The following is a 54,920-nucleotide window of genomic DNA, read 5'->3' as shown; positions in this document are numbered from 1 at the left end:
GCTGACCGAAACCATCTTCTCCTGGCCGGGCATCGGCAAGTGGCTGATCGACGCCATCAGCCGTCGCGACTACCCGGTGGTGCAGAACGGCATCCTGCTGGTCGCCACCCTGGTCATCCTGGTCAATTTCGTCGTGGACATCCTCTACGGCCTGGCCAACCCGCGCATTCGCCACCAACGCTGAGGAGCCAGCCGATGAACGCCATGCACAACGCTCCCGCCAGCGACCCGAGCCTGGTCTACCCGTCCCCGCTGAAGGAATTCTGGCAGGCCTTCGCGCACAACAAGGGCGCCCTCGGCGGCCTGCTGTTCATGCTGCTGATCGTGTTCTGCGCGCTGTTCGCCCCCTGGGTCGCCCCCTACGATCCGAGCGAGCAGTTCCGCGACTTCCTGCTGACCCCTCCATCCTGGCTGGAAGGCGGCCAGGCGCGCTTCCTGCTCGGCACCGACGAGCTGGGCCGCGACCTGCTCTCGCGGCTGATCCACGGCGCCCGCCTGTCGCTGCTGATCGGCCTGTCCTCGGTGGTGATCTCGCTGATCCCCGGCATCCTCCTCGGCCTGCTCGCCGGCTTCTCGCCGAACCGTGCCGGGCCGCTGATCATGCGCCTGATGGACATCATGCTGGCGCTGCCGTCGCTGCTGCTGGCGGTGGCCATCGTGGCGATCCTCGGCCCGGGCCTGATCAACACCGTGATCGCCATCGCCATCGTCTCGCTGCCGGCCTACGTACGCCTGACCCGCGCCGCGGTGATGACCGAGCTAAACCGCGACTACGTCACCGCCTCGCGCCTGGCCGGCGCCGGCACCCTGCGACTGATGTTCGTCTGCGTGCTGCCGAACTGCATGGCGCCGCTGATCGTCCAGGCCACCCTGAGCTTCTCTTCGGCGATCCTCGACGCCGCCGCCCTCGGCTTCCTCGGCCTCGGCGTGCAACCGCCGACCCCCGAGTGGGGCACCATGCTCGCCTCCGCCCGCGACTACATCGAGCGCGCCTGGTGGGTGGTCAGCCTGCCCGGCCTGACCATCCTGCTCAGCGTACTGGCGATCAACCTGATGGGCGACGGCCTGCGCGACGCCCTCGATCCGAAACTGAAGAACGCGGCATGAGGAGCACAACCATGAACAGCGCACCCGTATCCGCGCCACAGGAGACCGCCGCATGAGCCTCCTCGATATCAAGAACCTCAGCGTGCGCTTCGGCGACACCACCGCCGTGCCCGTGGTCGACGGCCTCGACCTGAACGTCGACAAGGGCGAGGTGCTGGCCATCGTCGGCGAGTCCGGCTCCGGCAAGTCGGTGACCATGATGGCCCTGATGGGCCTGATCGACGCCCCCGGCTGGGTGTCCGCCGATCACCTGCGCTTCGACGGCCACGACATGCTCACCCTCAAGGGCCGCCAGCGCCGGCGCATCGTCGGCAAGGACATGGCGATGGTCTTCCAGGACCCGATGACCGCCCTCAACCCCAGCTACACCGTCGGCTACCAGATCGAGGAGGTTCTCCGCCTGCATCTCGGCCTGCGCGGCAAGGCCCTGCGCCAGCGCGCCCTGGAACTGCTCGAACGGGTCGAGATCCCGGCCGCCGCCAGCCGTCTCGACGCCTACCCGCACCAGCTCTCCGGCGGCATGAGCCAGCGCGTGGCGATCGCCATGGCCATCGCTGCCGAGCCCAAGCTGCTGATCGCCGACGAGCCGACCACCGCCCTCGACGTGACCATCCAGGCGCAGATCATGGAGCTGCTGCTGAACCTGCAGCGCGTCCAGGACATGGCGCTGATCCTGATCACCCACGATCTCGCCGTGGTCGCCGAGACCGCCCAGCGCGTCTGCGTGATGTACGCCGGCGAAGCGGTGGAGATCGGCGGCGTGCCGGCGCTGTTCGACCGCCCGACCCATCCCTACACCGAGGCGCTGATCAAGGCGATCCCCGAGCACTGTGCCGGCGAAGCCCGCCTGGCCACCCTGCCCGGCATCGTTCCGGGGCGCTACGACCGCCCGCGCGGTTGCCTGCTGTCGCCACGCTGCCCCTATGCCCAGGAGCATTGCCGCCAGGAGCGGCCGGCCCTGGAAGCGCACGAGCGCGGCGCGGTGCGCTGCTTCTATCCGTTGAACCTGCTGAACGAGGTGGCCTGATGGAAACCGTTCTGACCGCCCGTGATCTGACCCGTCACTACGAAGTCTCCCGCGGCCTGTTCAAGGGCCATGCCCAGGTGCGCGCGCTGAACGGCGTATCGTTCGAACTGGAAGCCGGCAAGACCCTCGCCGTGGTCGGCGAGTCCGGCTGCGGCAAGTCGACCCTGGCGCGCGCCCTGACCCTGATCGAGGAGCCCACCTCCGGCTCGCTGAAAATCGCCGGGCAGGAGGTCAAGGGCGCCAGCAAGGACCAGCGCCGGCAGTTGCGCCGCGACGTGCAGATGGTCTTCCAGAACCCCTACGCCTCGCTCAATCCGCGACAGAAGATCGGCGACCAGTTGGCCGAGCCGCTGCTGATCAACACCGCGCTGTCGCGCGAGGAACGCCGCGAAAAGGTCCAGCAGATGATGCGCCAGGTCGGCCTGCGGCCGGAGCACTACCAGCGCTACCCGCACATGTTCTCCGGCGGCCAGCGCCAGCGCATCGCCCTGGCCCGGGCGATGATGCTGCAACCCAAGGTGCTGGTGGCGGACGAGCCGACCTCGGCCCTCGACGTGTCGATCCAGGCCCAGGTACTGAACCTGTTCATGGACCTGCAGCAGCAGTTCCGCACCGCCTACGTGTTCATCTCGCACAACCTGGCGGTGGTCCGCCACGTCGCCGACGACGTCCTGGTGATGTACCTCGGCCGACCGGCGGAGATGGGGCCGGCGGACAAGCTCTACGAGAACCCGCTGCATCCCTATACCCGCGCGCTGCTCTCGGCGACCCCGGCGATCCACCCGGACCCGACGAAGCCGAAGATCCGCATCCAGGGCGAACTGCCGAACCCGCTGCACCCGCCGGAGGGTTGCGCCTTCCACAAGCGCTGCCCCTACGCCACCGAGCGCTGCCGCAGCGAGGTGCCCGAGCTGCGCCTGCTCGACCAGCGCCAGGTGGCCTGTCACCACGCCGAGCAGTTCCTCGGCTGAGCGCCACGGGGCGCTCGCCGCCCCGCAGCCCTTCAGAGCTGGCGCAGCAGCGCCAGCCTTACCCCGAACCCTATCAACAACCCACCGAAGCCCCACTGCTGCAGGCGCTGTGCCCGCGGCCGGGACGCCAGCCAGCGGCCCAGGCGGCCACCGACCAGGGCGTAGGCGCAGTCGAAGGCCAGGCCAACCAGAACCAGGACCGCACCGAGCGCGGCGAACTGGACGGCCAGCGAACCGGCCTCGGGGCTGACGAACTGCGGCAGCAGCACCGAACAGAACAGCAGGGCCTTGGGGTTCAGCAGGTTGGTCAGGAGTCCGCGCAGCAAGGCCCGGCGGTCGGCGTGGGGGACTAGCGGCGCGGAGCCCGTGTCGCTGGTCGGCAAGGCCAGTCCGCCACCGCGCAGCATCTGCAGGCCAAGCCAGGCGAGGTAGGCGGCGCCGAGCAAGCGCACCAGGTCGAAGGTCCAGGGAGCGGTACGGAACAGCAGCGCCAGCCCGGTCGCGGCCATCAGCACATGGCAGGCCCGAGCCAGCGCCAGGCCGAGGGCGGTGACCAGCGCCGCGCGACGGCCCTGGCGGGCGCCGGTCTGGAACAGCAGGAGCATGTCCGGTCCGGGGACCAGGTAAACCACCGCCAGGGCAATCAGGAAAGCGCTCGTGTCCATCGTATCGGCTCCAGGAAGGTGACCCGGATAACGATTCTATGCCCGCAAGGCAGGGCAGGTGCTTGCGTTTTCCACCAGCCTATCCATTCTATTTGGCAGTAAATTCTACTCTCTGGAGACTATCCATCCGGATATGCCAAGATGAAACTCGACGCCTATGACCACCGCATCCTCGCCGCCCTCCAGCGCGACGGCCGCCTGAGCAACGTCCAACTGGCCGAGGAGATCGGCCTCTCCCCGTCCCCCTGCCTGCGCCGCGTGCGCCTGCTGGAAGAGGCCGGGGTGATTCGCGGCTACCAGGCCAGCATCGACCGCGACGAGGTCGGCCTCGGCCTCACGGTGTTCGTCGGGATCAAGGTGGAACGCCACCGCCAGGAGCAGGCCGAGGCCTTCCACCGTGCGGTGGTCGACCTCCCGGAGGTGATCTCGGTGCACCTCGTCTCCGGCGAGTCGGACTTCCTCCTGCAAGTGGTGGTCCCCGACCTGCGCGCCTACGAACGCCTGCTCAGCGAAACCCTGCTGCGCCTGCCCGGGGTCAGCGACATTCGCAGCAACTTTGCGATCAAGACGGTCAAGGCGCCCTCGCCGCTGCCGCTCGGCCACCTGGCCGGCTGAGCGCTCAGCCGCGGAAGAAGCGGTAGAAGCACAGCAGATCGGCCTGCTGCGTCGCCAGGTCGCTCTCGACGAAGGTTACCTCGCTATGCGCGGGGCTTTGCGCCAGGCGCGAGAGGTCCAGTGGATGGACGAAGCCCAGCAGCGGATAGCCGCCCATGCTCTGGCGGTCGGCCATCAGCACGATGGGTTGGCCATCGGGCGGAACCTGGATAGCGCCCTCCACCACGCCCTGCGACCAGGCGCGCGGCGCCCCGCGCAGTGGCTTGCCGGCCAGGCGGACGCCCATGCGATCGGACCGCGGGCTGATTCGCCAGGCGCTGGCGAAGAAGGCTTGCCGGCTGGCTGCGTCGAAGGCCGCCGCATCGCCGCCGAGCAGCACGCGCAAGGGCCGCTGCTGCCGGTAGTCCGGCTGGAAACGCCAGGGCACGCTGGCATCCCACGGACACGCCGCTCCCGCTTCGGCACACGGCAGGCAATCGCCCTCCGCCAGGATCCGGCCATCGCCCTGTAAACCGCCGAGCCCGTCGCGAACCTGGCAGGCGACGCTGCCCAGTACCGGCCTCGCCCGGAAACCGCCGGCGCAGGCCAGGTAGGCACGCTGCCCGGCCTCGGCGAAGCCCAGTTCGATGCGTTGCCCGCGGCGGACCCGGAAGCGACTCCAGGGCAGGCATTCGCGACCGTCCACCGTCAGCGCCAGGCGCGCTCCGGTCAACGCCAGCCAGGTCGCCTCCACCCTGCACTCCAGCGCCAAGCCGCCGAAAGCGATTTCCAGCAATGGCGTCCCCCAGGGATTACCGAGCAGACGATTGGCCCAGGCTGCCGCCTGGCGGTCCAGAGGGCCGCCCGCGGATACGCCGAGGTGCTGCCAGCCGCGCCGGCCGTCGTCCTGCAGCAGGCTCTGCGGACCCGCCTTGACGACCCACAAACCATTCATTCGCGCCCGCCCAGGTCGAGGAAAGCCTCGCGCCCGATGGCGACGAAGCGCACCCGGTCGCCCAGCGCCAGTGGGCACGGAGGAGTGGCGGCCGGATCGAACGGACGCCACGGACTGCGTCCCAGCAGGTGCCAGCCGCCGGGCGAGACCTGCGGATAGATCGCCGTCTGCGCCTCGGCAATGGCCAGGCTGCCGGCCGGTACACGCGCCCGCGGGGTGGCCCGCCGCGGCAGGACCAGGCGCGGATCGAGGCCGCCGAGGTAGGCGAATCCCGGAGCGAAACCGATCGCACCGACCCGGTATTCGGCCGCGCTGTGCAGTTCGATCACCCCTTCGCCAGTCAATCCGCAGGCAACCGCTACCGTCGCGAGGTCCTCGCCGGCGTACCAGACGGGAATCTCGTGCAGGCGCCCGGCATCCTCGGCGGGGCGCCAGGCGTGCCACTCCGCCAGCAGCGGACCCAGGCGTTCTTCCAGTACCTGCGGGGCGATGCGGTAGGGGTCGTAATGCAGCATCAGGGTGGTCCAGCCCGGCACCAGATCCCTGACGCCTTCGCCGAGCCCCTCGCGCAGACGTCTGGCCAGCTCGGCCAGGCGCACAGACAGGTCCACTTCGGGCTCTTCGGCGAGCGTCAGCAGCAGGGCTTCGGCACCAGCGGGTTCGATGCGGATCACAGGCTGTCCAGGGCCGCGCGCAGGCGCCGGAGGACCGCCAGCGACTGCGGGTTGTCGCCATGCACGCAAAGACTGTCGGCGGTCAGGCGCAGCGGGTTGCCGTCGTAGTCGGGGAAGGCTTCGCCGCGGGCGATGGCCAGGGCCTGTTCGATGATCCGCTGCGGATCGTGATGCACCGCGCCGCCAAGCCGCCGCGGCGCCAGCCGGCCGTCCGGCAGGTAGGCGCGATCGGCGAAGGCCTCGAACAGCAGCGGCACGTCGGCCTCGTCGGCCAGTTCCAGCTCGCGGCCGTTGTCGGCCAGGGCCAGCACCATCAGCGGTAGGCCCTTGCGATAGGCGGCGCAGGCGTCGAGCACGGCGCGCAGCAGCTCATCGTCGCCGACCAGGTCGTTGTACAGCGCGCCATGCGGCTTGACATAGGCCACCTGGGCACCGAGGGAACGGCAGAAAGCGTCCAGCGCACCGATCTGGTACAGCACCATGGCATGCACCTCTTCGGCAGAGCAGGCCAGCGAGCGCCGGCCGAAGCCGCTCAGGTCGGGATAGGCCGGGTGCGCGCCGATGCTCACGCCATGGCGTACCGCCAGCTCCACCGCGCGCCGCATGGAGAGCGGGTCGCCAGCGTGGAAGCCGCAAGCCAGGTTGGCCTGGTCAACCAGCGGCATGCTGTGGACATCGTCGCCCATGCGCCAGGCGCCAAAGCTTTCGCCCATGTCGCAGTTGAGCAGGATACGCCGGCCGGTGTCGTTCATTGTGCGTTCCTTTCGAGGCCAGGATTACAGAAAAATGAGCGCAGTGCTGGCGAATTAGCGTCAGGTAGCATACTCAGGCACTGAGAACAGGAGTAAATTCTCCTCTTTTGCACCGACGACCTTGCATTCATGAAAGTTCTCATCCTGGCGGCCTATGCGCTGAGCATCCTCTATGTCCATTTCCGCGGCCGGGTACGCCACAAGCTGTCACGCCAATTGAGCGACCACTCCAGCTTCCTCGCTCCGATCAACTGCCTGATGTACCTGTTCTCGAAGGTACCGAACCGCCCCTACCTGGCACCGCAGACCTTCCCCGAACTGCAGGTTCTGGTCGACAACTGGCAAGCCATCCGCAGCGAGGCGCTGCACCTGCACGGCGCCGGCAACATCAAGCGTTCCGAACAGTACGACGATATCGGTTTCAACTCGTTCTTCAAGAGCGGCTGGAAGCGCTTCTACCTGAAATGGTACGACGAGGCCCATCCCTCCGCCGGACAACTCTGCCCGCAGACCACCGCCCTGTTGCGGCAGATTCCCTCGGTCAAGGCGGCGATGTTCGCCGAACTGCCGCCGGGCTCGAAGCTGGTGCGACACCGCGATCCCTACGCCGGCTCGCTGCGCTTCCACCTGGGACTGTTCACCCCCAACGATCCGGCCTGCTTCATCGAGGTGGACGGCGAGCGCTACCACTGGCGCGACGGCGAGGCGGTGGTGTTCGATGAAACCTTCATCCACTACGCGGAAAACGCCACCGAACACAACCGCATCATTCTCTTCTGCGACATCGAGCGGCCGCTGACCCAGGGCTGGGCCACCGCCTTCAACCGCTGGTTCAGCCGCAACGTGATGGCTGCCGCGGCCGCCCCGAACAACGCAGGCGACCGGACCGGCGGACTCAATCGGATCTTCGACAGCCTCTACAAGATCCGCCTGCAGGGCAAACGTTTGAAGAAGCGCAACCGCAAGCTCTACTACCTGCAGAAATGGGGCTTCTTCGCCCTGGTACTGGCTTTCATCCTGTGGATCTGAGGCCCGGCGACGCAAGGCCCCGATAGCTCCGTGGGGCGGATGACGCCAACGGCGTCATCCGCCGATATCTCGCCGAAATGGCGGATAACCGCTCTGCGGTTATTCGCCCTACACCCCGCAAAGCCCGGCAGTCCCAGCAGTTGGCAACGAAAAGGCTCCCTTGGGAGCCTTTTTCATTCATCCGTTCAGTACACGTCGCGTCGGTAACGTCCTTCGTCGGCCAGGCGTTGCAAGGCCTCCTCACCGAGCACTTCGCGCAGCACCCGGTCGACACCGCCGGCCATGCCCTGCAGGCTGCCGCAGACGTACAAGGCCGCGCCCTCGTCGATCCAGCGCCGCAGTTCATCCGCCGCTTCATGCAGGCGGTCCTGGACATAGATCTTCTCCGCCTGGTCGCGGGAGAAGGCCAGGTCCAGGCGTTGCAGCTCGCCCCTGGCCAGGGCCTGCTCCAACTCCGCACGACAGTAGTAGTCGTGGGCGAAATTGCGTTCGCCGAACAGCAGCCAGTTGCGCTTGCGCCCGGCGGCAATGCTGGCGCGCAACAGGCTGCGCAGGCCGGCGAGCCCGGTGCCGTTGCCGATGAGAATCAGCGGCACGTCATCCTCCGGCAGGTGGAAACCCGCGTTGCGGCGCAGGCGCAGGGTCAGCGCGGCGCCGAGCGGCAGGTACTCGGTGAGCCAGCCGGAGCAGATGCCCAGGCTGCCGTCGGCATGCTGCTCCTGGCGTACGATCAGTTGCAGGTCGCCATCGCTCTGCAGCGACGCGATGGAGTACTGGCGCACGGAAAGCGGAATCAGCGCATCCAGCAGCGCCTGCGGGTGCAAGCCGACCAGGTGTTCGAAAGAATCCGGCAGCAGGCGCCCGGCCAGGGCCTGCTCCAGGCTCTGCTCGACGCCCTCGACCGCCACCCGCGCCTGGCCGTCCAGGTGATGCCGCTGCAGCCATTCGCGGATGCGCGCGGGCGCCTGGTGCGGAACGATCTCCAGCAGATCGCCGGCGCGCCATTGGATGGCGCTGTCGGCCGGCGCACGCAGGTCCAGCAGCCAGGTCGACTCGCCCTGGCTGCCAGGGTTCAGGCACTCCCGCCGCGCCAGCGACCAGACCTCGAAAGCCGGCGCTTCCCAGGCCGCCGGGGCGGCACCGCCGGTCACCTCGGCCAGGCTTTCCTGCCATTGGCGCAGGGCCGCGGCGTCGCCATCATCGACCTCCACCGGGGCGAACAGGCTCCGCGCGCCCTGCCCCTGCAACCAGCCCTGCATGCGCCGGGCGAAGCCGCAGAACTGCTCGTACTGGCGATCTCCCAAGGCCAGCAGGGCGTAGCTCAGGCCATCGAGGCTGGCGGCCTGGCCAAGCACCTTGCGTTCGAAGCCGCGGGCGCTGTCCGGCGCCTCACCGTCGCCGAAGGTGCTGACCACGAACAGCGCCTTGCGCGCCTCGGCGAGTTGCCCGGCATCCAGGCGCGCCAGCGATTCGACCCGCACCGGCAACCCGGCCGCCTGCAACTGGCCGGCGCTCTGCCAGGCCAGTTGCTCGGCAAAACCGCTCTGGCTGGCGTAGCCGATCAACCAGGGCTCGCCGCTGGCGCCGGCGCTGCCGCCCAGGTCGGCGCGGCTCGCCCGTACCGCGCGTTTCTTGCGCCGGCGGTCGAGGTAGAGCAGCCAGCCGGTGATGAAGAACAGCGGCATCGCCAGGCTGGCGAGCATCATCAGGATGCGTCCGGCCATGCCGAAATAGCTGCCTACGTGCAATGCATAGACGCTGGCCAGCAACTGGCTGCCGAAAGAACGGTCGCTATAGCGCTGGTCGCTTTTCACCTGGCCGTTGGCCGGGTCCAGGGTCAGGGTGTTGAAGGCACGCTCGTGCGGCGCGTCGGTCAGGCGATAGAACACTGTCGCCGGCTGGCCGCCAGCCGGCGGCAGGCGCAGGTTGTAGGCCTGCAAGCGGTCGCCGCCGGCCTGGCGGATGCTGTTCCATACCGCCGCGTAGTCGACCACCAGCGGAGCCGCATCGGCCGGGCGCTCGCCACGTCCGCCCGGCTTGCCGCGCTGCGCCTGCTGGCCGGCGGGCGCGTCGTCGAGCAGTTTGAACAGGCCGTTGCGGTACCACTCGTAGGACCAGTACAGGCCGGTCAGCGCAGCCAGCAGGTAGAGCGCCAGGCACCAGGTGCCGGCCACGGCATGCAGGTCCCAGTTGAAACTGCGGCCCTTGCGCGACCAGTCGAGGGTCAGCCAGGCGCGCCAGTCGAGGACCTTGCGCGGCCAGCGCAGGTAGAGACCGGACAGGCAGAAGAAGATCAGGATCAGGGTGCAGGCGGCGGTGACCTGCTTGCCGTACTCGCCCATGGCGAGGAACCGGTGCAGTTGCATCATCAGGTTGAAGAAACCCTCGCCGCGCGGCTCGCCGACGAAAGCCCCGGTGTAGGGATCGATCCAGCGCGACTCGCCGCGGCGCTGTCCCGGCGGCGGGGTGTAGAAGATCCGCCCGGCCTTGTCGCTGTCCATCTCGACCCAGACGAAGGCCACTTTCCGCCCCGGCTCGGCGCCTTCGATACGGCGCACCAGTTCGTCCAGCGGCAGCACGCCCTCGGGGCGCTTCTGCACCACCAGCACGTCAGGGTTGAGCGCGCGCATCAGTTCGTCCTGGAACGACAGGGTCGCTCCGGTGACGCCCATCAGCGCCAGCACCAGGCCGGCGCTGATGCCGAAGAACCAATGCAACTGGAACCAGACTTTCTTCACAGGATCACCTTCACGGCCGCCGCGCGGCAACAACGGGACTACGCCGACGCCAAGCGCCGGCCAGACGACACGAGGACGTCGGCGGGCAATTCTATTTGATAATCAGTTGCGATAAAGCCGAATTAACGTTCTTTACGCTCTATTTACCCACCTGGATGCGGGAAAGCCCCATCCCGCAGGGGGAATGGGGCTTTCGTGGGGAGCGAGAGCGGCTGTCAGAAGTGGAAGTTCACCCCGAGCAATGCCGTGCGGCCCGGAGCGACGTGGGCCATGTGCGTGCTGTAGACCTGGTCGAAGTAGCGCTTGTCGGTCAAGTTCTGCACGTTCAGTTGCAGGTCGACGTTCTTGCTCACCTTGTAGCTGGCCATGGCGTCATAGCGCCAGTAGGACGGGATATAGGTAGAGTTCGCAGTGTTGCCGTACTGCTTGTCCACATAGGTGGTACCACCGCCGATAGTGAAGTTCTGCAATAGATCGTAGGTGGTCCACAGAGTGAAGTTGTTCTGCGCGGTCTGCGGCATCTTGTTGCCTTCGTCGCTCTTCACCGTCGACTTGCGGATTTCGCTGTCGAGGTAGGTATAGCCGCCGAAGACCTTCCACTTCTCGGTCAGCTTGCCATTGAAGCCCAGCTCGACGCCCTGCACCCGCTGCTCGCCGTCCAGTACCTGAAGAGTGGAGACATCCGGCGAAGCGACCCGGGCATTGGTCTTGTCGGTGCGGAAAAGCGCGGCGTTCAGCGACAGAGCATCGTCGAAGAAGGCCCACTTGGTACCCAGTTCGAGGTTACGGTTACGCTCCGGATCCAACCCGTTGTTGCCTACGCTGATGTCCGCCTGGCCCTCGCCGCCGGTCTCGCCGGTGGGGTTGCTCGAGGTCGACCAGGCCAGGTAGATGCTGCCGTTGGGCGCCGGTTTGTAGACCAGACCGGTCTGGTAGTTCCAGAAGTGGCTGTTGTTCTCGCGCTTGAAGTAGCCGGCGGGACCGTTGCGGCCAGCCGTCTGGTAGCCGCTGGACTTGGTATCGAAGTCGTCGTAGCGCAGGCCGAGATTCAGCTCCCATTGTTCGCTTAGCTTCAGGGTATCGAACACATAAGCCGCGCTGGTCTTGGTGTCGGTATCGGTATAGGCCAGGCCGTCGGTGATGCTGCCGGTCCAGTTGTCGCCCGGAGTCGGGCGATTCAGGCTGGTGCAGTCGCCACTGGCGAGCAATCGTGCATTGCAGGTGTTGCCGGCGCCGCCACCGGAAGTAATGGCGTACGGACGGTTGTGCACGTCCTCGTAGCTGAACTCCAGGCCGGTCACCAGGGTGTGCTTGATGAAGCCGGTTTCGAAGTTGGCCTTCAGGTCGGTCTGGTTGACCCAGCCCTTCGAGGTCGAATTGCGGCTTTTCGCCGAACGGTAGACGTAGCCGTTGGCAACGTTGCCACGGCTGTCGTCGGGGTTGCTGACGATGTAGTCGAGCGTCGTGCGCACCAGGCGGGTGCTATTCGACAGGGTCAGGTTGTCGTTCAGGTCATGCTCGATGCGGAAGGTGCCGCTGTCGGTGGTGCTCTTGCGGTAGTCGCGGTCCTTCAGGCCATAGAAGTTATCGCGATCCACCGAGGCCGGCTTGCTCGGATTGGCTTTGCTGCGGTTGACGTTGGTCAGCGGCAGGCCGTAGTCCGGCATGTCATCGGTGCTGAGATGGTAATAGGACAGGGTGGCGCGGGTCGGCGTGTCGAAGCCGAAGGTAACGGTCGGAGCCACGCCCCAGCGGCTGACGCTGACTTCGTCGCGCCCTGCGACGTGGGCATCGTGCTTCATCAGGTTGAGGCGGAAGGCGGCGTTGTCGCCAATCATCCGGTTCACGTCGAGAGTAGTGCGGCGGGTCTGGTCTGAGCCCCAGGTGAAGCCGGCGTCGGTGAAGTTGTCCTGCTTGGCGGTCTTGCTGATCAGGTTCAGGCTGCCACCGGTGGAGCCGGCGCCGGTGTAGGCCGAGCCCGGGCCCTTGCTGACCTCGATCTGCTCGACGTTGAACACCTCGCGGGTTTGCGAGGCGACGTCGCGCATACCGTCGAGGAACGTATCGCTCTCGGCGTTGAAGCCACGGATGAATGGCCGGTCGCCTGCGGGGTTGCCGCCCTCGCCCGCGCCGAAGGTGATACCCGGGGTGGTGCGCAGTGCGTCGGCCAGGGTCAGGGCGCCAGTGTCCTTGATCACCTGCTGCGGGATCACGGTCACGGTCTTCGGCGTATCCAGCAGCGGCGCGGTGTACTTCTTCGACGCCGAGCGGTCGACGTTGTAGGTGGTTTCGTCCTGCTGCTCGCCGACGATGGTGGCCGCATCCAGCGACAGTACGCGGTCCTTGTCGGTCTTTTTCTGCCCGGCCTCGTCGGCGTGGGCTGCCTGCGGTGCGGCGATGGCGGTGATGGCGACACCGATGGCCGAAGCCAGCAGACGTTGCGAAGAAACGGCGGTATCCGTGGACTGACGCGACATTCGAAACCCCTCCCCGGGAGCTGTGAAGGTCGCGGAATTTATTGCAGATCAGAATTGTTATCAATTATTACGGATTCGCATTCGACAGGAATTTACATTCTTTACAATTTTCTCATTACATTTTTTCCCATCTCGCTCGTCTACAACCTCTCGCGGTTTTACACGCCCAACGCAAATCAATATCATTGGCAATCATTTCGCCTTCATGGACAGCGCCATGTTGCTGCATATTCCCGCCATCTTCACCGCCGAGGAAGTCTCCCGGATCCGCGCAGCCCTGGAGCAGGCGGAATGGGCCGACGGCAAGGCGACCGCCGGCTACCAATCGGCCAAGGCCAAGCACAACCTGCAACTGCCGCAGGACCACCCGCTGGCCCGGGAGATCGGCGAAGCCATGCTGCAGCGCCTCTGGAACCATCCCCTGTTCATGTCCGCCGCCCTGCCGCTCAAGGTCTTCCCGCCGCTGTTCAACTGCTATACCGGCGGGGGCTCGTTCGACTTCCACATCGACAACGCCGTGCGCGACGTCCATGGCGGCCGCGAGCGGGTCCGTACCGACCTGTCCTCGACCCTCTTCTTCAGCGACCCGGAGGACTATGACGGCGGCGAACTGGTGATCCAGGACACCTACGGCCTGCAACAGGTGAAGCTGCCCGCCGGCGATCTGGTGCTCTACCCCGGCACCAGCCTGCACAAGGTCAATCCGGTCACCCGCGGCGCGCGCTACGCCTCGTTCTTCTGGACCCAGAGCCTGGTCCGCGAAGACAGCCAGCGCACCCTGCTATTCGAAATGGACCAGTCGATCCAGCGACTCACCCACGACGTGCCCGACCATCCCTCGCTGATCCGCCTAACCGGCACCTACCACAATCTCCTGCGGCGCTGGTCGGAACTCTGACCATGCGCCACCTGCTGCTCCGTCACGACGCACTGGACGCCGAAGGTTTCGCCGCACAACTGGCCGGTACCCCGGGCGAGGTTGCCCAGGCCATCCTCGGCGCTGCGCGCGAGGGCCTGACGGAAGCCCAGGCCCTGCTCGGACAGATCCTTCTGGACGGCCAAGGCATCCAGCGCGACCCGACCCTGGCGCGGACCTGGTTCGCGATCGCCGCCGGGCACGGCCACGCAATGGCGCGCAATATGCTCGCTCGCTGCCTGGAACATGGCTGGGGCGGCCCGGCGGATCCAGCCGCGGCAGCGGTCCACTATCGGATCGCCGCCCAGGCCGGCCTCGACTGGGCCCGCTACAACCTGGCCAATCTTCACGCTACCGGCCGCGGGGTGCCCCAGGACCAGCCGCGCGCCTATGCGCTGTATCGGCAAGCGGCCGAGCAGGGCCACGCGAAATCGATGAACCTGGTGGGGCGCTACCACGAAGAAGGCCTGGTGGTCGCTCGCGACCTGGCGCAAGCTGCGCACTGGTATCGACGCTCCGCCGAGGGTGGCGATTTTCGCGGCCAGTTCAGCCACGCCGCGATGCTCAGCGCCTCGGGCCGCCATGCCGAAGCCGAAACCTGGCTCCGGCGTGCCCTCGAAGGCGGCAACCTGAACTTCCTGCGCAGCGCCCGCCATGGCCTGGAGCAGTCGGCCCACCCACCGTTCCGCAGCCTGGCGCTGGCCTACTACCGACGCGCGGCGCAGTTGGGCGACGACACCGATCGAGAGGCCCTGGAACAGGCGCTCGAACGTCACGGGCACGCACGACTGCCCGCCTGACGAACAACGCACGACCCTTTGTTCACGCCCACATAACACTTTTTTGACAAGCCTTTCCCTACCCTCGCCGTTTCATCGAGGCGAACGACGATCGCGCCTCCGGTCCATCGTACGAGGCTATCGTGTCCCCCACTCCACCAAGCGTTACTCGCAATCGCATCGACTGGGCCGGCCTGGGCTGGCTGTTCCTGTTCTTCTGGTTCTTCTCCGGTATCACCCAACTGCTCCTGCTGACCTCCGGCAACAGCGGTTTCTCCGGTTTCCGCAACGCCATGGTGCTGAGCACCATCTGGCTTGCGCCGGTGTTGCTGTTCCCGCGCTGGACCAAGCCGCTGGCCGCCGTCATCGGGCTGGTGCTGTGGGCCGCCTCGCTGGTCGGCCTGAGCTATTTCGGCATCTATCACCAGGAATTCTCGCAAAGCGTGATCTTCGTGATGTTCGAGTCGAACACCGCCGAGGCCAGCGAATATTTCAGCCAGTACTTCAACCCCTGGATGACCCTCGGCCTGGTGCTCTACAGCCTGGTCGCCATCCTCCTCTGGCGCCGCCTGCGCCCAGTCTACCTGCCGCGCTTCAGCGCCCTGCCGGTGGCGGTGCTGCTGATCGTCGCGACCATCGGTTATCCGTTCTACAAGCAACTGGTCAGCCAGGGCCGGCCCTTCGACGAAGCCCTGGACAAGGTCCAGGCGCGCATGGAACCGGCGGTGCCCTGGCAATTGCTGATCGGCTACCAGCAATACCGCCAGCAGCTGGGCAGCATGCAGGCGCTGTTGCAAAAGAACGCGGCCCTACCGCCGCTGAAGAACCTCGTCGATGCCAATGGCGATACGCCGCGCACGCTGGTCCTGGTGATCGGCGAATCCACGTCGCGCAAGCACATGAGCCTCTACGGCTATCCACGCGAAACGACCCCGCAGTTGGACGCACTGAAGGCCGCGAACCGGAACCTCACGGTATTCAACAACGTGGTGGCGTCGCGGCCATACACCATCGAGGTGCTGCAGCAGGTGCTGACGTTCGCTGACCAGGAGCATCCCGACCGCTTCCTCACCGATCCGTCGCTGATGAACCTGATGAAGCAGGCCGGCTACAAAACCTTCTGGATCACCAACCAGCAGACCATGACCAAGCGCAACACCATGCTGACGACCTTCGCCCAGCAGACCGATGCGCAGTTCTACCTGAACAACCAGCGCAGCCAGAACGCCAGCCAGCTGGACGGCGCGGTGCTGGCGCCCTTCGCCAAGGTGCTGGACGACCCGGCGCCGAAGAAGTTCATCGTGGTCCATCTGCTCGGCACCCACATGAACTACAAGTACCGCTATCCCGCCGACTACGCTCGCTTCGTCGACCGTCAGGGCGCCCCGGCGGCTCTCAGCGATGACCAGGTGGAGGTCTACAACAGCTACGACAACGCCGTGCTGTACAACGACTACGTGGTCTCCAGCCTGATCAAGGGCTTCGCCAACAGCGATCCGAACGGTTTCCTGGTCTACCTCTCGGACCATGGCGAGGAAGTCTTCGACGAAGCCCCGCACGACCGTCTCGGCCGCAACGAAGGCGACCCGACCCGCGGCATGTACACCGTGCCCTTCCTGGTCTGGACTTCGCCCAGCTGGCAGCAGACCCACCCACGCGACCTGCAGGCCCTGGTCGACCGACGCTACAGCAGCGAAGACCTGATCCATACCTGGTCCGACCTCGCCGGCCTCAACTATGACCTCTTCGATCCGACCAAGAGCCTGGTGAGCAACGACTTCCAGCATGAAGTCCGCTGGATCGGCAACCCCTATGCCCACAATGGCTTGCGCGACTTCGACAAGCTGCCGCTGGACAAGGCCGACGCCGGGCAGCAGGTAGCCCAGGCCGGACGACCCGCGCCAACGACGCCGCGCGCACCGTCCCGCCAGCCGAACGAAGGCTGACCGCCGCCAAAGAAAACGCCCCGCCGAGCGGGGCGTTTTTCCATCCGTAGCGCCCTCAGGGCAAGACCAGGTTGCCCTGCTCGTCGAACGGCCAGAACGGGTTGTAGGCAATTTCCCAAAGGTGTCCATCCGGGTCGGCGACATATCCGGAGTAGCCACCCCAGAACACTTCCTGCGGCATCTTGGTCGCCTGCCCGCCGGCCGCCGTAGCTGCGGAGAACAGACGGTCCACCTCGTCCCGCGAGGCGCAGTTGCAGGCCAGGGTGATAGCCGCGAAGCCGGTCGGACGATCTTCCACCTGCGCATCCTCGGCGAGGGCGCTGCGTCCGTAGAGGCCGAGGACCAGGTTGCGGCCCTTGAGAAATACCACCTGCTCGTTGCCGTCCGAAGAGGGCTGCCAGCCCAGCGCCTGGTAGTAGAGAGAGGAGCGGGCCAGATCGGCGACCCCGAGGGTCACCAGGGAAATACCATTGCCTGTCATGTCGGCGTCCTTGTCATGGGTTGTCGAACAAGGCTGGCACGAGCGCCGCGAGGCTTCCAGAGCGACATGAAAAAGCCCCGCCGAGGCGGGGCTCTTCGTAACAGAGGCGACTGCGCTAGAGGTAGAACGCCTTCAGCGGCGGGAAGCCGTTGAACTCCACCGCACTGTAGCTGGTGGTGTAGGCGCCGGTAGACAGCCAGTAAAGGCGGTCGCCGCTCGCCAGGTTCAGCGGCAGGCCATACTTGTAGTGCTCGTACATGATGTCGGCGCTGTCGCAGGTCGGGCCGGCGATCACCACCTCTTCCATCTCGCCCTGCTTCTCGGTCCAGATCGGGAACTTGATCGACTCGTCCATGGTTTCGATCAGTCCGGAGAACTTGCCGACGTCGGCATAGACCCAGCGCTCCACGGCGGTCCGCGACTTGCGGGCGACCAGCACCACTTCGCTGACCAGGATGCCGGCATTGGCGATCAGCGAACGGCCCGGCTCGAGGATGATTTCCGGCAGGTCGTCGCCGAAGTCCTCCTTGAGGAAGCGGATGATCTCCTCCGCATAGGTTTCCAGGTCGTTGGTCTTGGTGATGTAGTTGGCCGGGAAGCCGCCGCCCATGTTGATCATCTTCAGGACGATGCCGTCTTCTTCCTTCAGGCGCTCGAAGATCACCTTGACCTTGGCGATCGCCGCGTCCCACACCGAGATGTCGCGCTGCTGCGAACCGACGTGGAAGGAAATGCCGTAGGGCTCCAGGCCCAGCTGGCGGGCCAGGATCAGCAGGTCCATGGCCATGTCGGTCTGGCAGCCGAACTTGCGCGACAACGGCCAGTCTGCGGTAGTCGAGCCCTCGGTGAGGATACGCACGTAGACCTTGGCGCCGGGAGCGGCCTTGGCGATGTTGCGCAGGTCGGCTTCGGAGTCGGTGGCGAACAGGCGCACGCCCTTCTCGTAGAAGTAGCGGATGTCCTTGGATTTCTTGATGGTGTTGCCGTAGCTGATGCGCTCCGGACCGACGCCGGTCTTCATCACCTTGTCCAGTTCGTAGATCGAGGCGATATCGAAGTTCGAACCCTTGTCGCGCAGCAGCTCGGTGATTTCGGTAGCGGGATTGGCCTTCACCGCGTAGTAGATCCTGGCGAAGGGGAAGCAGTCGGTCAGTTGGTCGTAGGCATCGGCGATGGTTTGCTTGTCGATGACCACGAAGGGGGTTTCCTGCTTGTCGGCGAAGGCCTTCATGCGCTGGAAGGTTTCAGGGGCGAAATAATCCTCGACCTTGATGGACATGGTTGGGACTCCCAATGGCAAAACACATGGATTCGTAGGGGTGAAGCTGAACGTCTAATCCGTTTCCCCACTTTGGTTCGCCTACTTCCCAAGGCATGTCGCCGAGTATCACCTGCCTGCCGGCAGCCACCGCCTGTTCATCCTGGTAGGTCGCGCGCGTGTCCCGCGCGACGACCTGGCCGCTTGAGCAGCGGACGTCGCCTTGCCACAAGGCGATCTCTCGTCGTCAGTACTTGAGCCGGATGGATCGTTTCCAGCATGGACGTTCGGGCGCGAACTTTAGGACCAAGGGGACGCGAGATCAATAAAAAAATGCCGCGATTTCGCCTCCGCTTGTCGCACCGCCGGATTGACCTGCTCAGCCTTTACCCCATGTGCATGACAGTGGGATGTCCCCGTCCGCCCAGCGTTCAATCGGGTGGACGAAAAACGTCCCGCGCAGGCCTTGCGCCTACACCCGGAACGCACCGATCAGGCGTTTCAGCTGGGTCACCTGGGCGCCCAGTTCGCGGCTGGCCCGTTCGGTCTGGCTGGCGCCTTCCGCGGTGCGCTCGCCGGCCTGGTTGATCTCGACGATGTTCTGGTCGATATCGTGGGCCACGGCGGTCTGTTGCTCGGCGGCGGCGGCGATCTGCTGGTTCTGGTCGACGATCATGCCCACCGCGCCGAGGATATTCTCCAGTGCCTGCTGCACCTGCGCCGACTCGTTGACCGTGCCATCGGCGGTATGGTGGCTGCTGCCCATCGCCTTCACCGCCGCATCGACGCCGCCCTGCAGGCGCAGGATCATCTGTTCGATCTCGGCGGTGGATTGCTGGGTGCGCTTGGCCAGCGTGCGCACCTCGTCGGCCACCACCGCGAAACCGCGCCCCTGCTCCCCGGCACGAGCGGCCTCGATCGCCGCATTGAGCGCCAGCAGGTTGGTCTGTTCGGCGATGCCCTTGATCACATCCAGCACCTGGCTGATCGAGGCGCTGTCACTGGCCAGGCGATTGATCGCCGCCACCGACTGGTCGATCTCGCCGGCCAGGCGCTGGATGCTACCCACCTGCGACTCGACCAGGCTGCGCCCGCTGAGGGTTTCCTGGTTCACGCTGTTCGCGCTGCTCACCGCCATCGCCGCGCTGCGTGCCACTTCCTGGGCGGTAGCGGCCATCTGGTTCATCGCCGTGGCCACCTGCTCGATCTGGCTGCGTTGCCCGGCTACCGCCTGGTTGCTTTCGGCCGACACCGACTCGACGCGCAGGGTCTGCCGCTCGACCTCGCCGACGGTCTGGCTGACCCGCTCGATCAGGTCGTGGATCTTCGCCACCGATTCGTTGAACGATTGTCCCAGCTCGCCCAGTTCGTCACGGCTGCGGGCCTGGAAGCTGACCGTCATGTCGCCGCCGGCGACGCGCTCCATCATTCGCCCGAGATCCTTCAGGGTGGCGCGGGTGGAAACGTAGAAACCGCCGTAGAGGTATAGGATCGCTGCAAAAACCACGGCCAGCGCGGCGACTAGCAACAGCATCTGCGTGCGCACCTGTTGCAGGCGCTTTTGCAACTGGGTATCGAGATAGCCGAGAACGGCGTCGTCGAGCTGGTAGGTCTTGTCCATCGCCGCGCTGACCTGATCGTAGAACTGCGTCCACGGGGTATCCAGCGTCTCGGCCACGATCACCCGGTCCTCGAACAACTGCCCCAGGCTCTTCAGGGTCTCGCGACTGGCCTGGGCGGCCTCCTCGAGCGCCGGTGGGCTGCCGGCCAGGGACTCCTGCAGCTTCAGGCCGTACTCGCCATGCAGTTTCTCGAACTCCAGCAGCAGTTCGTCGAGCCGCGCGCTGGAGGACGAATTGAGGAAACCCTGGCCCAGGGAGTAGGCGCCGATGGCGCGCCCCTTGCTGATGGCCGCCGTCACCTCCGGCGTTATCGCACCGACCAGCTCGCTGAGCTGGCGCACCTGGCGCTGGCTGTCCTGGCTGAGCCCGGCCTGGGCGATAAGCAACTTGATGAATACCTGTGCGCTACCGAGCAGCTTCTCCGCCCGTGCGCCCTTGCCCTGCAAGGACCCTTCGGCCTCCACGGCCTGCAAGCCGTTGAGCAACCGGTCGCGCTGGGCCTCGAATTCGGCTACCGCCGCACCATCCTCGCTGAGCGGCGCCAGCGCCTCGAGCCGCCCGCGCAGCCCCTTCTGGACGTCCGCGATGCGCGCTTCCAGATCGCCGGCCTTGCCGGACTGGCCGATGACCGCATTGATCTGCAACAGATCGTTGAGAGACTCCAGGCCACGCCGGATCTGAAGTCCGCTACCCAGCAGCGTCAAGCTCTGCAGTTCGATCCGGGTGTCGCTGAACTGGCGATAGGCATCGCGCACCAGATAGAAGCTGGTGATCAGCAGCGGCAGGAAGAACAGCACGCTGATCAGGCCGAACTTCATGCCGAAGCTGAGCCGGTTCATCAGCGCGATAGCGGGATAGAGTACGGTCTTCACCCAGACGTCTCCTGATTGTTCTTATCGTTCTGAGAGATGCCGCCGCGTGGCGACATTGACGCACGGAGTCCGCTCGGTAATGGCCTTTCGAAATCATGCGGACACGTTCACCTGTGTACCCGATATCGGCCTGGTGTTCTGTAACTTAAGGTTAACGGGGAATCGCAGGCGGATTCCCCGTCGCTGCGCTCAGAGGAACAGCGCGCAGAAGGCGAACACGGCGTACCAGAGCACGGCCGCGCGCACCAGCAATTGCCAGAGCGCATCCAGGCTGGCGACGCCGGCGGCACCCAGTTCGACCGCTTCGACATCGCTGGCGACCCGTCCGGCCTTGCCCAGCAGCGCGGCCGCCGAGATGTCCCAGGCCAGCAGCCAGTGCAGCAGCACGCGGATAACCGCGAGGAAGTTGCCGACCAGGGCGAAGCTCAGCACCAGCGCACGCACCGGCAACCAGTCGAAGATATGCCGGACGCGCGCCGCCTGTTCGCGCAACGCCGGCTGGCGGGCGTGCTCCAGCGCCAGTGCCAGCAGGCGATAGGCCAGGGCCGCCACCGGGCCGAGCAAGGCATACCAGAAGATCACCGCGAAGAAGCTCTGGTAGCCCTGCCAGAGCAAATGGCTGTGCACCCGGCCGATCAGTTCGCTCTCGCTGCCGCCCAGGATCCCCAGATCGCGTTCGGCGACATGGAAGGCAGCCTGGGCCTCCTCGCGCCGCCAGGCGTCGCGGAACGGCCCGAGGTCGGCCATGACGTCGCCGCGGCCGAGACTGTAGACCACCACCAGAAGATGCAGCGGAAGGCTCAACCAACCATAGGCCAGCGGCTGCAGCAATGTCAGCAGCAGGGCCAGCGGCAGCAACGGCAGGACCACCGCGAGCAGCAGCCCCAGCCAGGAGCGGCGGGACACCGAGGGCAGGTCCTCGACCAGGCCCAGCCAGGCGAGCCAGGCGCCATCGCGCTGGATACGCCGGCGCCAGCCGGAGAACTTCTCCAGCGCAAGGGCCAGCAGCAACACCAGGAACGTCATGTTTCCTCCTTGGAATCGGTCAATCCGGCGCGGTAGCGCGACCAGTCGAAAGCCTCGCCGGGATCGGTCTTGCGCTCCGGGGCGATATCGCAGTGGCCCTGGATGCGTTCCGGGGTGATCCCCGGGAAGGCCGCGCGCAACAGCCGCGTCAGCCCGGCCAGGGCAGTGTACTGCGCGTCCGTGTACGGTTCCGTGTCGGTCCCCTCCAGTTCGATGCCAAGGGAGAAGTCGTTGCACGCCTCGCGACCGTCGAAGCAGGAAACCCCGGCATGCCAGGCGCGGTCGTGACAGGAGACGAACTGGGTGATGGCGCCGTCGCGTTCGATGAGGAAATGCGCGGAAACCGTCAGGTGGCGGATCTCCTCGAAATAGGGATGTTCGTTCGGGTCCAGGCGATTCTGGAAGAACGCCTGGACCTTGCCGGTGCCAAACTGTCCCGGCGGCAGGCTGATATTGTGGATGACCAGCAGCGACACCGCGTCCCCTTGCGGACGCAGGTTGAAATTCGGTGAAGGGCAGTGGCGGACGCCACGGACCCAGCCGGTAACGGAATCGAAATGCATACGGGCTCCTGAACGAGCCCCCACTCTAATCCAGCGGCGCCGGAATGACGATCAGGCGGGCTCTGGATCGGCCGCATCGACATGCTTCGAGGAAAGGTATTCCCCGCAAGAACGAAAAGACCCGGCATCCGCCGGGTCCTCGAGAAGCGGCTAGGCGCCCTTGAGGCGCCGCAGGTTGCCGATCACCGACTCCAGGGCCCGGTCGAACAGCAAGGCATCGTCCAGCAGGCGTACCGCCTGCCGGCGAAACTCCACCGCCAGGCCCATGCGGGTCTTTTCCAGGACCTTCATCCCGGTGCGATTGACGAAGATGTAGCGACCGGTGGGCCGGATCACTGCCGCCAGCTTGCAGCGCAGCTTGTGCTCGGCGTCCTCCTGGATCTCCACCCAACTGCCGACACGCAGCGCATCGACCCGCAGCAGTGCCTCGTCGTTGTCCGGCAGGCGCACTTCGCTCTCGACAGGCGCCGGGGCGGCGTCCGGCGAGGTCAGGACGATTTCCTCGACCACCCGCAGCATGACCGGCGCCCGGGGCTTTTCCGCGGCCGTGCCCGGGGTCGCTTCGTCGAGCAGGGGGCTGTCCGCGACCGCCGCCTCGCCGCGCTTGTCGCGCTGCAGGCCCTGGACATGCAGGGTTTCCAGCTGGCTGAAGAATTCACCGGTGGAAAACGGATCGAAGGCTGCGCTGGCCAATCCCTCGCGCAGCGCCTTGAGCAGGCCTGGCACGCGCTCCAGCAACTGTTGGCGGGACAGCGGATCATCATGCGGGCCGACGCTCCAGATCAGCTCGTCCATGGTATCCAGGGCCTCCCGCCACTCGGCCGAAGCCTTGCCATGCTTGAGGCAGATCAGCAGCATCACCTTGCTCCAGGCATCCCGCAGCAGGCGCACCACCACCTCCGGCAGGACCTTGCCGAGCAGTCGCTGGTTCAGCACCTGCTCCACGTCCTGCCGGGCCAGTTCGGCCTTGGCGCGGCCTTCCTCGGCGTCGCGGGTGCGTTGCTCGAGGAGCTCGCTGCGGCGGCGCTCGTCGCCGGTGAAGGCAATGAAGTCCTCCAGCAACTCGGCGAAGATCGCCGGGTCGTCGACGAAGTCGTTCAACAGCCGCATCACGACCTGTTCGATCTTCTGGTACAGGCTGTCGCGCCGGGCATCATTGTGTTCGGCCCAGCCCAGCGACGCGGATGCGATCTCGTTGAGCAGGCGACGCGCCGGATGGCTACCGCGGCTGAAGAAGGTCTTGTCGAGCAGGGCCACCTTGAGCATCGGGATCTGCATCCGACCGATCAGGGCCTTCAGCGAATCAGGCAGGGTGCGGTCGTCGAGAATGAACTCGAACAGCATCGACACCAGGTTGATGACGTCATCGTCCACCTGGCCGACCACCCGAGAACGGCCGCTCTTGTGGCTGACCCGCTGGAGCAGTTGGTCGACCCCATCGCGGACGTCGAACTCCGCGGCGCCAGGGCCCGGCAAGTGCTGTTGCAGGTGGGAAAGCAGGCGCATCAGGTCGTTGCTGGAAATCGGCGCGGCATTCTCAGGCGTTTCACGACGGTAGAAGGAAGGATTGTCGCGGACCTGCGCCAGCAGTTCCTGCAGCGCGCCGAAGACTTCCTGCTGACCGCCGTCGAGCAGCGCAGCCTGTGCCTGCAGGGTCCCGGCATCGCGCACCGCTTCGGGACGGACAGCGGGCTGACGCCGCGGCAGCGCGGATTTGAGTTCCGGCAGCACGCCCGCAGCGACCAGGATCTGGTTGGCCTCGGCGTACAACTGGTCGCAATGGGCCAGGACGTACTTCTCGAACAGCTTGAGAATGATCAGCTTGACCTTGATCTCGACGCCGAGCCCCTGGCAGGCATCGAGGAAAGCCGCGGTCAGCGGACGCGGAGCGAGGGGATTGCTCTTCTCGTCGACCTTCCGGCCGACCAGGGTGTTCAGGCGGGTGCTCAGGTGGGCCAGCGCGGTGGCATCGCGGCTCATCACCCGCGCCACCATCGCGTCCACCGCGACGGACTCCTCCAGTTCCTCGTTCTGTACCAGGCTGAGGCTGTCGAAGGACACGGTATCCAGGGTCGGCACGGATTTGCCGGACTGTACCTGGTTGAGCGCCGAGAACTCCTCGAAGACCTTCTGCAGGTAGACCCGCTCGATACTCTTGCGCTTGAGGCGCAGGTCGCGCATGGCTTCGAAGAAAGCGTTCTGTTCGAGGTTGCTGGTGGCTCGGTCGGCCATTTCGAAGAGGGTGTCGTCGGCGTTGTCGAACAACGCCTGCAACGCCTGTTTCAGCTGCAGCGCCGCCTTGTCGCGCACCTGCACGAGGATGACCGGCAGGCGCCCCGCTCCGGCGTTCGGCGACGGCTCGGAAGCGACCCTGGTCAGGTGCACCACATTGGCATCGTTCTGCATCGGGACTCTCCTGCCACCCTCGCGGCCGCGCATGGAATGGCAAAAATCGGGCACAGAGGATCGATTGGCGTCGTCCGTAACGTCAATTTCCAGGCGTCAAAAACAAGTATCTACATTCATTATAGAGATACTTTCAAATCTAGATAGAGGGTTTTCCTATAGACATGACTCTCTTCACACAAGCGAAGGCCGATGAATGGCGGCCGTCCCGACCGGCGCCCAGGTAGGCACAGACGCCGTCCGCCGCGCTCCGTATAATCGCCCGATCTCGTACAGGAGCCCGCCATGCCTAACCTCACCCTTGCCGACCTCCAAGGCGAAATCCAGGCCAACGTCCGCACCGCCCTGGCGGAAGACGTCGGCGGCGGCGACCTTACCGCTCAGTTGATCGATCCACAACGCGAGGCCGAGGCCCGGGTGATTACCCGCGAGCACGCGACGATCGCGGGCCGCGCCTGGGTCGACGAGGTCTTCCGCCAGGTCGATCCGCGAGTGCTGGTGACCTGGCAGGTGGAGGACGGCCAGCGAGTCGAGCCGAACCAGATGCTGTTCCAGCTAAAAGGTCCGGCCCGCGCGCTGCTCACCGGCGAGCGCAGCGCGCTGAACTTCCTCCAACTGCTTTCCGGTACCGCTACCCGCAGCCAGCACTACGCCGACCTGGTCGCCGGCACCGCGGTGAAGCTCCTCGACACGCGCAAGACCCTGCCAGGCCTGCGCCTCGCGCAGAAGTACGCGGTCACCTGCGGCGGTTGCCACAACCATCGCATCGGCCTCTACGATGCCTTCCTGATCAAGGAAAACCACATCGCCGCCTGCGGCGGTATCGACCGGGCAATTGCCGAGGCCCGGCGCATAGCACCCGGCAAGGCGGTGGAAGTGGAAGTGGAGAACCTCGATGAACTGCGCCAGGCGCTGGAGGCCGGCGCCGATATCGTCATGCTCGACGAACTCAGCCTGGACGACATGCGCACCGCCGTCGCCCTCACCGCCGGCCGTGCCAAGCTGGAAGCTTCCGGCGGAATCAACGAGAGCACCCTGCGCAACATCGCCGAGACCGGCGTCGACTACATCTCCATCGGCACCTTGACCAAGGATGTCAGGGCCGTCGACCTGTCCATGCGCCTCACCCTCTGAACGAATCGCAGGCATAAAAAAGCCCCGCCGAAGCGGGGCTTTTTTATGCGACTGGTGCCGGATAGAGGAATCGAACCCCCGACCTTCTCATTACGAATGAGCTGCTCTACCGACTGAGCTAATCCGGCGGCGCGGGGAAGGTATCACTCGGCACAGCCGGATTTCAACCGATATTCCCCCTCACATGGGAATCCAACCCTGAATCCAGAAACGTGGCGCCTCACCGCCGCCGTGGATTTCCAGGTAGCGCTCCTCGGCCGCGGTCAGCCCCGGCACTTCGAGCAGCAGCACGCGCCCCAGCACGACAATGACAACGACAGCCAGGCCCCGACAGAGCCAGCGCTGTGCGGGGGACGGCGCGACCGGCTTCGACCAGCGCGCCATGGCGATGCCTACCAGCAAGGCCAATACGGTCTGGGTGAAGGGCATGACGAACACGCCGTCCACTTGGGCCAGGACCAAGACCGAAACAAGGGCCAGCCACAGTCCGGCGTCCATCGGATCGCCCTGTTCACGCAGGTAACGCGCGCCGCGAAGCAGACCAAGGGTCATCAGTCCAACCACCAGAAGGCCAGCGACCCCGCCCCATTCAGCGAACCACTGCAGCAGCATCTGGTGCGGGTGGGCACCGACGCTGTTCGGCACCGCCGAGAAATGCATGGGCCCGACCCCAAGCAAAGGATGGGCTACGAACATGCCCCAGGCATCTCGCCACAACACGTCGCGCAGAGACAGACCACTGCGCATACCGGACATGAGGGTCATGTCGATACCTAGCCAGGTCGGCAAGGCAACCATTAACAGGAAATAGAGCGCCAACCCGACGAATGCCGCGGACAACTGGACGATCAAAAAGCGGCGCCCCACGGGGCCGATCCAGCAAAGCGCAAGATGCGCGACGGCGAAACCCAACCAGAGCCCGCGTCCAGCCAAGGCGAAGGAGATGCACCATTGGATGGCCAGCAGCAGCATGACAAGCCAGGACAGTCTGAACCGCCCGGTCTCTCGCAGGTACAACCCCAGCGCAGCCATCAGCGGCAGCAGCATGGCCTGGAACTGCCCCATGGTCCGGACGTTGGAAAAGCCGCTGAGCAAAACCGTGGGATTCAACTCACGGAGTCCGCTGACGAAGGCCGCGAGATAGGAAAGCAGGAACTGGTAGCAGAAGAACCCTCCCAACACGACCAGCCCCCAGATAGCGGCACGGCGAACCCACTCGGGACTGACGGAAATATTGAAGGAGAACAGCATCAGGCCGGAGAATACCGACCACTCCTTGAGCGCCCAGGAAGAATTATCAGAAAGAAAGGAGGAAAAAACACCCAGCCCGAGAGTCAACAATAGAGCGGCAAAAACCTTTCGCCTAATAAGCGAAGAAGGAAAATACAAGAAAAAAAACAGTGACGAGCCACTCAGCAACAGCAACTGGAATATGCGTTGCTGGTCGTGCCAGTTCGGAGAAACCCCATAATGAATTACAGTCGATAGCAGCATAGCCGCTATCAGGGATAGCAGTGCAAGCCCTACGAAAGAAGGCAAAGCAGTCCCGTCTTGCCAGATCACTCTTGTTCGATTCATCGCGAGTCCATAATGAAAAACCCCGCAATGCGGGGTTTTTCATTTACCACTAGACCAGACCGAAAAGCCTATTAGGATTTCGGGCAATTGGCCGGAGCGTAGTTGGCTTTCCAGTTGGTCGGCTTTCCAGTGATGCCGCAGGTCCATACTCCTTTATCATCACGCTTGACAGTGATGACAGCGCCAGCAATACCTTTACCAGAAGAGCCGCCCAAGGTACCAGAAATCTCCGGAGTTGCGGTATCAGCTTTGTCAATCTTGATCTGCCCCTTACCGTCACCGGTAAGCAGAGTAGAACTGGTAAAGCCAAGATCATACTCATCGTTTTTGGGAGAATCGTTAGAAACGAGCTTCTTACCTTCCAGAATCGCCGACTCCGCAGCGGTCTTCAGCGCGCTGATTTCACTCACGGCACGGGTCACCTGGGTACGGGCGGTGTAGTCCTGATATTGCGGGATGGCAATGGCGGCCAGGATGCCGATGATCGCGACCACGATCATCAGTTCGATCAGAGTAAAACCCTTCTGAGCTTTCATGAATATCTCCATGTGGTATGTATAGGCCAAACGCCTTCCCCCTCCAAAGCAGGTTGCATGCCAACCTTTCAAACGCCCTCCTTTCGCAACTCTCGCGGGGACTTCGAAAGTGTTCCGCTCTCCCCTGCCGGCAATATGTGACACTTTTTGGCATCTCGGAATCGTCGGTTTGGCAGCCTTTGGCATCTGCGTTATAAGTCTCGCTCCAAGCCTTCTTCAGATGTTCCCCAATGAACGATTCCACGCCTCTCAGCGGCCTTGCCAAGCAACTGGTCCTGAACGAACTCCTCGACGAAAAGACCGCCCGCCAGGCCCAGGTGCAGGCCGCGCGCAACAAGCAGTCGCTGGTCAGCCACCTGGTCCAGGCCAAGCTGGTGCAGAGCCGGGCGTTGGTCGAGGTGGCCGCCGAGCAGTTCGGCATCGCCTATTGCGACCTGAACAGCCTGGATCGGGAAAGCATTCCGAAGGATGTCATCAGCGAGCGCCTGGTCCGCCAGCACCGCGTGTTGCCGCTGTGGAAACGCGGCAACAAACTGTTCATCGGTCTCTCCGACCCGACCAACCATCAGGCGGTCACCGATATCCAATTCAGCACCGGCCTCACCACCGAAGCCCTGCTGGTAGAGGACGACAAGCTCAGCGTAGCCATCGAGAAGCTTTACGAGGGCGCCATGGACGCCCTCGGCGACCTCGGCGATATCGATCTCGACGGGGTCGATGTCGGCAAGGCGGAAAGCGCCAGCCAGGACGACGGCGGCGACGATGCCGAAGATGCCCCCGTGGTGCGCTTCGTCAACAAGATGCTGCTCGACGCCATCCGCGGCGGCTCTTCCGACCTGCACTTCGAGCCCTACGAAAAGACCTACCGGGTGCGCTTCCGTACCGACGGCATGCTCCACGAGGTAGCCAAGCCGCCGATCCAGTTGGCCAGCCGCATTTCCGCGCGACTCAAGGTGATGGCCGGCCTGGATATCTCCGAACGACGCAAGCCGCAGGACGGGCGGATCAAGATGCGCGTGTCGAAGAACAAGTCGATCGACTTCCGCGTCAACACCCTGCCGACCCTGTGGGGCGAGAAGATCGTGATGCGGATCCTCGACTCCTCCAGCGCGCAGATGGGCATCGACGCCCTCGGCTACGAAGAGGATCAGAAGGAACTCTATCTGGCTGCGCTCAAACAGCCACAGGGCATGATACTGGTCACCGGCCCCACCGGCTCGGGCAAGACGGTTTCGCTGTACACCGGCCTGAACATCCTCAATACCACCGACATCAACATCTCCACCGCCGAAGACCCGGTGGAGATCAACCTGGAAGGCATCAACCAGGTCAACGTCAACCCGCGCCAGGGCATGGACTTCTCCCAGGCGCTACGCGCCTTCCTGCGCCAGGACCCGGACGTGATCATGGTCGGCGAGATCCGCGACCTGGAGACTGCCGAGATCGCCATCAAGGCGGCGCAGACCGGGCATATGGTGATGTCCACCCTGCACACCAACAGCGCCGCCGAGACCCTGACCCGCCTGCTGAACATGGGCGTGCCGGCATTCAACCTGGCGACCTCGGTGAACCTGATCATCGCCCAGCGCCTTGCGCGAAAACTCTGTTCGCACTGCAAGAAAGAACACGACGTGCCGAAGGAAACCCTGCTTCACGAGGGCTTCCCGGAAGACAAGATCGGCACCTTCAAGCTGTATTCGCCTGTAGGCTGCGAAAACTGCAAAGGCGGTTACAAAGGTCGCGTCGGTATTTATGAAGTGGTTAAAAACACCCCCGCCCTGCAGCGGATTATCATGGAAGAAGGCAACTCCATCGAGATCGCCGAGCAAGCCCGCAAAGAAGGCTTCAACGATCTGCGCACCTCAGGCCTGCTGAAAGCCATGCAGGGAATCACCAGCCTGGAGGAAGTCAACCGCGTGACCAAGGATTAATCCATGGCGGACAAAGCGTTAAAAACCAGTGTCTTCGTATGGGAAGGCACTGACAAGAAAGGCACCAAGGTCAAGGGCGAGCTGTCCAGCCAGAACCCGACCCTGGTCAAGGCGCAACTGCGCAAGCAGGGCATCACGCCGGTCAAGGTCCGCAAGAAAGGCATTTCCCTGCTGGGGGCGGGGAAGAAGATCAAGCCTATGGACATCGCACTGTTCACCCGCCAGATGTCCACCATGATGGCCGCCGGCGTGCCACTGCTGCAGTCGTTCGACATCATCAGCGAAGGCTTCGACAATCCGAACATGCGCAAGCTGGTGGAGGAGATCAAGCAGGAAGTCGCCAGCGGCAACAGCCTGGCCAACTCGCTGCGCAAGAAGCCGCAGTACTTCGACTCGCTCTACTGCAACCTGGTGGACGCCGGCGAACAATCCGGCGCCCTGGAAACCCTGCTCGACCGGGTCGCCACCTACAAGGAAAAGACCGAGGCGCTGAAGGCCAAGATCAAGAAGGCCATGACCTACCCAATCGCGGTGATCGTCGTCGCCATCATCGTTTCGGCGATCCTACTGATCAAGGTGGTGCCGCAGTTCCAGTCGGTGTTCGAGGGCTTCGGCGCCGAACTGCCGGCCTTCACCCAAATGGTCATCAATATCTCCAACGTGCTCCAGGAATGGTGGCTCCTGGTACTGCTGATGATGGGCGGCGCCGGCTTCCTGCTGAACCACGCCTACAAGCGTTCGGAGAAGTTTCGCGACGCCACCGACCGCACGGTACTGAAGCTGCCGATCGTCGGCGCCATCCTCTACAAATCCGCCGTGGCACGCTACGCGCGGACGCTGTCGACCACCTTCGCCGCCGGCGTGCCATTGGTGGAAGCCCTCGACTCGGTTTCCGGCGCCACCGGCAACGTGGTGTTCAGGGACGCGGTGGGCAAGATCAAGCAGGACGTTTCCACCGGCATGCAGCTGAACTTCTCCATGCGCACCACCAACATCTTCCCCAGCATGGCCATCCAGATGACCGCCATCGGCGAGGAATCGGGCGCGCTGGACGACATGCTGGCCAAGGTCGCTGGCTTCTACGAGCAGGAAGTGGATAATGCCGTGGACAACCTGACCGCCCTGATGGAACCGATGATCATGGCGGTCCTCGGGGTCCTGGTCGGTGGCCTGATCATCGCCATGTACCTGCCGATCTTCCAGTTGGGCAACGTCGTCTAAATGACCCTCCTCGACTACCTGGCCAGCCATCCGCTGGCCTTTGTCTTGTGCGCCATCCTCCTTGGCCTGCTGGTCGGCAGCTTCCTCAACGTCGTCGTGCATCGCCTGCCGAAGATGATGGAGCGCAACTGGAAGGCCGAGGCCCGCGAAGCGCTCGGGCTGGAGCCGGAACCCAAGCAGGCGACCTACAACCTGGTGCTGCCGAATTCGGCGTGCCCGCGCTGCGGCCACGAGATCCGCCCCTGGGAAAACATCCCGCTGGTCAGCTACCTGGCGCTGGGCGGCAAGTGCTCGTCCTGCAAGGCCGCCATCGGCAAACGCTACCCCCTGGTGGAACTGGCCACCGCGCTGCTTTCCGGCTACGTCGCCTGGCATTTCGGCTTCACCTGGCAGGCGGGCGCGATGCTCCTGCTTACCTGGGGCCTGCTGGCGATGAGCCTGATCGATGCCGATCACCAACTGCTGCCGGACGTGATGGTGCTGCCGCTGCTCTGGCTGGGTCTGATCGCCAACCATTTCGGCCTCTTCGCCAGCCTCGACGATGCGCTGTTCGGCGCGGTGTTCGGCTACCTGAGCCTGTGGTCGGTGTTCTGGCTGTTCAAGCTGGTGACCGGCAAGGAGGGCATGGGCTACGGCGACTTCAAGCTGCTGGCCATGCTCGGTGCCTGGGGCGGCTGGCAGATCCTGCCGCTGACCATCCTGCTGTCGTCGCTGGTCGGGGCGATCCTCGGGGTGATCATGCTGCGCCTGCGCAACGCCGAAAGCGGCACGCCGATCCCCTTCGGTCCCTATCTGGCGATTGCCGGGTGGATTGCTTTGCTCTGGGGTGATCAAATAACCCGGACCTATCTGCAATTCGCCGGATTCAAATGACCCAACCCTGGATACTAGGCCTCACGGGCGGTATCGGCAGCGGCAAGAGCGCAGCCGCCGAGCATTTCATTTCCCTCGGCGTCCACCTGGTGGACGCCGACCATGCCGCCCGCTGGGTGGTGGAGCCGGGGCGTCCGGCCCTGGCGAAGATCGTCGAACGCTTCGGCGACGGCATCCTCCTGCCCGATGGCCAACTCGACCGCGCCGCCTTGCGCGAGCGGATCTTCCAGGCGCCGGAGGAACGGCGCTGGCTGGAGCAATTGCTGCACCCGCTGATCGGCGCGGAGATCGTCCAGTACCTGGCCAGGGCCGAATCGCCCTACGCCATCCTGGTCTCGCCGCTGCTGGTGGAGTCCGGCCAGCGCCAGATGACCCAGCGCGTGCTGGTGGTGGATACCCCGGAACATCTGCAACTACAGCGCACCATGCTTCGCGACAAGGTCTCCGAGGAGCAGGTGCGCTCGATCCTCCAGGCCCAGGCCCGGCGCGACGAGCGCTTGAAGCACGCCGACGACGTGCTGGTCAACGACGGCGACCTGTCCCACCTGCAGCGTGAAGTCGAACGACTGCACGCCTTCTACCTGACCTTGCGAGGAGGCCGAGCATGAGCCAGCCCCTGACCGTGGAGTGCCCGACCTGCGGCGCGCCCGTCGAATGGAAAAGCGACAACAAGTACCGCCCCTTCTGCTCCGACCGCTGCAAGCTGATCGATCTCGGCGCCTGGGCCGCCGAGGAACATGCGATCCCCGGCGACACCCTGGAAGACGACATCTTCTCCGCCGACCTGCCGCCTCGCGAGCATTGAACGCAACGGGCCAGCCAATCCGGCAGGCCCGTTCCTTCAGGGACGCATGAAAGCGTAGTCGCGCTGGTCGTCGAGATTCTCCGCAAGAAATTGCAGTTCGCTGGCCAGGTCGCCAGCATCGCGCTCCGCCCGGTTCAGTTCGACGATTGCGCTGAGCAGCGCGCGCAGGCGCATTGCTCGGTCCGCCTCGTCGCTCTTCGACAGCAACTCTCGCAGGCCCTCTCGGGCCCATTCATGGACACCCATGTTCCGCTCCTCACCTGGGAAAACGGCAGGATCGCGGCCAGCTTCGTCCGAAACACTGACGCAAGTCAGCCGCCGCCCGCCATGAACCTGGCGAATGACTGGTCATCAGGGCTTGCGCTCTTCGTCCTTCCAGGGCGCCTGCAGGTAGCGCGTGCGATTGAAGGTTTCCAGCCACTCCGGGTAGTAGACCACCAGGCCGGTGATCACCGTGCCGTTGATGAAGGCCTCGGGGAACATGATCAGCCACAGGTAACCAGCGAAGTCCTCCAGCCAGGGCGGCATCGGGAAAAGGCCGTCGATCCAGACCACGCCAAGGCCGAGCAGCAGGACCACCACCGCGGTGAGGGCCGCCGGGAAGAAACCGCAGCAGAAGATGTAGACGAACAGATTGCGCGGCTGGCGCTTTTCCACGAACAACGCCGCCAGCTCCGCGATCAGCGCGGGGATCGCCACCAGCAGCACGCCGTTGACGCCGATCGCCAGCCAATCCTGGCGACCGAGCAGGCACAAGCCCAGCTGCGCCACCAGCCCCACCACGATCGCCAGCGGCCAGTCGAGCAGCAAGGTGACGGCGGTCATGCCGATGAAATGGAAGGACAGTCCCGACTCGAAGTCCCGGCGCACCAGCCAGAGCAGGAACAGCCCGAGCATGGTACCGAACACCAGGTGCTGGCGGCGGGTATCACTGACCAGCTCGACCCAAGGCGCGCGCCAGGCGGCGAGCAGCAGCAGCGGCGCATAGATGGCCCAGCCCAGTTCCAGGCTTTCCGCCGACAGCAATTCGGCAGCGATCACGGCTGCAGTTGTTCCAGGGCGATGCGCAGGGCCACCGGCGAATCCAACTGGCGGGTTTCCAACACGCGGCGCTGCTCCAGCCTGACCCAGAGCACCTTGCCCTCGTCCGAGGCATAGCGAGAAGCGATGGCCGCGTCGCGATCGAGCAGCACCGGATAACTGTAGTCACGCATGGCCGGCACCGCGAAAAGCCGGGAAATCAGCGCCGGCATGCGGCTGATGTCCGCCAGGAACAGCGCGTGGCGCGCCTCCAGGTAGCCCTTTGGGCGCTCCGCCAGCGCCGCCTTGACCAGCTTCGAGCCGTCCATGTCCCGCGCCACCAGCAGGACCCGGGTGGAGTCGTCCAGCGAGTGCGCCTTTTCGAACTGGTCCTGCAACGTCCAGGGCTCCAGGGTGGAGCCCTTCTCCACGGCCAGCGCCAGGCCGGGCAGCAGCATGCCCAGCAGAACCCAATGCAATCGTTTCACGCGTGTCCCTCCCGAGTGGAAAATACCTGGATGTCCTTGCGCCGCTCCCAGTCCGACTGGGCTCGCCAGAATGCCTGTGCCTCCTCGGCGGCATCCAGGACGAAGACATGGGATTTGCCGATCCCCTCCCCCGCCAGACGCGCCAGCACTTCGTCGAGCATCCGCCGCGCCAGCCCCAGCCCTCGATAACCGGGATCGACCACCAGGTGCTGGAGGTAACCACGGCGACCGTCATGCCCGGCCATCAGGCAGGCGATCACCTCCCCTTCGGTTTCGACCAGCAGGCTCAGCCCGGGGTTGCGTTGAAGGTAGGCGAGGAAGAAGGGATAGGCGTCCTCCGCACGGAGGCGGATACCTGGCGTTCGCGACCACAGCGCGAAGAGTGCCGGGTGATCGGCGGCGATGACGCTGCGAAGTTGCATCGGAACGGCTCCGGCCCAAGGGGAACGGCAGTGTACACCGAGCCTCGCCGCTGGCGCGCTCCGGGACGGATTGTCGCAGCCGGAGCGCCTGCGGGCTGGAAAGCGGGCCCGCCGGCAGACTAAGCTGAGCCCATGAACGAAGCGGATTATCTGCGCCTGCTCACCCGTCAGGCCGAACAAGCCAACGACTTCCTCTCCAACGCACGTAAATGGGACCGCGAGCGCTGGGTCTGCCAGCGCTTCCTCGAAGCCCTCAACGTGCCCTATCGCCAGGAGGATTTCGCCGCCCCCGGGGAGCAGCCGCCGGACGTCCTGTTCAAGGGTGCCGGCTTCGAGGTGTTCTTCGTCCTCGATGAAGGTCGCCGGCTGAACGAGGAGTGGCGCGAGGAACTGACCCGTCGCCGCCAGGCCGTCAGCCTGCGCCAACTGATCCGCCGCGAAGAGCGGCCACAACGGATCGCCGCCGCCGAGCTGCAGGCACGGCTGGCGCCAACCCTGCGCAAGAAGGCGCACAACTATAGCGAGCGCGGCATCGACCACGGCGAACTGGACCTGCTGGCCTTCGTCAACCTGAAGCGCGCGGTGCCCGATTTCAATACGCCCTTCCCGCCGCCCACCGAATACCTGCGCCAAGGCTGGCGCTCGCTGTCGATGGTCGGTCCGACCTTTGCCCGGGTGCTCTTCGCTCACTCCGGCGCCCCCGAGTTCCTGCGCGCCAACCTCGGCCGCAGCATCCTGTTCGACGCCGGGGTAGGCCTGTGAGCGAAGGGCGGGTGAAGTGGATCGGCGTGCGCTCCGGCAGTCGCGCGCCGATCCAGGAACTGGAGGCGGTGGAGGCACGGCGCGGCCTGGGACTGACGGGCGATCACCCGCACCCGCCGCGCCAGGTCACCCTGGTGCAGTGGGAACACATCGAGGCCCTCGGTACCCTGCTGGGCAGGCCGTTGTTGCCCAACGAGATGCGCCGCAACATCGCCGTCGCCGGCATCAACCTGCTCAGCCTGAAGGACCGTCGCTTCCGCCTCGGCGGCGCGCTGCTGGAAACCACTGGCTGGTACCAACCCTGCGGACGCCTGGAAAAGCACATCGACCACCGCACGCTGAAAAGCGTGCGCGAACAGGGCGGCATCACCGCGCGGGTGATCGGCAGCGGAGTGATCCGCCTCGACGATCCGCTGGTGATCGAGCCCCCTGTCTGTCTAGAATGACCGACATCGAAAACGGAGGCCTGCCATGTCCAGCCGACTGAGCCCCGAAGACCAGCAGAAGGTCGAGCAGTACCTCGCCTCGCCGCTGCACCAGGTCGAGCGTGCGCCGTTCCGCCCGTGGTTCCTGATGTTCGTCCTGCTCGCCGTGGTCATCGGCCTGGGCCTGCTCAGCCGCCTCCTCAGCTACCTGGCCTGAGTCGTCCGGTCGAGCCACGCTCCCGACGACCGCCTCACGGAATTCCCACTATGAGATATCCACATGTCCCATCGCATCGTGATCGTCGGCGGCGGCGCCGGCGGGCTGGAGCTCGCCACCCGTCTCGGCCGCACCCTGGGTAAACGCGGCAAGGCCCAGGTCACCCTGGTCGACGCCAACCTCACCCACATCTGGAAACCCCTGCTGCACGAAGTCGCTGCCGGCTCGCTCAACTCCTCCGAGGACGAGCTGAACTACGTCGCCCAGGCGAAATGGAACCACTTCGAATTCCAGCTCGGCCGCATGCAGGGCCTGGATCGCGCCAGCAAGCGGGTCCGCCTGGCCGCACTGGTGGACGAGAATGGCGTTGAGCTGGTTCCCGAGCGCGACATCGCCTACGACACCCTGGTGATCGCCGTCGGCAGCACCACCAACGACTTCGGCACCGAGGGCGCTGCGGAACACTGCATTTTCCTCGATACCCGCGCCCAGGCCGAACGCTTCCACCGCCAGCTGCTCGGCCAGTACCTGCGTGCGCATACCGGGCACGACGCGAACAACAACGCAGTGAGTATCGCCATCATCGGCGCCGGCGCCACCGGCGTCGAACTGGCTGCGGAACTGCACCACGCCGCGCAGATGCTGGCCGCCTACGGGCTCGACCGGATCCGCCCGGAAGACCTGCACATCAGCCTGGTCGAAGCCGGCCCACGGGTGCTGCCGGCGCTGCCCGAGCGTATCAGTCAGCCGGTACACCAGACCCTGAGCAAGCTCGGCGTACGGGTGATGACCGGCTCCGCGGTGAGCAAGGTAGATGCGGACGGCCTCTGGACCGGCGACGGCGAGTTCGTCCCGGCGACGCTCAAGGTCTGGGCGGCGGGCATCCGGGCTCCGGCCTTCCTCAAGGAACTCGACGGCCTGGAAAGCAACCGTATCAACCAACTGGTGGTCCGCCCGACCCTGCAGACCACCCGCGACGACGACATCTTCGCCTTCGGCGACTGCGCCGCCTGTCCCCAGCCGGCGCAACCGGGAGAGCAACCGCGCAACGTGCCGCCACGCGCCCAGGCCGCGCACCAGCAGGCCTCGCTGCTGGTGAAATCGCTGCGTGCCCGTCTCGAAGGCAAGCCGCTGGGCGAATATCACTACCGCGACTACGGTTCGTTGATCTCGCTGTCGCGCTTCAGCGCAGTCGGCAATCTGATGGGCAATCTGATGGGTAGCGTCATGCTCGAAGGCTGGCTGGCGCGGATGTTCTACGTATCGCTATACCGCATGCACCAGATGGCGTTGTACGGTCCGCTGCGCACCGCGATGCTGATGCTCAGCGGACGCCTGCGCAGCACCGAGCCACGCCTCAAGCTGCACTGAGCCATTGCGCCCCGTTTGCCGTCGGCGCGGGGCGTTCCTTCAACAGCGAAGCTGGCGCAACTGCGCCAGCCGACTGGCGGTACGCTGCATGTCCGCAGGCAGGTCGCTGCCCTCGACCAGGGCCGGCAGCGCCTTTTCGGCACTCAGGAAAAAACGCCGGTCATTGTCGTAAAGGACGTCGACGAGATTGATGAAGCGCTGCTGGGCGGCGACCGAACAACACGCCATCGGCGGTACGCCGTCCAGCACCCAGGTAGAGAAGCGTTCGCCGAGGGCAAGGTAGTCCATCACCGCGGTTGGCGCCTCGCAAAGGTCGGCGAAGGCGAACCACACCAGGTCGCCGCACACCGCGCGCGCCTGCAACGTCCTCGCGCCGCTTTGCAGGGTCACGCGTTGCGAGGGCTCGGGCGCGGACAAGCCCAGCTCGTCCAGGCAAGCGCATGAGGCTGGCCAGCAATACCCGCCGCTGGCATAACCGGAAGCGATCTCCTGCCGCGGCGAAACCGTCCGGTAGTCCCGGGCGCCGGCTACTTCCAGCACTTCCATGCGCGTCTCGATCAACCGGATCGCCGGCAGGAAGCGTTCGTGGTAGAGCGGATTGGGCAGCAGTTGCCGCGGCGCGTAGTTGGAGGTGCAGACCAGGGTGATCTTCCTGCGGAACAGCTCCCTGAACAGGCGTGTTATCAGCATCGCGTCGCCAATGTCGTGGACATGGAATTCGTCGAAGCAAAGCAGCCGGCAATCTCCTAGCAGTTCGTCGAGCGCACCGCCCAGGGCATCGGGCCGCCCCTGGCGGCGGAACATACCGTCATGAAGCCGGCGAAAGAACGCATGGAAATGCGTCCGGCGCAGGCCCTGCAAATCGGCGCTGCGAAAGAAGCCATCCATCAGCCAGCTCTTGCCGCGCCCGACCGGACCCCACAGGTAGAGGCTGCGCGGCGCTTGCCGGAATAGCGACGGGCCTCGACGCAAGCGCTCCGCCAATCGATCGAGATGAAGAATGGCATTGCCCTGGGCTGCGTCCAGCACATAGCCGCGCCGTTGCGCCTCTTGGTGGAAATAGCGGGCTACGGGCGTTGTGGGCTTGATGCCAGTCATGGGTGAACGCCACGAAAAAGAACCGAAAGACACACGCCGTTGATGCTCAGCCTGAGAGGGCCCTTAAACCGAGAACGGCATTCTAGCGCTGCGTCCTGTCCATGCTCCAGCCGCCAGACCGAACGGCGGGCGATAGTCGGACAGGCCCTTTGATCATGACCGCCACGGTCGCGATACGGAATCGCGCTCAGCAGCTACTTCCGCCCCACTGTTTCCGCCGCTTCCGCAGCCGAGCCCGTTATCACCGGAGTTTTTTCCTACAGCAGTCCTCCCAGTCCCCTACGAAAACCAAGAAGTTCTACCGGCCAACGCCAGAAAACTACGATTGTCGCCGTTTCAGCCTCGCCCCAGGCTATCGCCCACTCGATTCTCCGCCTTGAAACCGATCGTTCTGCACATGCCTGCGGATATCGGCTTCTTTTCCCTGCAAGAACCGCGCTCCGGGCCGATTGACCATGCATCCAGCTTTTCCGCGTAACCAGGCTAGCCTTTCTTTCCCCCCGCCCTCCCCAAAGCCTTCCGGCAGTTCCACTTCGATCGTTCAATCCTTCAGGGCCGGACCGTTGCTCCGTACGGGCCTCATGGGAATGGCCATGCTGTCGTCCTGCCTTGCCAGTGCCGCCCCGGATGCGGGGCAGGCGCTGCGTGACGTGGAAAGCCGACGCCTGAACCTGCCCGCGCCGGTGGAACTGGACGCCGAGCGCCCCAGCCCCGAGGACGGCGTATCACGGGCTGCCGAAGAGGGCGGCCCGACGGTGCTGGTCAAGCGCTTCCAACTCAGCGGCAACAGACAGTTCGACGATCGACGCCTGCTGGCGCTCCTGCACGACCTGCCGGGCCAGGAACTCAACCTGAGCCAATTGCACGCCGCCGCCGCCCGCATCGGCGATTTCTATCGGGAAAAGGGATATGTGCTGGCGCGCGCCTTCCTCCCGGCACAGGAAATCCAGGATGGAACGGTACGCATCGAAGTGCTCGAGGGGCGCTACGGCAGGATCGAACTGCACAACACGTCCCGAACGCTGGACCGCGTTCTACTCCGCCCCTTGAGCGCACTCGAACGAGATACCGCGGTCCAGGGCTCGGAGCTGGAGCGTGCGCTTCTGCTCCTGAGCGACATTCCCGGCCTCCAGGCCAAAGGCACCCTGCTGCCGGGCCAGGCGCAGGGAACCACGGACTTGCGCGTCGAGGCCCGCCCCGGCCCGCTGGTCGGCGGCAGGCTGGAGGCAGACAACTATGGCGGCCGCTACATGGGGGAATATCGCCTGGGAACCACCCTCGACTTCAACAGCCCGCTGCGACTGGGCGACCAGGCGAGACTGAGCCTGCTGGGCAGCGACCGGCACCAACGCTACTACCGTGCAGCCTATCAACTGCCCCTTGGTTCCCGAGGCACGCGCATCGGACTGGCCCACGCCGAGACGACCTATCGACTGGTACGCGATTTCTCGCGCCTGGACGCCCATGGCCGGGCCATTACCGACAGCCTGTTCGTCAGCCAGCCCCTGCTGCGTAGCCGCAGCTTAAGCCTGTCCACCCAGTTGCAATATGAAAACAAGCGACTTCGCGATGACCAGGAGCGTACCGGGAGGCATAGCCGCAAGGAGATCCGCCTGTGGACCGCCAGCATCAGCGGAAACGCCCAGGACCGCTTGTTCGGCGGTGGACAGAGCGGCTTCTCGCTGGCCTATGCCCACGGCCAGCTCGCCATCGACTCCGCCGAAGAGCGGCTGCTGGACCGCTACACCATCGGTACCGCCGGCAGCTTCGACAAGATCATGCTCAACGCCGTACGCCTGCAGCACCTGGGCGACCGCCTGCAGTTGTTCGCCCAACTCAACGCCCAGTGGAGCGGCGGCAACCTCGACAGCGCGGAACAGTTCGACATGGGCGGCCCCTACGGCGTTCGGGCGTTCCCCCTGGGCAGCTACAAGGGCTACGGCGACGAAGGCTGGCAAGCCAGTGCGGAGCTGCGCTACAGCCTGGCTCCGGGCTGGCAGCTGAGTTCGTTCATCGACCAGGGCGCGGTGAAATTCCTCAAGCACCCCAACACCAAGGAAGGCAATCGCAACCGCATGGCCGCCGTCGGCAGCGGCGCAACCTGGTACGGAACGGATCACCAGGTCAGCCTGACCGCCGCCTGGCCCCTGAGCCAGGAAAACAACATCGAGCCCGAGCGCACTCCCCGGCTGTGGCTGCAAGCGACCCGCTACTTCTGAGCAAGCTCCCGCCCGCCATGCCGGCGGGCCCCACTGAAAGGAAAAGCCATGAACAAGAGCTATACGCTGGTCTGGAACCAGGCCACAGGCTGTTGGAACGTCGCAAGCGAAGGTACCCGTCGGCGCAGCAAGAGCGGACGCGGCAAGGCGCTCGTAGTCGCCGGAGCGTCACTGCTCGGCCTGTTCTGCCAGGCCCCTGCCTTCGCCCTGCCCAGCGGCGCCACGGTCGTTTCAGGCGATGCCGGATTCCAGACATCCACCGACGGCCGGCATATGGTCATCGACCAGCAGAGCCACAAGCTGATCACCAATTGGAACGAGTTCAGCGTCCGTGCCGATGAGCGGGTCAGCTTCCACCAGCCGGGCCAGGACGCCGTCGCCCTGAATCGGGTGATCGGCCGCAACGGCAGCGATATCCAGGGGCGGATAGATGCCAACGGCAAGGTCTTCCTGGTCAATCCCAACGGCGTGGTCTTCGGCAAGTCCGCCCAGGTAAACGTAGGCGGCCTGGTGGCTTCCACCCTGGACCTGGCCGACAGGGACTTCCTCGCCGGCAACTACCAGTTCTCCGGCGACTCCGGCGCAACCGTAAGCAATGCCGGCAGCCTGAAAGCCAGCGAAGGCGGCAGCATCGCCCTGCTGGGCGCCCGGGTCAGCAACGACGGCGTGATCCAGGCGCAACTCGGCGACGTGGCCCTGGGCGCAGGCCAGGGCATCAACCTCAATTTCGACGGCGACGGCCTGCTCAACCTGCAGGTGGACAAGGGCTCGGTCGACGCTCTTGCACACAACGGCGGCCTCATCCGCGCCGATGGCGGCCAGGTGCTGATGAGCGCCCGCAGCGCCGACAGCCTGCTCAAGACCGTCGTCAACAACCAGGGCACCCTCGAGGCCAGGACGCTACGCAGCGCGGAAGGACGCATCGTCCTTGACAGCGGCGAACAGGGTACCGTGCGGGTGGCCGGCAAGCAGGACGCCAGCGCCATCGGCGGAGGCAATGGCGGCCTGGTGCTGAACCAGGGCGCGAACGTCGAGATACAGCGAACCGCACAGGTGGACACCCATGCCGACCAGGGCGCAACCGGCACCTGGAGGATTCTCTCGCACGAGGTCAGCGTAGCCGCTGTCGGCCAGGCAAACGCTGCCGGTGATGGTTCCGGCCAGGTCCATGTAGCGCAGGGCCCAGCCGGGGCCAATGCGTCCGATAGCAACGGCGTGACCATCGTTCAGCAGCAGCCGGCCGTCGACCTCGCCGCCGGCGCCAACGGTATCTCCGCAGTGCAGAGCCAGAGCGGCGCCAACATCGGTTCGGGTGCAAGTGGCATCAGCGTCGTGCAAAGCCAGAACAGCCCCAACATCGGCTCGGGCGCCAATGGCATCAGCGTCGTGCAAAGCCAGAATGGCGCCAATATCGGCGCCGGCGCGAGTGGCATCAGCGTCGTGCAGAGCCAGAACAGCCCCAATATCGGCTCGGGCGTCAATGGCGTGACTGTCGTGCAGAGCCAGAACGGTGCCAATATCGGTTCGGGCGCAAGTGGCATCAGCGTTGTGCAAAGCCAGAATGGCGCAAATATAGGTTCAGGCGCGAGTGGCATCAGCGTCGTGCAGAGCCAGAGCGGCCCCAGCATCGGCTCGGGCGTCAATGGCGTCACAATCGTGCAGAGCCAGAGCGGTGCCAACATCGGCCCCGGCGTCAGCGGAATCGATGTCGTCCAGACCCAGACTCTCCCCAACCTGAGCCCAGGCGCCAATGGCTCCAGCATCGTCCAGGTCCAGACGCTACCCGATATCGCCTCCGACGCCGGCAATGTGCATGTCGTGCAGGTCCAGACCGGCGGTCACAAGGTCTTCGGCAACTCCGCCACCAACGTCAGGTCACGTACCGTTCAGGCCCGGAGTAGCGAGAATGTCGGTTCCGGCCTGGCGAATCCAAGCAGCGCGGGAAAAGGCCCGACGTTGCATGCCGATACCCTGGCCCGCAACCTTTCCACAAGCAACGTCGAAGTGGTCGCCACCCGGGGCAACGCGCATGTCGGCGCGCCGGTGTCCTGGGACAACGGCAACGGCCTGACGCTAACCGCCGAGCGCGGGGACCTCAGGATCAATGGCGCGCTGACGGCCCAGGGGGAAAACGCCAGCCTTACTCTCAATGCCGGGCAGCGCCCTCTCCGTATCGACGACAGCCTCTCTCTCACTGGCCAGGGAGCCCGGGTCGAATTCAATTCGGACAAGGGTTATGCCCTCGCCGAAGGCGCCCGGATCACCCTGTCCGGCAAGAACGCAGGATTCCGCGCCAATGGGCGGGACTACAGCGTGATCCAGGACCTGCAGCAGTTGCGCGGCATCGATAGGGACCTGGGCGGCAGCTATGTCCTCGGCAATCGAATCGCAGGCGGCCATTCCAGCTTCCTGTCGATAGGCAACGCCAGCGCCTTCGGCGGTACCTTCGACGGCCTGGGCAACACCATCGATAATCTTGCCGTCTACGGCACCGGCGCCTACTCCGGCCTGTTCAGCGTCAACCGGGGCACCCTTCGCAACCTGAACCTGGAACGCATTTCCGCCGATGGAGCACGGGCCACCCACTACAACGTCCAGGTCGGTAGCCTGGCCGCCGTCAACCTCGGTCGCATCGACAATGTGAACGCCAGCGACATCCGTATCGCCGCGGCCTCGAAGCTGAACAGCCTCGGCGGGCTGGTCGCGCTGAACCTGGGCAGCATCGACAACGCCAGCGCCAGCGGCACGCTGGTCGGCAACCGCCACACCTATGCTCTGGGCGGACTCGCAGCCGAAAACATCAGCACAGCCAGGGGCGTGGCCAGCATCTCCAACAGCCGGGCCGATTTTGCCATCTCCGGCCAGTTGAAGGACCATGCCAGCCACTACGGCGCGGGGGGCCTGGTAGGCAGGAGCCGCGGCGGCCTCATCCGCAGCAGCGGCAGCCAGGGAACGCTGTCGCTGAGCGGTCACGGGATGAACCTGGGAGGACTGGTCGGATACAGCTCCGCCGGCGGACTGGCGGACGTATCCGCCTTCGTCGACGTCTCAGGCAACGGACAGCACGGCCTGTACGGAGGGCTCATCGGCCTCAACGTAAACAGTGGTATCGCCCACGCCACGGCCAGCGGCAAGGTCCGGGGCACAGACGCGGAAGCACTGGGCGGGCTGATCGGCCGGAACCTGAACGCGGCCATCACCAACGCCAGCGCCCATGGCGACGTCGTCCTGCAAGCCGGTCGCTACTTGGGAGGCCTGATCGGCCACAACCAGGCAGGCAACCTGGCCGACGTCAGTGCCAGCGGCAACCTGAGCGGTGGGTCGCTGCTCCAGGCCGGCGGCCTGATCGGTCTCAACGCCAATGCCTCGCTGGTCAATGCCTCCGCCAAGGGTAACGTCGCTACCCGCGGAGCAGAAGCGGTTGGCGGTCTGCTCGGCGAAAACCTGTACGGCTCCATCATCAACGGTTCCGCCAGTGGCGAAGTCACCGACGGCAGCGGCAAAACCCTGGGTGGCCTGATAGGGTCCAACCTCGGCGGCAATCATTCCAACCTGAAGGCCTCCGGGTGGGTAAACGCAGGGGCGAACAGTGACGTGGGAGGGCTGATCGGCCACAACCGGGGCGGCAACCACAGCACCCTGGCGGCATCCGGCAATGTAACCGGGGGCAAGGGCAGTCGCGTCGGCGGACTCGTCGGCTACAACGATGCCGCCTCGCTGACGAACGTCTCGGCTTCGGGCAACGTCAGCGCCAACGGTTCCAGGGCCATCGGCGGGTTGCTCGGCAGCGATCTGCGAGGCTCGCTGATGCTCGCCAGCAGCCATGGGACGGTGATCGACATGACCGGCCACAACCTGGGAGGACTGCTCGGCCGCGGTGAAAATACCTCGATCCGCTCCGCCAACGCCACCGGCGCGGTCACCGGGGGCGGCGGCGCCAGTGTCGGCGGGCTGGTCGGCTCCCTGGAAGGCTGGCGGGCTCTCGTCCTGGGGGCCTCGGCCAGCGGCGATGCGAGGGCGGGATATGACAGCTATATCGGCGGGCTGGCAGGCTTCAGCACCGGCACCATCAGGGGCGCCTCCGCTTCCGGCAAGGTCGGAGGCTCGGGCCTGCTGGGCGGCCTGGTCGCCTGGAACCAGGGGAATGTCATGGGTTCTTCGGCCAGCGGCAGGCTGGAGCCGCAAATCCCCAACCAGATCCATGGCGGACTGATCGGCATCAATTTTGGCTGGCAGTCCTGGAACTCGGTATACGGGGCTGCGGCGACCGTTCCCATGATAGGTCGCCACTACAACCTGTGAATCGATCCTCCCGGTACCCGTACCGGGAGGCTTCCTGTTCGATGGAGCGGCCGGGCCTCAGGGCCCGCCGCCTCCAGACGCTCGATGGAATGCCATGCTGGAAGGCCAGGCGTCGGGAGAAACTGGGCTGGAAGAGCGGACCATCCTCCTTCCCACAGGCCAGCATTCGGAAAGTAATGGCACAGAAACGAAAAAGCCCACCTTTGCAGGTGGGCTTTTTCGTCTTGAATATGGTGGGTCGTGTAGGATTCGAACCTACGACCAATTGGTTAAAAGACAATTGGCCTAGGTCTCTCTAGGAAGGGTTTTAAAGCCCCGTACCGATTTAGCTGAGCAGCCTCTAATGACCCCATTAGAGGCTATCTCAATGAAAGCGACTTCGGTTGTATCCACCAAGGGTGGTGTAGGGAAATCCACCACCGCCGCCAACCTCGGTGCATTTTGCGCCGATGCAGGCATACGAACCCTCCTCATCGATCTGGACCCCGTCCAGCCCTCCCTATCCTCGTACTACGAGCTTCCGGAAGTTGCCCAGGGCGGCATCTACGACCTGCTCGCCGCCAACATAACGGACCCGGCGAGGATCATCTCCAGGACGATTATCCCCAATCTGGACGTCGTGATTTCCAACGACCAGAACAATCAGCTCAACAACCTACTGCTTCAGGCGCCCGATGGCCGGCTACGCCTGGCGAACCTGATGCCCGCTCTGAAAGAAGGCTACGACCTGGTGCTGATCGACACCCAGGGGGCGCGCTCTGCCCTCCTCGAGATGGTTGTGCTTGCATCGGACCTGGTTGTTTCCCCCCTCCAACCCAACATGCTTACCGCCCGTGAGTTCAACCGCGGCACCATGCAAATGCTCGACGGCCTACGCCCCTATGAGCGTCTTGGCATGCGGATCCCCAAGGTTCAGATCGTCATCAACTGCCTGGACCAGACCAATGACTCCCGGGCAATTCATGAGAATGTGCGTGCCATCTTCGATGAGCATCAGGACATTTCTGTGCTCGAAACGACTGTTCCGGATGCAGTCGTGTTTCGCAACGCAGCATCGCGCGGGCTACCAGCGCACCGCCTCGAAACGCGGCAACCCTCAAATCGCACATCAGCGCCCGCGCTGGAAATCATCCGCAACCTGGCCATCGAGGTCTTTCCCGAGTGGACTGACCGCTTCCTGGCGCTGACGCCGGAGGCGGTTGCAGCACTGGTCAAGGGAGGGCGCTGACATGGCGAAGACTCCTATCACCCAAGCCCGCGACGTCGACGCGGAACTTGTGCTGCAACTGAACAAGTTCGGCAGCGCCGCCGACCTTCGGAGCCAGCAGGCCAAATTGACCGGCGCTGCGCGAGAAATACGCAAGCTGACTGGTGGCGGTACCGACCTGTTCGGGAAGCTGGGTTGCTACTTGAGCTTCGAACAAAAGCAGCTCCTACAAGACGCAGCGCGCTTGCTCGACTCGGTGAACAAGCAGATCGAGCATGCGAAGGAAAAGCGTGATCGCGACGAGAAAAAAGCCAAGAAGCAGCGTGAGCTACGTGAGCGCCTGGCCAAGCAACTGGTCGCCTCGAACTACCCGCTTCCGGGAAATACGCTCGAAGAACGGCTGGAAATACTGCAGATCGCGCTGATCTACAACCGGGCCGGGGTGTTCGATCCTATGTACTCCACCCGAGAGCTCCACTCAAGACTGAAAAGCTGGCTGGAGCGCCCCAAGCGGCTAATCGGTTGGCGCGTTGATAGTGAAGCCGAGTACTTCGCGAGTCAGGTTGGGAGTCTGCGTAGTGACTTCATTTGGCACCTGACTAACGAGATCGCCTACGACGATGGCAGTGAAGTCGAGGAGCGTCTGCGCGTCATCAAGCAGAAGGTCGCTGACTGCACCGCTCTGACCAGCGAGGAGCAGGAAACCCTTCGGCTCTGGAAAGACGCTCTGCAATCGGCTCCGGAGGGCCTCATATGAACCTCCAGAACCGCAACAACCTCCTCCTGAGCTTGATCGCCGAGACCCAGTTCGACGCCTACGTGCAAGGCTACATGGCCAAAGCAGGCGCTGCCGCCGGTGCTTCCGAGAATCTGCAAATCGAGGCTGAAGGTGCTGCGATGTTGCAGGGCCTGGTCGCTCCGGTTCGCGCTCAGCAGCGTGCCTGTGGACAGTCCCTGCAGAACGCCCTGCTCCAAATCGCCCACGACCTACTGTTGCAGACGAAATCGCAACTGGCCATCGCGGCCAATGCCAGTTCGATCCAAGTGATCCAGCGGGACATGAACAGGGCGATCTGGAACATAGCTACTGCCATCGATCACCTGGCCGAGTTCGCCCAACCCTCGCAGGACACTGTGAGGGTCATCGAACGGCTGATGCTCTTCGTCGGCAGCTCATCAAGCACTGAAGGCCAGCAACTGGCCGCCGAGGCAAGTGCGGTGCTCGGCATGAGCGTGGGAGGCCTGGCATGAAACCTATGATTCAGGCCCACCTGGTCGAGCGCGATCAGTTCGGCTTCTGGACCCATCCGAACTATCCGGACCTGGCCGACAACTGCTCTTCCAACGAAGCGCAGGAAACGCTGCGCCGGCTTGGCCTTGAGTTGCAGACCGTCTTCATGGAGTCGGATGCGCCTCGCCTCTACGACTCTGCACGATCGGACCAACGATACAGCGAGTGGATCCCAACGCGGCCCGAAGGCTCCGGTTGGTTCGTGCTGTCAATACACGATACCGAGAACGGCCCGGTGTGCCAGTACGTGAGGCCGCTCGCAGAGAGCCTCAGCCCAATCGATCACGATGCGGCAGCAGAACAGCATGAGCGCCTGCTCAGCGAGGCTTGTGCCAAGGCCTTGAATCAGCGCGACGCCGCCCTGGCTAGGGTCGCGGAGCTGGAGACTCACCTGCAAGACGCGGTGGACATGCTGGCCGAGGCGGAGGCGTTACTGCCGAACGTAGGCGGACATTCACGCCATGCCGCGTGGCGTAAGTTCTTCCCGGCGTTCATCGCCAGGATTGGGTATGAGGCGAAGTCTCCGCGCGGGGTGGAGTTGTGCGCCCCGCCCGCCCAGGCCCAGCACAGCGTGCCGGAAGGCTACCGCCTGATCCGCCTCGAACACTTCGCCGCCATCAAGGCGCAGCTCGATCCTGAGCAGGTCGATGCGTACCGGGGCCGGAACATCTACGACGAAGACAAGGTGTACGCGAACTGGAACAAATGCCGCTCGGCACTCGACGAGATAAAGGATGTGTTTCAGCAGATCGATTGGGACACCGAAAACGAGCTGGCCGACCTGCTCGCCGCCGGCTCCTCCCAAGCTAAGCCCAGCACCGACGACGGGCAGGGAGGCAGGCCATGAGTGCCCCCAAGCTCAAGCCCTGCCCGCTCTGCAGTAGCACGAACATTCGAATGCTGGAACCCGAGCTACTCGACACCGATGCCTGGAACTGTGCCATTGAATGCCTGGACTGCCAGGTTCACATCGGGCCGTCCTACTGCGAGCCAGACCCGGTAACAGCGAGGTATTCAGCACAGATCGACTGGAATAGACGCCCAAGCGCAAAAAACCACGCGGACGAGCGTGAGCAGTTCTTGATGGCCAACCTGCTCGCCGCCCTGGAGGTCGCACTGGGCGACGTAGCAGCCCTGGCTATTGTCGATCGGGTAAGACAGGCCACAGACCGAATTTACCCAACTTCGAACCTCTCCCCTGTTCCGCAGGCCTGGCTCGATGTACAGGCCGAGCGCCGGCGCCAGATCACAGTCGAAGGTTTCGATACCAGCAACGACGACGCTAGCGCTGGCCTGATCGCCCTGGCGGCCGGCTGCTACGCGCTCCATGCCGGCGGCATCGGCACCGACTGGCCGGGCGGCATTCGGAATGGCTCTGCACTGTTCTGGCCCTGGGACGAAGAGTGGTGGAAGCCTAAGTCGGCGCGCGAGAACCTGGTACGCGCCGGCGCCCTAGTGCTGGCCGAGATCGAGCGCCTGGACCGCTCCGCCACCGAGCAGGGCTCAACCTGCTGCAAGGGGGGCGCGTAATGGACAAGCAAAAAGTCCTCGCCAAGGTCGAGAAGCTGATGGCCCTGGCGAATGCCAAGGGGGCCACGCCGAACGAGGCGGAAACCGCATTGCGCCAGGCCGCGATCCTGAAGCGCCAGTTCGACCTCAGCGATACGGAGATCTCGGCCCACACGGTGGAAACCGCGTGCGTTCCCACTCGAACCAGGCGCTCTCCTGCCCCATGGCTGCATGAACTGGCCGGGATCTGCGCCAGTTCCTTCGGCTGCGACTACCTGGCGGCATACGCGATGCCAGCGGGCTGGACGTTCAAGTTCATGGGCCAAAGGATCGGCCCTGAGCTGGCCGCTCACGCCTACTCTACGCTCCACCACCAATTGGTGGCGGCGCGCTCGGCTCATGTCGCCCAACAGAAGCGCTGCAAGCTGTCGACCAAGCGCCGTCGCAGCAAGCTCTTCGTCGAAGGCTGGCTTCTCGCAGTGCGTTCGCTGGTACGTGACTTTGCCGGCAGGCCGGACGAGTCGACTCAAGCAGCCATCAAGGCCTACCTCGAACTACACCATCCGGCGTTGAAGTACCTGGAGCCGGCGGCGCTTACGAAGGCCCTTGCCTATGACCAGGCCTCGCTGCAAGCAGGCTGGGAGCACGGCAAAAACACTCGCCTGCACCGCGGCGTCAGCCGGCGAGTTCAGGGCGTGCTCGAGCAGGGAGGCTCCCGATGACTCGCTCTGCTCTCTCGACCATCGCCTACGAGGCCCTGGTGCGTGCCCGCCGCAAATTCAGCAACCGAGAGGAGCGCTGCATCCGCGAAACCTGGACCGCCGAACAGGAACTGGTGCTGCTGCGCCTGTATCCGGATATGCCGAACGAGGTCCTGGCAGCCAGGTTGAACAAAACGCTCCAGCAGATCTGCTCCAAAGCGTATCGGCTCGGGCTGAAAAAAAGTCCCGAGTTCTCCAAGAAGATCCGGCAGGACTGGGGCAGCGCAACTCGGTTCAAGAAGGGAAACACCCCATGGAACTGCGGCATGAAGGGGCTGCCCGCGCGAGGACGCGCACCAGAAACGCAGTTCAAGAAGGGGCAAAAGCCCCACACATGGCTCCCAGTCGGTAGCACGCGGGTCAGCGCTGATGGCTACCTGCAACGAAAGATCTCGGATACCGGCTATCCCCCCCCGGGACTGGAAGGGCATCCACATCCTGCTCTGGGAAGAACACTTCGGCCCCATCCCAACCGGCCATTGCGTCTGCTTCAAGGACAACAACAAGCAGAACGTCGTCATCGACAACCTGGAGCTCATCACCCGGGCCGAACGCATGCGCCGCAACTCCATCCATCGCTATCCGCCTGAGCTGAAGAGCGCAATCCGCGTCATCAGCAAGCTCAAGCGCACCATTCAGGAGGTCGAGCATGAAGAACAAGATTGAGGATCTGCGGAATCACCTCTTTGCCACCATCGAAGGGTTGCTTGACGAAGACAAACCCCTGGATATCGAGCGCGCGAAAGCGGTGGCTCATGTGGGTTCGGTGATCATCGAGTCCGCCAAGGTGGAAGTGAAAGCGCTGGAGATCATCGGCTCCCCGGACGGCAGCGGAAGCACGTTTCTGCAGATCAGCCGGGAGGACTCGAAGTGAGTGTTCTGGAACTTACGCCGCCGCACTCCGTCGAGGCGGAGCAAGGGGTACTCGGCGGCCTGATGCTGGACAACGCGGCATGGGACATTGTCGGCGACCTGCAGAAGGAGGACTTCTTCCGGCATGAGCATCGGCTGATCTTCACCGCCATCAGCGAGTTGGCCGCGAAGGATGCTCCGTTTGATGTCGTGACTGTGTCGGAAGCGATCGAAGACCTTCCAGAAGCTGGCGGGCTGGCCTACCTCGGCCAGCTCGCCGACAACACGCCCTCCGTGGCCAATATCGAGGCTTACGCGCAGATCGTTCGCGATCGGGCGCACCTGCGGCAGTTGATGTCTCTCGGGCACCACTGCACCAGGACCGCCTCGAACCACCAGGCAAATCCCTCTGAGGTTCAGGAGGAGATTGAGCAGAAGCTGTTCGCCCTCGGCCAGGACCACCACAACGCCGATTTCGTCGATATCAACAAGAGTCTCACGAAGATCGTCGACACCATCGATTACCGCTTCAACAACAACGTGACGGTAACGGGGGTCCCGACTGGCCTAAAGGATCTCGACGCACTCACCGGCGGACTACAGAAGTCGGATCTCATCATCGTCGGTGCCCGCCCCGCGATGGGCAAAACGTCGTTTGCCCTCAACCTGGTCGACACCGCGCTCCAGAGCGACCAACAGAAGTCTGTTCAGGTGTACAGCATGGAGATGCCGGCAGAGCAGTTGCTGTTCAGGCTTGCCGCCCTGTTCGGCCACCTGGACCTGGGCAAGCTGATGAAGGGCCAACTGCAAGAAGAGGATTGGCCCAGACTGTCTGGCGCGATCCAGCGCATAAACGACTATGGCAGCCGGCTGGTCATCAACGATCAGGGCAACCTCACGCCGACAGAGCTGCGCGCCAAGGTTCGCCGGGCGGCCAGGAAGTACGGACACCCCGCGCTGATATTGGTCGACTACCTGCAACTGATGAGTTGCCCAGGCCTGGAGAATCGAGCCACCGAGATCTCGGAAATCTCCCGCTCGCTGAAAGCGCTGGCCAAGGAGATGGACTGTCCCGTCGTAGCTCTATCCCAGCTAAATCGCGGCCTAGAGAACCGGACGAACAAGCGACCGAACTGCGCGGACCTACGAGAGAGCGGCGCAATCGAGCAGGACGCGGACGTGATCATGTTCGTGTACCGCGACGAGGTCTACCACCCCAACACCGAGGCAAAGGGCATCGCCGAAATCATCATCGGCAAGTACCGCAATGGCCCTATCGGCACCGTCCACACCGCCTTCATCGCCAACCAGACCCGCTTTGCCGACCTGGCGCCGGGGACATGGCAAGGAGTCCATGCATGAGCCCTCTCATTGAGCTGACCAAAGAACATCTGACCCCTCTTCTGCACAAACTCGCAGTTCAGGCCTTGAAGAACTCACCCTGCCCATTTGCGTGGATGACGCAAGACAGCCTCTGGATTGATGATGCCTGGCTCGCCGCTAGCCTAAACATCAAGCTAAATCACCTACCGCAGCAGCTCAAACCCAACGACTGGGTCAACGTGTTGGTCGTCCTGGGGCTAGTATCGCGGCCGCAACGGTATGTACTCAGCTACGACTCCAAGTTCGGTGGCCGTGCGCGCTGGCGTCACCTTGTACAGGTAACCAAGGACGTACTTCCGGCCAACGTCGCCGAAGTCGCCTACCGGTGGCATCTCCACGAGATAGAAGACCATCCCTTTATGGAATGGGGAGTCCCCGAGGATAGGCATGCCACACGCACTCCGACGAGTCTCCTGCGCTTAGCTCTGCTGCTTCCCGATCCCACCATGCTTGATTCGCATCGTCGGCCGTCTTCAATCCTGCCAACTCCTCATGCAGTGATAGCCACTTATCACGAGGCGAGAGCTGTCGAATCTGATTGGGCAGCCAGGAGTGACGCTGAATGAGCGCGTACTCGATGGCCTCCAAACCTGCCAATTTCCATCCTCTTGCCAGAGCTAGCGCGTCACCCAAGGCCGATAGACAGAAGGTCTGCTCATACCACTCCCGTGCTTCGGTGTGTTCATCCCTGCCAAACCGCGCCTCGGCTTCCGCCCATATTGCTTCTGCCAACTCGCTGTACGTCTGTACTTCTCTAGGTTTCATGCCGGACCTCCTGTGGTCTGTGTGGGATTGTTTGGCGACGCCGACCTTACCACCGGATGCGTCCGGCTCCCTTTTAGCAGCGACCGTCACGCCTTCAGCGCTACCGGCCCTGCAACCTCATTTTTCATCTCATCTTCAACTGCCTGTTGCTGGCCCACGCCGGCAAGGAGCCCATGCATGAACACTTCCCAGCACCTGGTCACCCACCAGTGCATGAATTGCGGTCAACACCACCCACACCACCTGGTGCGCCAGGTTCTCCCCGCCGAGAACACCCCAGAAGGAGAAGCCGAGGTGTTGGTCTGCCCCTGCTGCGGAAGCTACGACGTCCATCAGTTGGAGGCTGTCTTTGATGAACACTGAAGCCCGCTTTCCGAGTATCCACGCCTCGGCCGCGTTCACCGACTCGGCAGTGGTTCATGCCAATCACGTTGGGGTCAACCCCATCGAGCTGGACGCCCTCAGCCAAGTGATCTCGCGCCTTTCGCGGGACGAGAGCACGGTCGCACCCAGTTCGATGGAGCGAGAGCTTCGTGAGCTGGAGGAACTGGGGTACATCGAAATCTCGACCACCCAGGCCGGGACTCTGGTGGTCACTACGCGCGCTCCGGGGCAATTGCTTTCGGCTTACTTCTGGTCGGTATGGATCCCGCGACACCTGTTCAGCTGCTCGCTGAAAGTGAGCCTGGTGCCGCACCTCTGCTGCGGCACTCAGGACTCCCAGCACCTCACTGCCGTGTTCCGCATTGCAGGCAGCAAGGACGCCGCGCGCGAGTTCCTGCATCAGTTGGCCAACAACTATCCCGGGCATGAGCCGGAGTTGCCCGAACTGGTGGCCGTTCAGGTCGGTGATGCACTCAGCAAGGAGGCCGAGTCATGAAGGCGTCCCAGACCTATCAGTGCATCGTCAAGTTCGATGGCGCCGGTTTCTGGACCAATACCATTCAGAAGCAGCGTGCGACCTGCACCTGGAGCGACAAGGTGGCAGCCTCCCGCCTTGCCGAACGACTGTTTGGCGAGGACAACGCATACATCACCCGTATGCCGGTACAGGCAGGCGACCACGAAAAGCGCATCGAGAGCCGCTGGGCGCTGTCCTGTAGAAATCCCAAGGAGGTAGCGCGCGATGCCTGACGTCACAGCCTACCGGCCGCTCGAGCACTTCCAGAAAGTCGAGCTGATGCTTGAGCTCAAGTTGCGTGAAGGTCCTTCGTGGATCTGTCTGAACTGCGGCTATCACCTGGATGGCAGCGGCGCACAGCCCTGCCCTGACTGCGGAAAGTCGCGCTACTGGACCAGCGGTTGGAGTGTAGGTCGTGGCCATCGCTTCTCGGCAGCAAGGGAAGAGTGGGAAAACCGCCTCAGGACACGGTCGCGGTCACCTGTCGCGTCAACGGCACCAGTAGCAACTGACGACGTATGCACTCAACTGCGCACAGAGGTCCGCATGCTGCGTTCCGCGCATGACGACCTGGCCTGCAGCCGGCAGAGCGATCGTCGCAGCCTTCAGGCGCTGGTGAAACGTCTCCTGGATGCCGCCGCCACCGATAGCCTTCCCCGCTCCCTTGCAGAGATGGAGACCTGGCTGCAGCTCAACAGCGAGGAGACCACGAATGCGTAGTTTCCTTCGCGGCGCCCGGGAAAGCGTTCGCCGGCTGGTGGCCTTCGCTCAAGCAGAAGGCTGGAGCGTCGACCGCTCCGCAGGCGGCCACTTGAAGCTCAGCAAGATCGGCTGCGCCTCGATCTTCATTTCTTCCACGCCAAGCGACGCACGCGGCGAGCTCAATGCCCGCGCCCTGCTCCGTCGAGCCGACAGGCAGCGCTCCCTGAACCAGGAGTCTTTCTGATGCCTATCAAACACGCCATCGTCCACCTGATCGAGAAGAAGCCCG

Annotated in this window: 54 protein-coding genes, 1 tRNA gene and 2 pseudogenes (1 of these 57 running past the window's edge); 36 read left to right on the top strand and 21 right to left on the bottom strand. The window is 64.4% G+C overall.

The window, feature by feature from the left end; all coding sequences use genetic code 11:
* The 4 genes in view from HMPREF2914_RS18940 to HMPREF2914_RS18925 are tightly spaced (at most 52 nt apart) and all read left to right on the top strand, a layout consistent with a single transcriptional unit that may run on beyond the window.
* A protein-coding gene (locus HMPREF2914_RS18940; RefSeq protein ID WP_003105448.1) for an ABC transporter permease subunit crosses the window boundary here: on the top strand, positions 1-184 show its 3' end. 827 nt of this gene lie to the left of the window's left edge; 184 of the gene's 1,011 nt are visible here — the last part of the coding sequence; its start codon lies beyond the left edge, outside the window; the stop codon is at positions 182-184.
* 11 nt (positions 185-195) lie between these two features.
* A complete protein-coding gene (locus HMPREF2914_RS18935) occupies positions 196-1,107 on the top strand; it encodes an ABC transporter permease subunit (RefSeq protein ID WP_003105451.1) in 912 nt (303 codons plus the stop codon).
* 52 nt (positions 1,108-1,159) lie between these two features.
* Complete coding sequence (locus tag HMPREF2914_RS18930) at positions 1,160-2,134, top strand: ABC transporter ATP-binding protein (RefSeq protein ID WP_023092863.1); 975 nt, start codon at positions 1,160-1,162, stop codon at positions 2,132-2,134.
* On the top strand, positions 2,134-3,105 hold the full coding sequence (locus HMPREF2914_RS18925; protein ID WP_003110330.1) for a peptide ABC transporter ATP-binding protein: 972 nt from the start codon (positions 2,134-2,136) through the stop codon (positions 3,103-3,105). The genes HMPREF2914_RS18930 and HMPREF2914_RS18925 overlap by 1 nt, the downstream gene beginning before the upstream one ends.
* A gap of 32 nt (positions 3,106-3,137) precedes the next feature.
* Here HMPREF2914_RS18925 and HMPREF2914_RS18920 read toward each other — a convergent pair whose 3' ends face one another.
* Positions 3,138-3,770: a LysE family translocator gene (locus HMPREF2914_RS18920; protein ID WP_003134855.1), complete on the bottom strand. Its 633-nt coding sequence runs from the start codon at positions 3,768-3,770 to the stop codon at positions 3,138-3,140.
* Between the two features lie 141 nt (positions 3,771-3,911).
* Between HMPREF2914_RS18920 and HMPREF2914_RS18915 the strand changes: the two genes are divergently transcribed.
* On the top strand, positions 3,912-4,385 hold the full coding sequence (locus HMPREF2914_RS18915; protein WP_003094456.1) for an Lrp/AsnC family transcriptional regulator: 474 nt from the start codon (positions 3,912-3,914) through the stop codon (positions 4,383-4,385).
* Positions 4,386-4,389: 4 nt separating this feature from the next.
* Here HMPREF2914_RS18915 and HMPREF2914_RS18910 read toward each other — a convergent pair whose 3' ends face one another.
* From HMPREF2914_RS18910 to HMPREF2914_RS18900, 3 genes are read right to left on the bottom strand one after another with little or no spacing between them, the layout of a single operon-like run.
* Positions 4,390-5,319, bottom strand: coding sequence for a 5-oxoprolinase subunit C family protein (locus tag HMPREF2914_RS18910; protein WP_023092864.1), 930 nt, complete (start codon positions 5,317-5,319; stop codon positions 4,390-4,392).
* A complete protein-coding gene (pxpB, locus tag HMPREF2914_RS18905) occupies positions 5,316-5,993 on the bottom strand; it encodes a 5-oxoprolinase subunit PxpB (protein WP_023092865.1) in 678 nt (225 codons plus the stop codon). Before pxpB ends, HMPREF2914_RS18910 begins: the two co-directional genes overlap by 4 nt.
* Positions 5,990-6,745, bottom strand: a complete 756-nt coding sequence (locus HMPREF2914_RS18900; RefSeq protein WP_023092866.1) for a 5-oxoprolinase subunit PxpA — start codon at positions 6,743-6,745, stop codon at positions 5,990-5,992. The genes pxpB and HMPREF2914_RS18900 overlap by 4 nt, the downstream gene beginning before the upstream one ends.
* Positions 6,746-6,874: 129 nt before the next feature.
* Between HMPREF2914_RS18900 and lpxO the strand changes: the two genes are divergently transcribed.
* Positions 6,875-7,774 (top strand): lipid A hydroxylase LpxO, encoded by a 900-nt coding sequence (gene lpxO / locus HMPREF2914_RS18895; protein ID WP_003134871.1) that lies wholly within the window; start codon positions 6,875-6,877, stop codon positions 7,772-7,774.
* A gap of 185 nt (positions 7,775-7,959) precedes the next feature.
* Here lpxO and HMPREF2914_RS18890 read toward each other — a convergent pair whose 3' ends face one another.
* Complete coding sequence (locus HMPREF2914_RS18890; protein ID WP_023092867.1) at positions 7,960-10,512, bottom strand: PepSY domain-containing protein; 2,553 nt, start codon at positions 10,510-10,512, stop codon at positions 7,960-7,962.
* A 215-nt stretch (positions 10,513-10,727) separates the two neighbouring features.
* Positions 10,728-12,989: a TonB-dependent siderophore receptor PiuA gene (gene piuA / locus HMPREF2914_RS18885; protein WP_003116241.1), complete on the bottom strand. Its 2,262-nt coding sequence runs from the start codon at positions 12,987-12,989 to the stop codon at positions 10,728-10,730.
* Between the two features lie 217 nt (positions 12,990-13,206).
* Here piuA and HMPREF2914_RS18880 point away from each other — a divergent pair, with 217 nt between their 5' ends.
* From HMPREF2914_RS18880 to HMPREF2914_RS18870, 3 genes are all read left to right on the top strand, one after another.
* Positions 13,207-13,887 (top strand): Fe2+-dependent dioxygenase, encoded by a 681-nt coding sequence (locus tag HMPREF2914_RS18880; RefSeq protein ID WP_003110338.1) that lies wholly within the window; start codon positions 13,207-13,209, stop codon positions 13,885-13,887.
* Between the two features lie 2 nt (positions 13,888-13,889).
* Positions 13,890-14,705, top strand: coding sequence for a tetratricopeptide repeat protein (locus HMPREF2914_RS18875; protein ID WP_003110339.1), 816 nt, complete (start codon positions 13,890-13,892; stop codon positions 14,703-14,705).
* A 122-nt stretch (positions 14,706-14,827) separates the two neighbouring features.
* Positions 14,828-16,630 carry a phosphoethanolamine transferase CptA gene (locus tag HMPREF2914_RS18870; protein ID WP_003104902.1) on the top strand — a complete coding sequence of 601 codons (1,803 nt, stop codon included), beginning with the start codon at positions 14,828-14,830 and terminating at the stop codon, positions 16,628-16,630.
* 55 nt (positions 16,631-16,685) lie between these two features.
* Here the strand turns inward: HMPREF2914_RS18870 and HMPREF2914_RS18865 are convergent, their stop codons facing one another.
* From HMPREF2914_RS18865 to HMPREF2914_RS18840, 7 genes and pseudogenes are all read right to left on the bottom strand, one after another.
* On the bottom strand, positions 16,686-17,111 hold the full coding sequence (locus HMPREF2914_RS18865; RefSeq protein WP_003110340.1) for a VOC family protein: 426 nt from the start codon (positions 17,109-17,111) through the stop codon (positions 16,686-16,688).
* Between the two features lie 115 nt (positions 17,112-17,226).
* A complete protein-coding gene (locus HMPREF2914_RS18860; RefSeq protein ID WP_003094617.1) occupies positions 17,227-18,390 on the bottom strand; it encodes a type III PLP-dependent enzyme in 1,164 nt (387 codons plus the stop codon).
* Between the two features lie 451 nt (positions 18,391-18,841).
* Positions 18,842-19,546, bottom strand: coding sequence for a methyl-accepting chemotaxis protein (locus HMPREF2914_RS33195; RefSeq protein ID WP_369700337.1), 705 nt, complete (start codon positions 19,544-19,546; stop codon positions 18,842-18,844).
* Between the two features lie 153 nt (positions 19,547-19,699).
* Positions 19,700-19,903: pseudogene (locus tag HMPREF2914_RS33190) on the bottom strand (HAMP domain-containing protein); the annotation flags it as partial.
* A 1,149-nt stretch (positions 19,904-21,052) separates the two neighbouring features.
* Positions 21,053-21,889 (bottom strand): regulatory signaling modulator protein AmpE, encoded by an 837-nt coding sequence (ampE, locus tag HMPREF2914_RS18850; protein ID WP_023092869.1) that lies wholly within the window; start codon positions 21,887-21,889, stop codon positions 21,053-21,055.
* Positions 21,886-22,452 (bottom strand): 1,6-anhydro-N-acetylmuramyl-L-alanine amidase AmpD, encoded by a 567-nt coding sequence (gene ampD / locus HMPREF2914_RS18845; RefSeq protein WP_003112844.1) that lies wholly within the window; start codon positions 22,450-22,452, stop codon positions 21,886-21,888. Before ampD ends, ampE begins: the two co-directional genes overlap by 4 nt.
* 150 nt (positions 22,453-22,602) lie before the next feature.
* Positions 22,603-24,858, bottom strand: coding sequence for a DUF1631 domain-containing protein (locus HMPREF2914_RS18840; RefSeq protein WP_016264271.1), 2,256 nt, complete (start codon positions 24,856-24,858; stop codon positions 22,603-22,605).
* Positions 24,859-25,143: 285 nt separating this feature from the next.
* Here HMPREF2914_RS18840 and nadC point away from each other — a divergent pair, with 285 nt between their 5' ends.
* Entirely contained in the window at positions 25,144-25,992 is an 849-nt protein-coding gene (gene nadC / locus HMPREF2914_RS18835; protein ID WP_023092870.1) for a carboxylating nicotinate-nucleotide diphosphorylase, read from the top strand.
* A gap of 52 nt (positions 25,993-26,044) precedes the next feature.
* Here nadC and HMPREF2914_RS18830 read toward each other — a convergent pair.
* The 3 genes from HMPREF2914_RS18830 to HMPREF2914_RS18820 all read right to left on the bottom strand — a co-directional run bounded on the left by HMPREF2914_RS18830 (position 26,045) and on the right by HMPREF2914_RS18820 (position 28,106).
* Positions 26,045-26,120, bottom strand: a tRNA-Thr gene (locus HMPREF2914_RS18830).
* Between the two features lie 52 nt (positions 26,121-26,172).
* On the bottom strand, positions 26,173-27,486 hold the full coding sequence (locus HMPREF2914_RS18825; protein ID WP_023980542.1) for an O-antigen ligase family protein: 1,314 nt from the start codon (positions 27,484-27,486) through the stop codon (positions 26,173-26,175).
* A gap of 155 nt (positions 27,487-27,641) precedes the next feature.
* Positions 27,642-28,106, bottom strand: a complete 465-nt coding sequence (locus tag HMPREF2914_RS18820) for a pilin (protein WP_023092872.1) — start codon at positions 28,104-28,106, stop codon at positions 27,642-27,644.
* 230 nt (positions 28,107-28,336) lie between these two features.
* Here HMPREF2914_RS18820 and pilB point away from each other — a divergent pair, with 230 nt between their 5' ends.
* The 5 genes from pilB to yacG are packed head-to-tail and all read left to right on the top strand — an operon-like array spanning position 28,337 to position 32,936.
* Positions 28,337-30,037: a type IV-A pilus assembly ATPase PilB gene (gene pilB, locus HMPREF2914_RS18815; protein WP_023092873.1), complete on the top strand. Its 1,701-nt coding sequence runs from the start codon at positions 28,337-28,339 to the stop codon at positions 30,035-30,037.
* A 3-nt stretch (positions 30,038-30,040) separates the two neighbouring features.
* Positions 30,041-31,258, top strand: a complete 1,218-nt coding sequence (locus HMPREF2914_RS18810) for a type II secretion system F family protein (protein WP_023092874.1) — start codon at positions 30,041-30,043, stop codon at positions 31,256-31,258.
* Complete coding sequence (gene pilD / locus HMPREF2914_RS18805) at positions 31,259-32,131, top strand: type IV prepilin peptidase/methyltransferase PilD (RefSeq protein ID WP_023092875.1); 873 nt, start codon at positions 31,259-31,261, stop codon at positions 32,129-32,131. It begins immediately after the preceding gene.
* Positions 32,128-32,739, top strand: a complete 612-nt coding sequence (gene coaE / locus HMPREF2914_RS18800) for a dephospho-CoA kinase (protein WP_003094654.1) — start codon at positions 32,128-32,130, stop codon at positions 32,737-32,739. Before pilD ends, coaE begins: the two co-directional genes overlap by 4 nt.
* Positions 32,736-32,936, top strand: coding sequence for a DNA gyrase inhibitor YacG (yacG, locus tag HMPREF2914_RS18795; RefSeq protein WP_003094656.1), 201 nt, complete (start codon positions 32,736-32,738; stop codon positions 32,934-32,936). The genes coaE and yacG overlap by 4 nt, the downstream gene beginning before the upstream one ends.
* 36 nt (positions 32,937-32,972) lie before the next feature.
* Here yacG and HMPREF2914_RS18790 read toward each other — a convergent pair whose 3' ends face one another.
* From HMPREF2914_RS18790 to HMPREF2914_RS18775, 4 genes are all read right to left on the bottom strand, one after another.
* Entirely contained in the window at positions 32,973-33,182 is a 210-nt protein-coding gene (locus tag HMPREF2914_RS18790; RefSeq protein WP_003094660.1) for a hypothetical protein, read from the bottom strand.
* A 105-nt stretch (positions 33,183-33,287) separates the two neighbouring features.
* Positions 33,288-33,977, bottom strand: a complete 690-nt coding sequence (locus HMPREF2914_RS18785; RefSeq protein WP_003094662.1) for an energy-coupling factor ABC transporter permease — start codon at positions 33,975-33,977, stop codon at positions 33,288-33,290.
* Entirely contained in the window at positions 33,974-34,444 is a 471-nt protein-coding gene (locus HMPREF2914_RS18780) for a hypothetical protein (protein WP_003094664.1), read from the bottom strand. Before HMPREF2914_RS18780 ends, HMPREF2914_RS18785 begins: the two co-directional genes overlap by 4 nt.
* Positions 34,441-34,866 (bottom strand): GNAT family N-acetyltransferase, encoded by a 426-nt coding sequence (locus HMPREF2914_RS18775; protein ID WP_003094666.1) that lies wholly within the window; start codon positions 34,864-34,866, stop codon positions 34,441-34,443. Before HMPREF2914_RS18775 ends, HMPREF2914_RS18780 begins: the two co-directional genes overlap by 4 nt.
* A gap of 132 nt (positions 34,867-34,998) precedes the next feature.
* On the opposite strand from HMPREF2914_RS18775, the gene HMPREF2914_RS18770 reads away from it, so the two are divergent.
* The 4 genes from HMPREF2914_RS18770 (at position 34,999) to HMPREF2914_RS18755 (ending at position 37,641) form a co-directional block, all read left to right on the top strand.
* Positions 34,999-35,628: a DUF1780 domain-containing protein gene (locus HMPREF2914_RS18770; protein ID WP_003094668.1), complete on the top strand. Its 630-nt coding sequence runs from the start codon at positions 34,999-35,001 to the stop codon at positions 35,626-35,628.
* Positions 35,625-36,074 carry an MOSC domain-containing protein gene (locus tag HMPREF2914_RS18765; protein WP_003094670.1) on the top strand — a complete coding sequence of 150 codons (450 nt, stop codon included), beginning with the start codon at positions 35,625-35,627 and terminating at the stop codon, positions 36,072-36,074. The genes HMPREF2914_RS18770 and HMPREF2914_RS18765 overlap by 4 nt, the downstream gene beginning before the upstream one ends.
* Positions 36,075-36,099: 25 nt before the next feature.
* Positions 36,100-36,270, top strand: a complete 171-nt coding sequence (locus HMPREF2914_RS18760; protein ID WP_003094672.1) for a DUF3094 family protein — start codon at positions 36,100-36,102, stop codon at positions 36,268-36,270.
* 63 nt (positions 36,271-36,333) lie between these two features.
* Positions 36,334-37,641, top strand: a complete 1,308-nt coding sequence (locus HMPREF2914_RS18755) for an NAD(P)/FAD-dependent oxidoreductase (RefSeq protein ID WP_023092876.1) — start codon at positions 36,334-36,336, stop codon at positions 37,639-37,641.
* A gap of 39 nt (positions 37,642-37,680) precedes the next feature.
* On the opposite strand, the gene zapE is transcribed toward HMPREF2914_RS18755, so the two are convergent.
* Complete coding sequence (zapE, locus tag HMPREF2914_RS18750; RefSeq protein WP_073657474.1) at positions 37,681-38,772, bottom strand: cell division protein ZapE; 1,092 nt, start codon at positions 38,770-38,772, stop codon at positions 37,681-37,683.
* Between the two features lie 548 nt (positions 38,773-39,320).
* Between zapE and HMPREF2914_RS18745 the strand changes: the two genes are divergently transcribed.
* From HMPREF2914_RS18745 to HMPREF2914_RS33025, 17 genes and pseudogenes are all read left to right on the top strand, one after another.
* Positions 39,321-40,958 carry a ShlB/FhaC/HecB family hemolysin secretion/activation protein gene (locus HMPREF2914_RS18745; protein WP_030048367.1) on the top strand — a complete coding sequence of 546 codons (1,638 nt, stop codon included), beginning with the start codon at positions 39,321-39,323 and terminating at the stop codon, positions 40,956-40,958.
* Between the two features lie 48 nt (positions 40,959-41,006).
* Positions 41,007-45,260: a two-partner secretion system exoprotein TpsA4 gene (gene tpsA4 / locus HMPREF2914_RS18740; protein ID WP_023092879.1), complete on the top strand. Its 4,254-nt coding sequence runs from the start codon at positions 41,007-41,009 to the stop codon at positions 45,258-45,260.
* A gap of 367 nt (positions 45,261-45,627) precedes the next feature.
* Positions 45,628-46,488, top strand: a complete 861-nt coding sequence (locus tag HMPREF2914_RS18730) for a ParA family protein (protein ID WP_023094840.1) — start codon at positions 45,628-45,630, stop codon at positions 46,486-46,488.
* Position 46,489: 1 nt separating this feature from the next.
* Positions 46,490-47,224 (top strand): hypothetical protein, encoded by a 735-nt coding sequence (locus HMPREF2914_RS18725; protein ID WP_033945060.1) that lies wholly within the window; start codon positions 46,490-46,492, stop codon positions 47,222-47,224.
* Entirely contained in the window at positions 47,221-47,718 is a 498-nt protein-coding gene (locus HMPREF2914_RS18720) for a hypothetical protein (protein WP_023104182.1), read from the top strand. Before HMPREF2914_RS18725 ends, HMPREF2914_RS18720 begins: the two co-directional genes overlap by 4 nt.
* 5 nt (positions 47,719-47,723) lie before the next feature.
* A complete protein-coding gene (locus HMPREF2914_RS33030) occupies positions 47,724-48,605 on the top strand; it encodes a hypothetical protein (protein WP_034085166.1) in 882 nt (293 codons plus the stop codon).
* Positions 48,602-49,288 (top strand): hypothetical protein, encoded by a 687-nt coding sequence (locus tag HMPREF2914_RS18710; RefSeq protein ID WP_033986839.1) that lies wholly within the window; start codon positions 48,602-48,604, stop codon positions 49,286-49,288. The genes HMPREF2914_RS33030 and HMPREF2914_RS18710 overlap by 4 nt, the downstream gene beginning before the upstream one ends.
* Entirely contained in the window at positions 49,288-49,989 is a 702-nt protein-coding gene (locus HMPREF2914_RS18705) for a DUF2786 domain-containing protein (RefSeq protein ID WP_033986841.1), read from the top strand. The genes HMPREF2914_RS18710 and HMPREF2914_RS18705 overlap by 1 nt, the downstream gene beginning before the upstream one ends.
* Positions 49,986-50,694: pseudogene (locus tag HMPREF2914_RS18700) on the top strand (HNH endonuclease signature motif containing protein). The gene HMPREF2914_RS18705 and the pseudogene HMPREF2914_RS18700 overlap by 4 nt, the downstream one beginning before the upstream one ends.
* Complete coding sequence (locus HMPREF2914_RS18695) at positions 50,678-50,902, top strand: hypothetical protein (RefSeq protein WP_009315888.1); 225 nt, start codon at positions 50,678-50,680, stop codon at positions 50,900-50,902. The pseudogene HMPREF2914_RS18700 and the gene HMPREF2914_RS18695 overlap by 17 nt, the downstream one beginning before the upstream one ends.
* Positions 50,899-52,242, top strand: coding sequence for a replicative DNA helicase (dnaB, locus tag HMPREF2914_RS18690; RefSeq protein ID WP_033945051.1), 1,344 nt, complete (start codon positions 50,899-50,901; stop codon positions 52,240-52,242). Before HMPREF2914_RS18695 ends, dnaB begins: the two co-directional genes overlap by 4 nt.
* Complete coding sequence (locus tag HMPREF2914_RS32680) at positions 52,239-52,829, top strand: hypothetical protein (RefSeq protein WP_058199331.1); 591 nt, start codon at positions 52,239-52,241, stop codon at positions 52,827-52,829. The genes dnaB and HMPREF2914_RS32680 overlap by 4 nt, the downstream gene beginning before the upstream one ends.
* Before the next feature lie 376 nt (positions 52,830-53,205).
* Positions 53,206-53,391 carry a hypothetical protein gene (locus tag HMPREF2914_RS18680; RefSeq protein ID WP_033945048.1) on the top strand — a complete coding sequence of 62 codons (186 nt, stop codon included), beginning with the start codon at positions 53,206-53,208 and terminating at the stop codon, positions 53,389-53,391.
* Positions 53,381-53,908 (top strand): hypothetical protein, encoded by a 528-nt coding sequence (locus HMPREF2914_RS18675; RefSeq protein ID WP_003141385.1) that lies wholly within the window; start codon positions 53,381-53,383, stop codon positions 53,906-53,908. The genes HMPREF2914_RS18680 and HMPREF2914_RS18675 overlap by 11 nt, the downstream gene beginning before the upstream one ends.
* Positions 53,905-54,162 (top strand): hypothetical protein, encoded by a 258-nt coding sequence (locus tag HMPREF2914_RS18670; RefSeq protein ID WP_003134081.1) that lies wholly within the window; start codon positions 53,905-53,907, stop codon positions 54,160-54,162. The genes HMPREF2914_RS18675 and HMPREF2914_RS18670 overlap by 4 nt, the downstream gene beginning before the upstream one ends.
* The gene (locus HMPREF2914_RS32430; protein ID WP_003134082.1) at positions 54,155-54,649 is read left to right on the top strand and encodes a hypothetical protein; all 495 of its coding nucleotides are present in this window, start codon (positions 54,155-54,157) and stop codon (positions 54,647-54,649) included. The genes HMPREF2914_RS18670 and HMPREF2914_RS32430 overlap by 8 nt, the downstream gene beginning before the upstream one ends.
* Positions 54,642-54,875, top strand: coding sequence for a hypothetical protein (locus HMPREF2914_RS33025; RefSeq protein ID WP_003103841.1), 234 nt, complete (start codon positions 54,642-54,644; stop codon positions 54,873-54,875). Before HMPREF2914_RS32430 ends, HMPREF2914_RS33025 begins: the two co-directional genes overlap by 8 nt.
* Positions 54,876-54,920 lie beyond the last annotated feature (45 nt).

This window comes from Pseudomonas sp. HMSC067G02, assembly GCF_001813485.1.
In the GTDB taxonomy this organism is placed as follows: domain Bacteria; phylum Pseudomonadota; class Gammaproteobacteria; order Pseudomonadales; family Pseudomonadaceae; genus Pseudomonas; species Pseudomonas aeruginosa.
The sequence above is the reverse complement of the archived record's forward strand: the minus strand, read 5'-3'. Positions and strand labels throughout refer to the sequence as shown.

What these genes read in the sequence shown, in the direction of transcription:
- lpxO (WP_003134871.1), top strand. Translation starts at nt 6,875, where the DNA reads ATGAAAGTTCTCATCCTGGCGGCCTATGCGCTGAGCATCCTCTATGTC.
- HMPREF2914_RS18925 (WP_003110330.1), top strand. Translation starts at nt 2,134, where the DNA reads ATGGAAACCGTTCTGACCGCCCGTGATCTGACCCGTCACTACGAAGTC.
- coaE (WP_003094654.1), top strand. Translation starts at nt 32,128, where the DNA reads ATGACCCAACCCTGGATACTAGGCCTCACGGGCGGTATCGGCAGCGGC.
- HMPREF2914_RS18695 (WP_009315888.1), top strand. Translation starts at nt 50,678, where the DNA reads ATGAAGAACAAGATTGAGGATCTGCGGAATCACCTCTTTGCCACCATC.
- HMPREF2914_RS18680 (WP_033945048.1), top strand. Translation starts at nt 53,206, where the DNA reads ATGAACACTTCCCAGCACCTGGTCACCCACCAGTGCATGAATTGCGGT.
- HMPREF2914_RS18720 (WP_023104182.1), top strand. Translation starts at nt 47,221, where the DNA reads ATGAACCTCCAGAACCGCAACAACCTCCTCCTGAGCTTGATCGCCGAG.
- HMPREF2914_RS33030 (WP_034085166.1), top strand. Translation starts at nt 47,724, where the DNA reads ATGATTCAGGCCCACCTGGTCGAGCGCGATCAGTTCGGCTTCTGGACC.
- yacG (WP_003094656.1), top strand. Translation starts at nt 32,736, where the DNA reads ATGAGCCAGCCCCTGACCGTGGAGTGCCCGACCTGCGGCGCGCCCGTC.
- HMPREF2914_RS18760 (WP_003094672.1), top strand. Translation starts at nt 36,100, where the DNA reads ATGTCCAGCCGACTGAGCCCCGAAGACCAGCAGAAGGTCGAGCAGTAC.
- HMPREF2914_RS18790 (WP_003094660.1), bottom strand. Translation starts at nt 33,182, where the DNA reads ATGGGTGTCCATGAATGGGCCCGAGAGGGCCTGCGAGAGTTGCTGTCG.
- HMPREF2914_RS32430 (WP_003134082.1), top strand. Translation starts at nt 54,155, where the DNA reads ATGCCTGACGTCACAGCCTACCGGCCGCTCGAGCACTTCCAGAAAGTC.
- HMPREF2914_RS18810 (WP_023092874.1), top strand. Translation starts at nt 30,041, where the DNA reads ATGGCGGACAAAGCGTTAAAAACCAGTGTCTTCGTATGGGAAGGCACT.
- HMPREF2914_RS18670 (WP_003134081.1), top strand. Translation starts at nt 53,905, where the DNA reads ATGAAGGCGTCCCAGACCTATCAGTGCATCGTCAAGTTCGATGGCGCC.
- HMPREF2914_RS18860 (WP_003094617.1), bottom strand. Translation starts at nt 18,390, where the DNA reads ATGTCCATCAAGGTCGAGGATTATTTCGCCCCTGAAACCTTCCAGCGC.
- HMPREF2914_RS32680 (WP_058199331.1), top strand. Translation starts at nt 52,239, where the DNA reads ATGAGCCCTCTCATTGAGCTGACCAAAGAACATCTGACCCCTCTTCTG.
- HMPREF2914_RS18915 (WP_003094456.1), top strand. Translation starts at nt 3,912, where the DNA reads ATGAAACTCGACGCCTATGACCACCGCATCCTCGCCGCCCTCCAGCGC.
- HMPREF2914_RS18820 (WP_023092872.1), bottom strand. Translation starts at nt 28,106, where the DNA reads ATGAAAGCTCAGAAGGGTTTTACTCTGATCGAACTGATGATCGTGGTC.
- nadC (WP_023092870.1), top strand. Translation starts at nt 25,144, where the DNA reads ATGCCTAACCTCACCCTTGCCGACCTCCAAGGCGAAATCCAGGCCAAC.
- HMPREF2914_RS18910 (WP_023092864.1), bottom strand. Translation starts at nt 5,319, where the DNA reads ATGAATGGTTTGTGGGTCGTCAAGGCGGGTCCGCAGAGCCTGCTGCAG.
- HMPREF2914_RS18730 (WP_023094840.1), top strand. Translation starts at nt 45,628, where the DNA reads ATGAAAGCGACTTCGGTTGTATCCACCAAGGGTGGTGTAGGGAAATCC.
- HMPREF2914_RS18725 (WP_033945060.1), top strand. Translation starts at nt 46,490, where the DNA reads ATGGCGAAGACTCCTATCACCCAAGCCCGCGACGTCGACGCGGAACTT.
- HMPREF2914_RS18775 (WP_003094666.1), bottom strand. Translation starts at nt 34,866, where the DNA reads ATGCAACTTCGCAGCGTCATCGCCGCCGATCACCCGGCACTCTTCGCG.
- HMPREF2914_RS18865 (WP_003110340.1), bottom strand. Translation starts at nt 17,111, where the DNA reads ATGACAGGCAATGGTATTTCCCTGGTGACCCTCGGGGTCGCCGATCTG.
- piuA (WP_003116241.1), bottom strand. Translation starts at nt 12,989, where the DNA reads ATGTCGCGTCAGTCCACGGATACCGCCGTTTCTTCGCAACGTCTGCTG.
- HMPREF2914_RS33025 (WP_003103841.1), top strand. Translation starts at nt 54,642, where the DNA reads ATGCGTAGTTTCCTTCGCGGCGCCCGGGAAAGCGTTCGCCGGCTGGTG.
- pilB (WP_023092873.1), top strand. Translation starts at nt 28,337, where the DNA reads ATGAACGATTCCACGCCTCTCAGCGGCCTTGCCAAGCAACTGGTCCTG.
- tpsA4 (WP_023092879.1), top strand. Translation starts at nt 41,007, where the DNA reads ATGAACAAGAGCTATACGCTGGTCTGGAACCAGGCCACAGGCTGTTGG.
- HMPREF2914_RS18705 (WP_033986841.1), top strand. Translation starts at nt 49,288, where the DNA reads ATGGACAAGCAAAAAGTCCTCGCCAAGGTCGAGAAGCTGATGGCCCTG.
- HMPREF2914_RS18875 (WP_003110339.1), top strand. Translation starts at nt 13,890, where the DNA reads ATGCGCCACCTGCTGCTCCGTCACGACGCACTGGACGCCGAAGGTTTC.
- HMPREF2914_RS18745 (WP_030048367.1), top strand. Translation starts at nt 39,321, where the DNA reads ATGGGAATGGCCATGCTGTCGTCCTGCCTTGCCAGTGCCGCCCCGGAT.
- HMPREF2914_RS33195 (WP_369700337.1), bottom strand. Translation starts at nt 19,546, where the DNA reads ATGGCCGCTACCGCCCAGGAAGTGGCACGCAGCGCGGCGATGGCGGTG.
- HMPREF2914_RS18880 (WP_003110338.1), top strand. Translation starts at nt 13,207, where the DNA reads ATGTTGCTGCATATTCCCGCCATCTTCACCGCCGAGGAAGTCTCCCGG.
- ampD (WP_003112844.1), bottom strand. Translation starts at nt 22,452, where the DNA reads ATGCATTTCGATTCCGTTACCGGCTGGGTCCGTGGCGTCCGCCACTGC.
- HMPREF2914_RS18930 (WP_023092863.1), top strand. Translation starts at nt 1,160, where the DNA reads ATGAGCCTCCTCGATATCAAGAACCTCAGCGTGCGCTTCGGCGACACC.
- HMPREF2914_RS18935 (WP_003105451.1), top strand. Translation starts at nt 196, where the DNA reads ATGAACGCCATGCACAACGCTCCCGCCAGCGACCCGAGCCTGGTCTAC.
- ampE (WP_023092869.1), bottom strand. Translation starts at nt 21,889, where the DNA reads ATGACGTTCCTGGTGTTGCTGCTGGCCCTTGCGCTGGAGAAGTTCTCC.
- HMPREF2914_RS18825 (WP_023980542.1), bottom strand. Translation starts at nt 27,486, where the DNA reads ATGCTGCTATCGACTGTAATTCATTATGGGGTTTCTCCGAACTGGCAC.
- HMPREF2914_RS18710 (WP_033986839.1), top strand. Translation starts at nt 48,602, where the DNA reads ATGAGTGCCCCCAAGCTCAAGCCCTGCCCGCTCTGCAGTAGCACGAAC.
- pilD (WP_023092875.1), top strand. Translation starts at nt 31,259, where the DNA reads ATGACCCTCCTCGACTACCTGGCCAGCCATCCGCTGGCCTTTGTCTTG.
- HMPREF2914_RS18900 (WP_023092866.1), bottom strand. Translation starts at nt 6,745, where the DNA reads ATGAACGACACCGGCCGGCGTATCCTGCTCAACTGCGACATGGGCGAA.
- HMPREF2914_RS18840 (WP_016264271.1), bottom strand. Translation starts at nt 24,858, where the DNA reads ATGCAGAACGATGCCAATGTGGTGCACCTGACCAGGGTCGCTTCCGAG.
- HMPREF2914_RS18755 (WP_023092876.1), top strand. Translation starts at nt 36,334, where the DNA reads ATGTCCCATCGCATCGTGATCGTCGGCGGCGGCGCCGGCGGGCTGGAG.
- HMPREF2914_RS18675 (WP_003141385.1), top strand. Translation starts at nt 53,381, where the DNA reads ATGAACACTGAAGCCCGCTTTCCGAGTATCCACGCCTCGGCCGCGTTC.
- HMPREF2914_RS18770 (WP_003094668.1), top strand. Translation starts at nt 34,999, where the DNA reads ATGAACGAAGCGGATTATCTGCGCCTGCTCACCCGTCAGGCCGAACAA.
- HMPREF2914_RS18920 (WP_003134855.1), bottom strand. Translation starts at nt 3,770, where the DNA reads ATGGACACGAGCGCTTTCCTGATTGCCCTGGCGGTGGTTTACCTGGTC.